This is a genomic window from Curtobacterium sp. VKM Ac-1393 (genome assembly GCF_015350995.1).
GTDB lineage: Bacteria > Actinomycetota > Actinomycetes > Actinomycetales > Microbacteriaceae > Curtobacterium.
Map to the genome: position 1 here is coordinate 115,344 of NZ_JADKRW010000005.1, position 57,671 is coordinate 173,014.

54 protein-coding genes (2 of these 54 cut by a window edge) are annotated in these 57,671 nt (G+C 71.3%); 8 read left to right on the plus strand and 46 right to left on the minus strand.

Annotated elements, in window-relative coordinates:
- Together ITJ59_RS12375 and ITJ59_RS12380 are read right to left on the minus strand one after the other, a co-directional pair.
- A protein-coding gene (locus ITJ59_RS12375; RefSeq protein WP_228511465.1) for an RsmB/NOP family class I SAM-dependent RNA methyltransferase crosses the window boundary here: on the minus strand, window positions 1-1,371 show its 5' portion. The gene continues 180 nt to the left of window position 1, outside the view; 1,371 of the gene's 1,551 nt are visible here — the first part of the coding sequence; the start codon lies at window positions 1,369-1,371; the stop codon falls past the left edge of the window.
- A complete protein-coding gene (locus ITJ59_RS12380; protein ID WP_194651443.1) occupies window positions 1,368-2,303 on the minus strand; it encodes a methionyl-tRNA formyltransferase in 936 nt (311 codons plus the stop codon). Before ITJ59_RS12380 ends, ITJ59_RS12375 begins: the two co-directional genes overlap by 4 nt.
- A gap of 96 nt (window positions 2,304-2,399) precedes the next feature.
- On the opposite strand from ITJ59_RS12380, the gene ITJ59_RS12385 reads away from it, so the two are divergent.
- Window positions 2,400-2,855, plus strand: a complete 456-nt coding sequence (locus tag ITJ59_RS12385; protein ID WP_194651445.1) for a DUF4383 domain-containing protein — start codon at window positions 2,400-2,402, stop codon at window positions 2,853-2,855.
- 93 nt (window positions 2,856-2,948) lie between these two features.
- Here the strand turns inward: ITJ59_RS12385 and ITJ59_RS12390 are convergent, their stop codons facing one another.
- The 14 genes from ITJ59_RS12390 to ITJ59_RS12455 form a co-directional block, all read right to left on the minus strand.
- Window positions 2,949-4,967: a primosomal protein N' gene (locus ITJ59_RS12390; protein WP_194651446.1), complete on the minus strand. Its 2,019-nt coding sequence runs from the start codon at window positions 4,965-4,967 to the stop codon at window positions 2,949-2,951.
- Between the two features lie 9 nt (window positions 4,968-4,976).
- Entirely contained in the window at window positions 4,977-6,188 is a 1,212-nt protein-coding gene (gene metK / locus ITJ59_RS12395) for a methionine adenosyltransferase (RefSeq protein ID WP_194651448.1), read from the minus strand.
- A 5-nt stretch (window positions 6,189-6,193) separates the two neighbouring features.
- Window positions 6,194-6,457: a DNA-directed RNA polymerase subunit omega gene (rpoZ, locus tag ITJ59_RS12400; protein WP_114849971.1), complete on the minus strand. Its 264-nt coding sequence runs from the start codon at window positions 6,455-6,457 to the stop codon at window positions 6,194-6,196.
- Window positions 6,458-6,484: 27 nt separating this feature from the next.
- Window positions 6,485-7,432 (minus strand): guanylate kinase, encoded by a 948-nt coding sequence (gene gmk / locus ITJ59_RS12405; RefSeq protein WP_228511466.1) that lies wholly within the window; start codon window positions 7,430-7,432, stop codon window positions 6,485-6,487.
- Window positions 7,429-8,313, minus strand: coding sequence for an orotidine-5'-phosphate decarboxylase (gene pyrF / locus ITJ59_RS12410; protein ID WP_323749487.1), 885 nt, complete (start codon window positions 8,311-8,313; stop codon window positions 7,429-7,431). The genes gmk and pyrF overlap by 4 nt, the downstream gene beginning before the upstream one ends.
- Entirely contained in the window at window positions 8,310-11,603 is a 3,294-nt protein-coding gene (gene carB / locus ITJ59_RS12415; RefSeq protein ID WP_194651450.1) for a carbamoyl-phosphate synthase large subunit, read from the minus strand. The genes pyrF and carB overlap by 4 nt, the downstream gene beginning before the upstream one ends.
- Complete coding sequence (gene carA / locus ITJ59_RS12420; RefSeq protein WP_194651452.1) at window positions 11,603-12,802, minus strand: glutamine-hydrolyzing carbamoyl-phosphate synthase small subunit; 1,200 nt, start codon at window positions 12,800-12,802, stop codon at window positions 11,603-11,605. The genes carB and carA overlap by 1 nt, the downstream gene beginning before the upstream one ends.
- The gene (locus ITJ59_RS12425; protein WP_194651454.1) at window positions 12,799-13,362 is read right to left on the minus strand and encodes a hypothetical protein; all 564 of its coding nucleotides are present in this window, start codon (window positions 13,360-13,362) and stop codon (window positions 12,799-12,801) included. The genes carA and ITJ59_RS12425 overlap by 4 nt, the downstream gene beginning before the upstream one ends.
- Window positions 13,359-14,717 carry a dihydroorotase gene (locus ITJ59_RS12430; protein ID WP_194651456.1) on the minus strand — a complete coding sequence of 453 codons (1,359 nt, stop codon included), beginning with the start codon at window positions 14,715-14,717 and terminating at the stop codon, window positions 13,359-13,361. The genes ITJ59_RS12425 and ITJ59_RS12430 overlap by 4 nt, the downstream gene beginning before the upstream one ends.
- A complete protein-coding gene (locus ITJ59_RS12435; RefSeq protein WP_194651834.1) occupies window positions 14,714-15,673 on the minus strand; it encodes an aspartate carbamoyltransferase catalytic subunit in 960 nt (319 codons plus the stop codon). The genes ITJ59_RS12430 and ITJ59_RS12435 overlap by 4 nt, the downstream gene beginning before the upstream one ends.
- Window positions 15,673-16,272 (minus strand): bifunctional pyr operon transcriptional regulator/uracil phosphoribosyltransferase PyrR, encoded by a 600-nt coding sequence (gene pyrR / locus ITJ59_RS12440; RefSeq protein WP_228511467.1) that lies wholly within the window; start codon window positions 16,270-16,272, stop codon window positions 15,673-15,675. The genes ITJ59_RS12435 and pyrR overlap by 1 nt, the downstream gene beginning before the upstream one ends.
- Window positions 16,273-16,296: 24 nt before the next feature.
- Window positions 16,297-16,749 (minus strand): transcription antitermination factor NusB, encoded by a 453-nt coding sequence (nusB, locus tag ITJ59_RS12445; protein WP_194651457.1) that lies wholly within the window; start codon window positions 16,747-16,749, stop codon window positions 16,297-16,299.
- An 11-nt stretch (window positions 16,750-16,760) separates the two neighbouring features.
- Window positions 16,761-17,324: an elongation factor P gene (efp, locus tag ITJ59_RS12450; protein WP_194651459.1), complete on the minus strand. Its 564-nt coding sequence runs from the start codon at window positions 17,322-17,324 to the stop codon at window positions 16,761-16,763.
- A gap of 103 nt (window positions 17,325-17,427) precedes the next feature.
- Window positions 17,428-19,119 (minus strand): ABC1 kinase family protein, encoded by a 1,692-nt coding sequence (locus tag ITJ59_RS12455; RefSeq protein WP_194651460.1) that lies wholly within the window; start codon window positions 19,117-19,119, stop codon window positions 17,428-17,430.
- Window positions 19,120-19,254: 135 nt separating this feature from the next.
- Between ITJ59_RS12455 and ITJ59_RS12460 the strand changes: the two genes are divergently transcribed.
- Both ITJ59_RS12460 and ITJ59_RS12465 read left to right on the plus strand, forming a co-directional pair.
- Complete coding sequence (locus ITJ59_RS12460) at window positions 19,255-19,545, plus strand: hypothetical protein (RefSeq protein WP_194651462.1); 291 nt, start codon at window positions 19,255-19,257, stop codon at window positions 19,543-19,545.
- On the plus strand, window positions 19,542-19,739 hold the full coding sequence (locus ITJ59_RS12465; RefSeq protein WP_194651464.1) for a hypothetical protein: 198 nt from the start codon (window positions 19,542-19,544) through the stop codon (window positions 19,737-19,739). Before ITJ59_RS12460 ends, ITJ59_RS12465 begins: the two co-directional genes overlap by 4 nt.
- 7 nt (window positions 19,740-19,746) lie before the next feature.
- Here the strand turns inward: ITJ59_RS12465 and ITJ59_RS12470 are convergent, their stop codons facing one another.
- Entirely contained in the window at window positions 19,747-20,361 is a 615-nt protein-coding gene (locus tag ITJ59_RS12470; protein ID WP_194651466.1) for a deaminase, read from the minus strand.
- 424 nt (window positions 20,362-20,785) lie between these two features.
- On the opposite strand from ITJ59_RS12470, the gene ITJ59_RS12475 reads away from it, so the two are divergent.
- Entirely contained in the window at window positions 20,786-22,099 is a 1,314-nt protein-coding gene (locus tag ITJ59_RS12475; RefSeq protein WP_323749488.1) for an LLM class flavin-dependent oxidoreductase, read from the plus strand.
- Here ITJ59_RS12475 and aroB read toward each other — a convergent pair.
- From aroB to ITJ59_RS12520, 9 genes are all read right to left on the minus strand, one after another.
- Window positions 22,096-23,193 (minus strand): 3-dehydroquinate synthase, encoded by a 1,098-nt coding sequence (gene aroB, locus ITJ59_RS12480; RefSeq protein ID WP_194651468.1) that lies wholly within the window; start codon window positions 23,191-23,193, stop codon window positions 22,096-22,098. The two genes, ITJ59_RS12475 and aroB, sit on opposite strands and share 4 nt — an antisense overlap.
- Window positions 23,190-23,837, minus strand: coding sequence for a shikimate kinase (locus tag ITJ59_RS12485; RefSeq protein ID WP_323749489.1), 648 nt, complete (start codon window positions 23,835-23,837; stop codon window positions 23,190-23,192). Before ITJ59_RS12485 ends, aroB begins: the two co-directional genes overlap by 4 nt.
- Window positions 23,834-25,054: a chorismate synthase gene (gene aroC, locus ITJ59_RS12490; protein WP_194651469.1), complete on the minus strand. Its 1,221-nt coding sequence runs from the start codon at window positions 25,052-25,054 to the stop codon at window positions 23,834-23,836. The genes ITJ59_RS12485 and aroC overlap by 4 nt, the downstream gene beginning before the upstream one ends.
- Before the next feature lie 43 nt (window positions 25,055-25,097).
- The gene (mltG, locus tag ITJ59_RS12495; protein ID WP_194651472.1) at window positions 25,098-26,555 is read right to left on the minus strand and encodes an endolytic transglycosylase MltG; all 1,458 of its coding nucleotides are present in this window, start codon (window positions 26,553-26,555) and stop codon (window positions 25,098-25,100) included.
- A gap of 90 nt (window positions 26,556-26,645) precedes the next feature.
- Window positions 26,646-27,098 carry a Holliday junction resolvase RuvX gene (gene ruvX / locus ITJ59_RS12500; RefSeq protein ID WP_194651837.1) on the minus strand — a complete coding sequence of 151 codons (453 nt, stop codon included), beginning with the start codon at window positions 27,096-27,098 and terminating at the stop codon, window positions 26,646-26,648.
- The gene (gene alaS, locus ITJ59_RS12505) at window positions 27,098-29,755 is read right to left on the minus strand and encodes an alanine--tRNA ligase (protein ID WP_194651474.1); all 2,658 of its coding nucleotides are present in this window, start codon (window positions 29,753-29,755) and stop codon (window positions 27,098-27,100) included. The genes ruvX and alaS overlap by 1 nt, the downstream gene beginning before the upstream one ends.
- A 63-nt stretch (window positions 29,756-29,818) precedes the next feature.
- Window positions 29,819-30,001 (minus strand): hypothetical protein, encoded by a 183-nt coding sequence (locus tag ITJ59_RS12510; protein WP_194651475.1) that lies wholly within the window; start codon window positions 29,999-30,001, stop codon window positions 29,819-29,821.
- A 293-nt stretch (window positions 30,002-30,294) separates the two neighbouring features.
- Window positions 30,295-30,924: a 30S ribosomal protein S4 gene (rpsD, locus tag ITJ59_RS12515; protein ID WP_111083900.1), complete on the minus strand. Its 630-nt coding sequence runs from the start codon at window positions 30,922-30,924 to the stop codon at window positions 30,295-30,297.
- 222 nt (window positions 30,925-31,146) lie between these two features.
- A complete protein-coding gene (locus ITJ59_RS12520) occupies window positions 31,147-32,499 on the minus strand; it encodes a replication-associated recombination protein A (RefSeq protein ID WP_194651839.1) in 1,353 nt (450 codons plus the stop codon).
- 129 nt (window positions 32,500-32,628) lie between these two features.
- Here ITJ59_RS12520 and ITJ59_RS12525 point away from each other — a divergent pair, with 129 nt between their 5' ends.
- Both ITJ59_RS12525 and ITJ59_RS12530 read left to right on the plus strand, forming a co-directional pair.
- Window positions 32,629-33,441: a peptidylprolyl isomerase gene (locus ITJ59_RS12525; RefSeq protein WP_194651477.1), complete on the plus strand. Its 813-nt coding sequence runs from the start codon at window positions 32,629-32,631 to the stop codon at window positions 33,439-33,441.
- 113 nt (window positions 33,442-33,554) lie between these two features.
- Window positions 33,555-34,787 carry a DUF349 domain-containing protein gene (locus tag ITJ59_RS12530; RefSeq protein ID WP_194651479.1) on the plus strand — a complete coding sequence of 411 codons (1,233 nt, stop codon included), beginning with the start codon at window positions 33,555-33,557 and terminating at the stop codon, window positions 34,785-34,787.
- A gap of 101 nt (window positions 34,788-34,888) precedes the next feature.
- On the opposite strand, the gene ITJ59_RS12535 is transcribed toward ITJ59_RS12530, so the two are convergent.
- From ITJ59_RS12535 to ITJ59_RS12555, 5 genes are read right to left on the minus strand one after another with little or no spacing between them, the layout of a single operon-like run.
- On the minus strand, window positions 34,889-35,851 hold the full coding sequence (locus ITJ59_RS12535; RefSeq protein ID WP_194651481.1) for a bifunctional riboflavin kinase/FAD synthetase: 963 nt from the start codon (window positions 35,849-35,851) through the stop codon (window positions 34,889-34,891).
- Between the two features lie 8 nt (window positions 35,852-35,859).
- Entirely contained in the window at window positions 35,860-36,306 is a 447-nt protein-coding gene (locus ITJ59_RS12540) for a hypothetical protein (RefSeq protein WP_194651483.1), read from the minus strand.
- Window positions 36,307-36,351: 45 nt separating this feature from the next.
- Window positions 36,352-36,717, minus strand: a complete 366-nt coding sequence (locus ITJ59_RS12545) for a hypothetical protein (protein WP_194651485.1) — start codon at window positions 36,715-36,717, stop codon at window positions 36,352-36,354.
- Window positions 36,714-37,682, minus strand: coding sequence for a tRNA pseudouridine(55) synthase TruB (gene truB / locus ITJ59_RS12550; RefSeq protein ID WP_194651487.1), 969 nt, complete (start codon window positions 37,680-37,682; stop codon window positions 36,714-36,716). The genes ITJ59_RS12545 and truB overlap by 4 nt, the downstream gene beginning before the upstream one ends.
- A gap of 22 nt (window positions 37,683-37,704) precedes the next feature.
- On the minus strand, window positions 37,705-38,151 hold the full coding sequence (locus tag ITJ59_RS12555) for a hypothetical protein (protein ID WP_194651489.1): 447 nt from the start codon (window positions 38,149-38,151) through the stop codon (window positions 37,705-37,707).
- Window positions 38,152-38,173: 22 nt separating this feature from the next.
- On the opposite strand from ITJ59_RS12555, the gene ITJ59_RS12560 reads away from it, so the two are divergent.
- On the plus strand, window positions 38,174-39,094 hold the full coding sequence (locus ITJ59_RS12560; RefSeq protein WP_416354866.1) for an A/G-specific adenine glycosylase: 921 nt from the start codon (window positions 38,174-38,176) through the stop codon (window positions 39,092-39,094).
- 79 nt (window positions 39,095-39,173) lie between these two features.
- Here ITJ59_RS12560 and rbfA read toward each other — a convergent pair whose 3' ends face one another.
- The 12 genes from rbfA to ITJ59_RS12620 all read right to left on the minus strand — a co-directional run bounded on the left by rbfA (window position 39,174) and on the right by ITJ59_RS12620 (window position 53,634).
- A complete protein-coding gene (gene rbfA / locus ITJ59_RS12565) occupies window positions 39,174-39,644 on the minus strand; it encodes a 30S ribosome-binding factor RbfA (RefSeq protein ID WP_194651491.1) in 471 nt (156 codons plus the stop codon).
- 89 nt (window positions 39,645-39,733) lie between these two features.
- On the minus strand, window positions 39,734-42,595 hold the full coding sequence (gene infB / locus ITJ59_RS12570; protein WP_194651493.1) for a translation initiation factor IF-2: 2,862 nt from the start codon (window positions 42,593-42,595) through the stop codon (window positions 39,734-39,736).
- Between the two features lie 73 nt (window positions 42,596-42,668).
- Entirely contained in the window at window positions 42,669-42,980 is a 312-nt protein-coding gene (locus ITJ59_RS12575; RefSeq protein WP_194651495.1) for a YlxR family protein, read from the minus strand.
- Between the two features lie 67 nt (window positions 42,981-43,047).
- Complete coding sequence (nusA, locus tag ITJ59_RS12580; RefSeq protein WP_194651496.1) at window positions 43,048-44,043, minus strand: transcription termination factor NusA; 996 nt, start codon at window positions 44,041-44,043, stop codon at window positions 43,048-43,050.
- 279 nt (window positions 44,044-44,322) lie between these two features.
- A complete protein-coding gene (locus tag ITJ59_RS12585; RefSeq protein ID WP_194651498.1) occupies window positions 44,323-46,074 on the minus strand; it encodes a proline--tRNA ligase in 1,752 nt (583 codons plus the stop codon).
- Window positions 46,075-46,272: 198 nt separating this feature from the next.
- Window positions 46,273-47,406 carry a flavodoxin-dependent (E)-4-hydroxy-3-methylbut-2-enyl-diphosphate synthase gene (ispG, locus tag ITJ59_RS12590; RefSeq protein WP_111083888.1) on the minus strand — a complete coding sequence of 378 codons (1,134 nt, stop codon included), beginning with the start codon at window positions 47,404-47,406 and terminating at the stop codon, window positions 46,273-46,275.
- Between the two features lie 74 nt (window positions 47,407-47,480).
- Window positions 47,481-48,041 (minus strand): cysteine hydrolase family protein, encoded by a 561-nt coding sequence (locus tag ITJ59_RS12595; RefSeq protein WP_194651500.1) that lies wholly within the window; start codon window positions 48,039-48,041, stop codon window positions 47,481-47,483.
- Window positions 48,038-49,528 carry a purine-cytosine permease family protein gene (locus ITJ59_RS12600; RefSeq protein WP_194651502.1) on the minus strand — a complete coding sequence of 497 codons (1,491 nt, stop codon included), beginning with the start codon at window positions 49,526-49,528 and terminating at the stop codon, window positions 48,038-48,040. The genes ITJ59_RS12595 and ITJ59_RS12600 overlap by 4 nt, the downstream gene beginning before the upstream one ends.
- Before the next feature lie 24 nt (window positions 49,529-49,552).
- A complete protein-coding gene (locus ITJ59_RS12605; RefSeq protein ID WP_194651504.1) occupies window positions 49,553-50,887 on the minus strand; it encodes a M50 family metallopeptidase in 1,335 nt (444 codons plus the stop codon).
- Window positions 50,888-51,061: 174 nt separating this feature from the next.
- Window positions 51,062-52,144, minus strand: coding sequence for a 1-deoxy-D-xylulose-5-phosphate reductoisomerase (gene dxr, locus ITJ59_RS12610; protein ID WP_194651505.1), 1,083 nt, complete (start codon window positions 52,142-52,144; stop codon window positions 51,062-51,064).
- Between the two features lie 2 nt (window positions 52,145-52,146).
- Window positions 52,147-53,118, minus strand: coding sequence for an FKBP-type peptidyl-prolyl cis-trans isomerase (locus tag ITJ59_RS12615; RefSeq protein WP_194651507.1), 972 nt, complete (start codon window positions 53,116-53,118; stop codon window positions 52,147-52,149).
- Window positions 53,119-53,124: 6 nt separating this feature from the next.
- On the minus strand, window positions 53,125-53,634 hold the full coding sequence (locus ITJ59_RS12620; RefSeq protein WP_323749490.1) for an OsmC family protein: 510 nt from the start codon (window positions 53,632-53,634) through the stop codon (window positions 53,125-53,127).
- A gap of 57 nt (window positions 53,635-53,691) precedes the next feature.
- Between ITJ59_RS12620 and ITJ59_RS12625 the strand changes: the two genes are divergently transcribed.
- Window positions 53,692-54,684 carry an asparaginase gene (locus ITJ59_RS12625; RefSeq protein WP_194651511.1) on the plus strand — a complete coding sequence of 331 codons (993 nt, stop codon included), beginning with the start codon at window positions 53,692-53,694 and terminating at the stop codon, window positions 54,682-54,684.
- Between the two features lie 5 nt (window positions 54,685-54,689).
- Here the strand turns inward: ITJ59_RS12625 and ITJ59_RS12630 are convergent, their stop codons facing one another.
- The 3 genes from ITJ59_RS12630 to ITJ59_RS12640 form a co-directional block, all read right to left on the minus strand.
- A complete protein-coding gene (locus tag ITJ59_RS12630; protein WP_194651513.1) occupies window positions 54,690-55,319 on the minus strand; it encodes a hypothetical protein in 630 nt (209 codons plus the stop codon).
- 69 nt (window positions 55,320-55,388) lie between these two features.
- The gene (locus ITJ59_RS12635) at window positions 55,389-57,167 is read right to left on the minus strand and encodes a zinc-ribbon domain-containing protein (protein ID WP_416354867.1); all 1,779 of its coding nucleotides are present in this window, start codon (window positions 57,165-57,167) and stop codon (window positions 55,389-55,391) included.
- Window positions 57,164-57,671 carry the 3' portion of a DUF3488 domain-containing protein gene (locus tag ITJ59_RS12640; RefSeq protein ID WP_194651515.1) on the minus strand. It continues 1,949 nt past the right edge of the window, so the window shows 508 of its 2,457 coding nt (coding positions 1,950-2,457); its start codon lies off the right edge, out of view; the stop codon is at window positions 57,164-57,166. Before ITJ59_RS12640 ends, ITJ59_RS12635 begins: the two co-directional genes overlap by 4 nt.

The following is a 57,671-nucleotide window of genomic DNA, read 5'->3' on the forward strand; positions in this document are numbered from 1 at the left end:
CCCGCGCGTCTCGGCCAGGTGCGGCGAGCAGGTGACGTACGCGAGCGTGCCGCCCGGTGCGAGCACCCGCACCGCTGCGTCGAGCAGTTCGGTCTGCAGCGCCGCGAGCTCCTGGACGTCCTCCGGGGTCTTCCGCCAACGGGCCTCCGGACGCCGACGCAGAGCTCCGAGCCCGGTGCACGGCGCGTCGAGCAGGATGCGGTCGAAGGTCAGCCCGGTGCCGTCGCGGCCGTAGCGCCTGGCATCGCCCTCGACGACCCGGACGTGGTCGCCGAACACCCCGAGGGCGTTCCGCACCAGGCCGGCGCGCGCCGGTACGAGTTCGTTCGCGACGAGGGTCGCGCCGCCCTGCTGGGCCTCGGCCGCGAGCAGCGCGGCCTTGCCGCCGGGCCCAGCGCACATGTCGAGCCACCGCTCCCCCGCGCGCACCGCGGACGACCGGCTCAGCGCGAGGGCGGCGAGCTGCGAGCCCTCGTCCTGCACGCGCAGGCGTCCGGCAGCGACGCCCGGCACCCGTGCGGGATCGCCGGAGATGCCGCGGATCCCGACGGGCGAGACCGGCAGGACGTCGGCGGTCCGGACGGGAGGCACGGCACCGGCGACGTCGTCGGCCGCCGCCTCGTCGACGGTCGGCTCCACCGCGACGGCTGCGTCCGTCTCACCCGTCGCGCCCGGCTCGGCGGTCGGGTCGTCCTCGTCGGGCGCGGTGCCCGTGGTCGCGGCGGCGATGTCCTCGTCGGTGGCGAGTCCGGGCAGCGCCGCGAGCTGGACCCGCGGCGCGGCGTTGTCGGCGGCGAGCAGGGCGGCGAGCTCGTCGCGGGCGCGTTCGGCAGCCAGGGCGTCGCGCAGTGCCGAGACGACCCACGCCGGGTGCGACCACCGGGTCGCGAGCAGTGCGTCGCCGCCACGACCAGCGGTGATCTGGGCGTCCCACTCGTCGTCGGTGCGCGCGGCGATCTTGCGCATCACGGCGTTCACGAAGCCGGTGGCACGGCGGGCACCGACCTCGCGGGCGAGCTCGACGGTGGCGTCGACCGCGGCGTGCGTCGGGGTCCGCATGGCGAGCAGCTGGTGCGCACCGAGGCGCATGACGTCGAGGACGTCGGCCTCGATGTTCTCGGCTCGACGCCCGGAGGCCTGCGCGATGATGACGTCGTAGCGGCCGAGCATCCGGATGGAACCGTAGGTGAGCTCGGTGGCGAACGCGGCGTCACGAGCGGTCAGACCGGCACGGCGGATCCGCGTCGGCAGCAGCAGGTTCGCGTAGGCGTCGTCGACCTGCACGGCGCGGAGCACGTCGAAGGCGACACGGCGGGCGTTCGCCGGACGGGGGCCGCGGTGGGCTCCCCGGGTGTTCGTCGGCTGGCTCATGCGAGGACCTTCCCGTCCAGTTCACCGAGGCCACGGGCCCAGGCTGCGGCGTCCATCGCCTGCTTGCCGGCCGGCTGTACCGTGACCAGTGCCAGCGGACCGTCGGCGGTCCCGACCAGCAGGCGGCCGCCGTGGAGTGTCAGCGCACCGGGCGCGAGGTGCGGGACGGGGTCCGCCGTGCCTCCCGTCAGCCGGTTGCTGCGGAGCAGCTTCACCCGCGTCTCGCCGAGGTGGGCGTACGCACCGGGTTCGGGCGTCACGCCACGCAGGCGGGCGTGCACGACCGCGGCGGGGGCGTCGAAGTCAATGTGCCCGTCATCGATGGTGAGCTTCGGGGCGAGCGTCGGCGCACCGGTCTGCTCGCTCGCGACGGCGGTGCCGGCCGCGATGCCGTCGACCACACGCGCGACGGTCTCGGCGCCCGTCTCCGCCATGGCGGCCAGGACCTCGCCGGCGGTGGCCTCGGGGTCGATCTCGAACGGGTCGGCGGCGTACACCGGGCCGGCGTCGAGCGCCTCGACGAGCTGGAAGACCGAGGCAGCGGTCCGGGTGTCCCCCGCCATCACGGCGCGCTGCACCGGTGCGGCACCGCGGTACGCGGGCAGGTCAGAGAAGTGCAGGTTGACCCAGCCGAGCCGCGGGGCGTCGAGCGCGGGGCGGCGGAGCAGCGCCCCGTAGGCGACGATCACGCCGAGGTCGACGTCGAGCGCGGCGAGCTGCGCGGTGACCTGGTCGTCGACGCGGCTCGCCTCGATGACCGGCAGGCCGAGCTCGGCGGCGACCTGCGCCACCGGCGTGGGCGTCAGCACGCGCTTGCGCCCCTGGGGCGTGGCCGGCCGGGTGAGCACCGCGGCGATCTCGTGCTCGGACGCGGCCAGGCGGCGGAGGGTGGGAACGGCCGCAGCAGGGCTGCCGGCGACGACGAGACGCATGGGTTCGATCCTCCCACGAGCGCGCTCGCCGGACTGACCCGAACCGGACGTCCTGTGGATGGGTACGTTCTGCGGCACGGAACGAGAGGGGCTCCCATGTCCGATGTCACCACGTCCACCAACCGCTTCGCGGGGTCCAGCATCCAGAAGGTCGCGCTGCTCGTCGGCGTCGTGTTCCTGCTCGTCGGGATCGCCGGGTTCGTGCCGGGGCTCACCTCGGGGGCACTCGGCGGTGCCGGGCACGGCTCGATGGCGATGCTGCTCGGGATCTTCCAGGTGTCGGTGCTGCACAACATCGTGCACCTGCTGTTCGGGGTCGTCGGGGTGCTCGCCGCCGGGTACGCAACCGGTTCGCGGATGTACCTCGTGCTCGGCGGGGTCGTCTACTTCGTGCTCTGGGTCTACGGGCTGTTCACCGCGGGGCACTCGTTCGGTGCGAACTTCGTGCCGCTGAACTGGGCGGACAACTGGCTGCACCTCGTGCTCGCGATCGGGATGGTCGCGCTCGGCGTCGTGTTCCCGCGGATCGGCGGGCGGGCCGCGCGCGCCTGACGTGGCTGTGGGTGGAGTCGTGCGTCGACTCCGATCGACACCCTCGTCGTCGTACGACGTCGAGGGTGTCGTTCCGCGTTGGAGTCGTTGCGGTCAGACCTCGCTGAAGGGCTCGGCGTCGTCGAGCCGGACCCGCAGCGTCGGCGCCGCTCGACGCCGGTTGCCGCCCTTGAGGACCCGCCGGGTCGACGACCGCCGGATCACCTCGGCCTTGAGGGTCGCCGCGACCTCGGCACCGTGGGCGTACGGGAACCGCACGATCGCCCGCACCGTTCCCGGCAGGGCATCGTCCTCGACGGGCACGGGACCGAGCACCGGGCCGGCGGTCGCACCATCGAGGGCCTCCACCGCGGCGGTCACGGCCTCGTCGGTGCCGGTCATCGTCGCGACGCGGACCGCCGGCGGGAAGTGCAGCTCCCGACGGTCGGTGAGTTCGTCGTGCGCGGGACCGTCGAGCCGCCACAGGGCCATCGCGGTCGCGAGCTTCCCGCCGATGCCGACCAGGTACGCCTCGGCCCCCGGTGCACCCTTCGCTGCGGCGTTCGTCCAGAACCGCAGGACGTCCTCCTGCACACGCAGGCCTTCCCGGGCGAGCATCTTCTCGCCGTCGAGCAGCAGCACGCACGCGTAGCCACCGGGCACGCTCGGCTCGGCGCCACGGGTCGCGACGACGACGGACGGTCTCGCGGGGACCTCGTCGAGCGGGCGGGAGCCGTCGGCCACCACGATCCGGGTGCCGGGGAACGCCCGCCCGAGTTCGTCCGCGGTGCGTTGGGCGCCCTGTCCCACGGGCTTGACGGTGCCGTTGCCGCACGTCGGACAGCGGAACCCCACGGCGAGGGCACCGCAGAACCGGCACTGCGGGGTGGCGCCGCGGTGGGGGCTGCCGAGCGGACCGCCGCAGATCCGACAGTGCGCCCGTTCACCGCACTCGGCACAGACGAGCCCGGTGCCGAACCCGGGGCTCGCTACCTGCACGAGCACCGGTCCGTGTTGGCTCGCCTCGCGCGCCGCTCGCCAGGCCGAGCTCGGGATCCGCGCCTGTGCGGCGTACCCCTCGGCACTGGTCTGCTGGACGGTCGGGATCACCCTGGGGTTCTGCACCCGGTACGGCGTGACGTCCTGCAACCAGCGCAGCTCGACGAGCCGCTGCACGTCGGTGCTGCGGGCGTGCGAGAGGAACAGCAGCGCGGCACCGGACTGCGCGGCCCGCACCAGGGCGACGTCGCGCGTGTGCACGTACGGCGCGCGCTGCTCGATGAACGAGGCGTCGCCGTCGTCCCACATCGCGATGAGCCCGAGGTCGGCGGCCGGGGCGTACATCGCCGTGCGGTTCCCGATCGCGACGACGGCGTGCGTGCGGGCCTGCAGCAGCGCCTTCGCCCGCTGCCCGTTCGTCTGCTTGGCGTCGAAGCGGACGACCCGTTCCGTCGGCAGCAGGGCGAGCAGGGCGCGCTCGAGGTCCATCACGTCGCGGAAGTCGGGCACCGCGATCACGGCGGACTGCTCGCTCGCCACGGTGTGCGCGGCGGCCTGCGCGAGCGTGGCGGCCCAGCCCGGCACCCAGACCGGGTCGGCGTCGCTGTGGTCGTCGCCGTCGCTGTCGTCACCGGAGGGCGCGGGCAGTGCCACGGGGTGGGGAACGGCGGCGACCGCAGCGCGATCGCGCTCGGCGAGCACACCCTCGAGCATGCCCGCGGTGTAGCCGGTCACCGGTGGGGCCGTCACCGGGGGCGGGGACCACGAGGTGTCGCGTGCGAGCCAGGCCTTCTCGGCGCGGACCTGCCGCGTCGGGACCGCGAGCCGGAGCACGTCCGAGGCCACACCGGCGGCCCGGTCGGCCACGGCCCGGGCGAGCTTCCAGATCTCCGGCGCGAGCACCGGCACCGGCGAGACCAGGGTCTCGATGGCGCTGAGCTCGCCGGGGTAGTCGCCCTCGGTGACGATCTCGACGACGTAGCCGTCGGACATCCGGGCCCCGGTGCGGAGCGGGACCTTCACGCGGACCCCCGGCACGCAGTCGCCCTCGAGCTCGGCCGGCACCCGGTAGTCGAACAGACGGTCCAACTGCGGGAGCGGCGAGTCGAGGACGACGCGCGCGACGGTGGTCACGCGTTCGCCTCAGACGGCGGCGGCGACGAGCCCTGCGGCGGCGCGGAGTTCCTCGACACGGTCGAGCTGCTCCCAGGTGAACCCGGGGAGCTCGCGGCCGAAGTGTCCGTACGTCGCGGTCTGCGCGTAGACCGGACGGAGCAGGTCGAGGTCGCGGATGATCGCGGCCGGACGCAGGTCGAAGACCTGGCGGATCGACGCTTCGATCGTGGCGTCGTCGACGTGCCCGGTACCGAAGGTCTCGACGTAGAGCCCGACGGGCTTCGCGCGGCCGATCGCGTAGGCCACCTGCACCTCGAGACGGTCGGCGAGTCCCGCGGCGACCGCGTTCTTCGCGACCCAGCGCAACGCGTACGCCGCCGAGCGGTCGACCTTCGACGGGTCCTTGCCGCTGAACGCACCGCCGCCGTGGCGGGAGGCCCCGCCGTAGGTGTCGACGATGACCTTGCGGCCGGTGAGCCCGGCGTCGCCCTGGGGACCGCCGATCTCGAAGCGGCCGGTCGGGTTGACGATGACGTCGACGTGCGAGGAGTCGAGGTCGACGAGGTCGAGGACCGGACGGATCACGTGTTCGGTGATCTCGGCGGTGAGCTGCTCGAGCGTCACGCTCGGCGAGTGCTGCGTCGACAGGACGACGGTCTCGACGGTCTTCGGCACGACGCCGTCGTAGCCGACGGTGACCTGGGTCTTGCCGTCCGGACGCAGGAAGGTCAGCTCACCGGACTTGCGGACCGCTGCGAGGCGCTCGGCCAGTCGGTGCGCCAGCCAGATCGCGACCGGCATGTACTCCGGGGTCTCGTTCGTCGCGAAGCCGAACATGATGCCCTGGTCGCCGGCGCCCTGGCGGTCGAGCGGGTCGACGGCGCCGGTGCGGGAGTCGAGCGACTCGTCGACGCCCTGCGCGATGTCCGGCGACTGCGCACCGATCGAGACCTCGACGCCACAGGTGGCGCCGTCGAACGAGACGTCCGACGAGTTGTACCCGATGCCCGTGATGACGTCACGGACCAGCTTGGGGATCTCGACGTAGCCCGAGGTCGTGACCTCGCCCGCGACGTGCACGAGGCCCGTCGTCACCATCGTCTCGACGGCGACCCGCGCGTGCGGGTCCACCGTGAGCAGTGCGTCGAGGATGCTGTCCGAGATCTGGTCGCAGATCTTGTCGGGGTGCCCCTCGGTCACCGACTCGGACGTGAAGAGGCGCAGAGCAGCTGCAGTCACCGGGATCAGTCGGAGGGCTGCTGCTGCTTGGTGACGGTCAGCTTGTCCTCGTTGATCTCGTGGAGAGCCACGGACAGCGGCTTGTCGTCGATCGTCGAGTCGACGAGCGGGCCGACGTTGTCGAAGAGCGAGCCCTCGTGCAGGTCGGCGTAGTAGTCGTTGATCTGTCGCGCGCGCTTGGAAGCGAAGATGACGAGCGCGTACTTCGACTCGACCTTGCTGAGCAGGTCGTCGATGGGCGGGTCGATGATGCCCTGGGGGTTGGCCATGGAGTCTCCTCGTCGTCGGTGCACCCGTCAGGGCGCAGAGAACAAGTCTACGACCTGTCGTGCCGCGGTGCCGACATCGGAGTTCACGATGCGGACGTCGAACTCGTCCTGGGCGGCCAGTTCGACCTTCGCGGTGTCGAGTCGACGCGCCTGTTCCTCGGGCGACTCGGTGCCGCGACCGATGAGCCGGCGCACCAGTTCTTCCCACGTCGGGGGCAGCAGGAACACGAGCACGGCCTCGGGCATGGCGTCGCGGACCTGACGAGCACCCTGCAGGTCGATCTCGAGCATGACCCGCTCGCCGGCGTCGAGCGCTCGGTCGATCGGCGGCCGCGGGGTGCCGTACCGGTAGGAGTTGTGCACCGTGGCCCACTCGAGCAACTCGCGCTCGCGGATCATCCGGTCGAACTCGGCGTCGTCGACGAAGTAGTAGTGCACGCCGTCGACCTCGCCCGGACGGGGCTTCCGGGTGGTGGCGGAGACGCTGAGGTTCACGTCCGGGTACTGCTCGCGGATGTACGCGCTCACCGTGCCCTTGCCGACGGCTGTCGGGCCGGCGAGGACCACGAGCTTCGACGCGCCGCGCTTGCGACCGCGGGCGGCGAGCCAGTCGGCCAGGGCCGTGCGCTGGCGGGTGCCGAGGCCCCCGAGGCGCTTCGACGGCGCGATGCGCAGCGTGCCCATGATGGACTCGGCACGGGCCGGGCCGATGCCGGACAGGCTGACGAGCAGGTCGCGCACCCGGAGCGAGCGTTCGGCCGAGGTGGTCTCGACGAGGGTGTCGTCCCATGCGGACCGTGCGACCTCGAGCGCCGAGCGCTCACCCGACGCGACCTGGGACTTCACCGCGGCCCGGGCGCGTCGTGCGGCGACCGCGGCCTGGGCAGCCGCGACGCGGTCGACCTCCGGCGGGGTGCGGTGGGCCGGCAGGTCGGCGCGGTCGGAGCCGTCGGTGCGGTCGCCGTCGGAGCTCATGCTGCGGCCCCGAGTGCGGCGCGGATGCGGTCGGCGCGGTCGGACACGAGTGCCGCGACCCCGTCCGGACCGTCGGTCAGCAGGCCGCGGGACTCGCTCACGAGCACCTGCTCGGCGCGCGCACCGTACAGCGCCCGGAGGTCCTCGATCCGGGCGCCCTGGGCACCGAAGCCCGGGGCGAGGACCGGCGCGGTGCCGATCGCGTCCGCGTCGATGCCGAAGTCGTCGAGGTGAAGGGTCGCGCCGAGCACGAGCCCGACGTCGCCGAGGGCCTGGTCGCCCGCGGCCCGGTTGTCGTCTGCCACGTCCACGACGATACCGGCCGCGACCGTCCGGCCGGTACGCGGGCCCTCTGCCAGGACCGCGGTCTGCAGCACCCGGGCCTCGGGGTTGCTCGTCGCGGCGAGCACGAACACCCCGGCACCGTTGCGGCGTGCGACGTCGATCGTCCCGCTGAGCGAGCCGTAGCCCAGGTACGGCGACACCGTCATCGCGTCGGCCGCGAACGGCCCGTCGCGGTCGAGCCACGCGAGCGCGTAGTCGTCACCGGTCGACCCGATGTCGCCCCGCTTCACGTCGGCGACGACCAGGAGGCCCGCATCGCGTGCCCGACGGATCGTCGCGTCGAGCGCGCGGTAGCCCGCGACCCCCGCCGCCTCGAAGAAGGCGATCTGCGGCTTCACGATCGCCGCTCGACCGGCGGCCGCGTCGACCAGGGTCGCGCCGAAGGCGGTCAGGCCCCGCTCGTCGCGGCCGAGCCCCCACGCCGCCAGGGTGGTGGCGTGGGGGTCGATGCCGACGCAGAGCGGTGAACGCTCGCGCATCGCGGACGCGAGCCGATCGCCGAAGGAGGCCGGGCCTCCCGTGTGCCCCTCGCTCACCAGGTGGCGCGCTCCCGCGCGTAGTCCTGCAGGCTGCGGACGTTGAGCGGCGTGCCGATCGTCTCGATCGCCGCGACCGCCGCACCGATCTGCGCGATCGTCGTGAACAGCGGCTTGTCCGCGGCGACCGTGGCCGCACGGATCTCGTACCCGTCCGCTCGACCGGCGGCACCCGACGGCGTGTTGATGACGATGTCGACCTCGTTGCGGGTCAGCAGGTCGACGACGCTCTCGCCGCCCTGGCTGTACTTGCCGACGATGCCGACCTCGATGCCGTTGCGGCGCAGGATCTCGGCCGTGCCCTCGGTCGCGATGATCGTGAAGCCGAGCTGCTGCAGACGGTGCACCGGCAGCACGATGGCGCGCTTGTCGGTGTCTGCGACGCTCACGAACACGGTGCCGCTGGTCGGCAGGCCGCCGTACGCGGCGTCCTGCGACTTGAGGAACGCCCGCGGGAAGTCGCGGTCGATGCCCATGACCTCGCCGGTGGAGCGCATCTCGGGGCTGAGCACCGAGTCGACGACCTGGCCTTCGCGGGTGCGGAAGCGGCGGAAGGGCAGGACGGCTTCCTTGACGGCGACCGGGGCCTCCATCGGGACGAACGCCCCGTCGCGCGCCGGCAGCATGCCCTCGGCGACGAGCTCGTCGACGCTCGTGCCGGTCATGATGCGGGACGCGGCCTTGGCGAGCGGGATGCCGAGCGCCTTGGAGACGAACGGGACCGTGCGGCTGGCGCGGGGGTTCGCCTCGAGCACGTAGAGCACGCCGGCACCGATCGCGAACTGGACGTTGAGCAGACCCTGCACGCCGATGCCGCGCGCGATCTTCTCGGTCGCGTCGACGACGCCCTGGATCTCGGCGCGGCCGAGGCCGACCGGGGGCAGGGTGCAGGCGGAGTCGCCGGAGTGGATGCCGGCCTCTTCGAGGTGCTCCATGATGCCGCCGATGTACAGGCGGTCACCGTCGAAGAGCGCGTCGACGTCGATCTCCACCGCGTCGTCCAGGAACCGGTCGACGAGCAGCGGGAGCTCCGGGCCGATGATCGCCTGGTCGGCCATCCGGTCGAAGTAGTCGGCGAGCGACGGGGAGTCGTACAGGATCTCCATGCCGCGGCCGCCGAGCACGAAGGACGGGCGGACGAGCACCGGGTAGCCGATCTCCTCGGCCACGGCGGTCGCGCTCGCCAGGTCGTGGGCGGTGCCGTTGCGCGGTGCCAGCAGGCCGGCGGCGTCGAGGATGGCGGAGAACTGGCCGCGTTCTTCTGCCGAGTCGATCGCCGTCGGCGTGGTGCCGAGGATCGGGATGCCGGCGGCCTCGAGCGGCTTCGCCAGGCCCAGGGCGGTCTGCCCGCCGAGCTGCACGACGACGCCGACCAGCTCGCCGGACGCGGATTCGGCCTCGATGACCTCGAGGACGTCCTCGGCCGTGAGCGGCTCGAAGTACAGGCGGTCCGAGGTGTCGTAGTCGGTGGAGACCGTCTCAGGGTTGCAGTTGATCATGATCGTCTCGAACCCGGCGTCGCTCAGCGCGAAGGACGCGTGCACGCAGGAGTAGTCGAACTCGACGCCCTGGCCGATGCGGTTCGGGCCGGAGCCCAGGATGACGACCTTCTTGCGGTCGCTCGCGACCACCTCGGTCTCGGCGTCGTACGACGAGTAGTGGTACGGCGTCAGGGCCGGGAACTCGCCGGCGCAGGTGTCGACGGTCTTGAAGACCGGTCGGATGCCGAGGGCGTGGCGCTCGTCGCGGACCTGCTGCTCGCTGACCGGGTTCGCCTCGGTGCTGCGCAGCGACGCGATCTGGATGTCGCTGAAGCCGTGCTCCTTGGCCCACCGGATGGTTTCCGCGTCGAGCGTCTCGGCCGCCGCGACCTCGGCCGCGACCTCGTTGATGAGCACGATCTGGTCGATGAACCAGGGGTCGATCTTGGTGGCCTCGAAGACCTCGTCCGCGGTGGCGCCGGCGACCAGGGCCTGCTGCACCGTGACGATGCGGCCGTCGGTGGGGATCGACGACTTCGCGAGCAGGGCGTCCTTGTCGAGCTCCGCCGCCGGGGTGTCCCAGTGGAAGCTCGACCCGCGCTTCTCGAGCGAGCGCAGCGATTTCTGCAGCGCCGTCGCGTAGTTGCGGCCGATCGCCATCGCCTCGCCGACGCTCTTCATGGTGGTGGTGAGCGTCGCGTCGGCCGCGGGGAACTTCTCGAACGCGAACCGCGGGGTCTTCACGACCACGTAGTCGAGCGTCGGCTCGAAACTCGCCGGGGTGACCTTCGTGATGTCGTTCTGGATCTCGTCCAGGCGGTAGCCGATGGCGAGCTTCGCGGCGATCTTCGCGATCGGGAAGCCGGTGGCCTTCGACGCCAGGGCCGACGAGCGGGAGACACGCGGGTTCATCTCGATGACGATCAGGCGGCCGTTGGACGGGTCGACGGCGAACTGGATGTTGCAGCCACCGGTGTCGACGCCGACGCGACGGATGATGTCGATGCCGATGTTCCGCATGTTCTGGTACTCGCGGTCGGTGAGCGTGAGTGCCGGGGCGACGGTGATCGAGTCGCCCGTGTGCACGCCGACCGGGTCGACGTTCTCGATCGAGCAGATGACGACGGTGTTGTCGTAGTTGTCGCGCATCAGCTCGAGCTCGTACTCCTTCCAGCCGAGGATCGATTCTTCGAGCAGGACCTCGGTCGTCGGGCTGGACTGCAGCCCGTCGCCGACGAAGCGGATGAGCTCGGCCTCGTCGTACGCGAACCCGGAGCCGAGACCGCCCATGGTGAAGGACGGGCGGACGACGAGCGGGTAGCCGAGGTCCTTCGCGAACTCCTTCGCCTCGTCCAGCGTGTGGGCGATGTGGCTGCGGGCCACGTCCGCGCCGGACTCGAGCACGAGCTCCTTGAAGAGCTGCCGGTCCTCACCGCGCTGGATGGCATCGACCTTGGCGCCGATGAGCTCGACACCGTGCTTCTCGAGGATGCCGGCCTCGTCGAGGGCGATCGCCGCGTTCAGGGCGGTCTGCCCGCCGAGGGTCGGCAGGACGGCGTCCGGCTTCTCGATGCGGATGATCTCCTCGAGGCACGCGTTCGTGATCGGCTCGATGTAGGTCGCGTCGGCGAAGTCGGGGTCGGTCATGATCGTCGCCGGGTTCGGGTTGACCAGGATGACCCGGACGCCCTCGGCGCGGAGGACACGGCACGCCTGGGTGCCGGAGTAGTCGAACTCGGCGGCCTGCCCGATGACGATCGGGCCGGAACCGATGACGAGGACGGAGTTGATGTCTGCGCGCTTGGGCATCAGTTCGCTTCCTTGGTGATGTCTGCTGCGGGGGTGGTCGCGTCGGCGGTGGCCGCGTCGAGCGGCTCCCCGTCACGACGCGCGCGCACCAGGTCCGCGAACCGGTCGAAGAGGTACATGCTGTCGTGCGGACCAGCGGCGGCCTCGGGGTGGTACTGCACGCTGAACGCGGGCACGTCGAGCGCGCGGAGCCCCTCGACCACGTTGTCGTTCAGCGAGTAGTGCGAGACCTCGACGCGACCGAAGCCGGCCGGCGACTCGAGCACCTGGCCCAGGGGCGCGTCGACCGCGAAGCCGTGGTTCTGGCTCGTGATCTCGACCTTGCCGGTCGTGGTGTCGAGCACCGGCTGGTTGATGCCGCGGTGGCCGAACGGCAGCTTGTAGGTGCCGAAGCCGAGCGCGCGGCCGAGCAGCTGGTTGCCGAAGCAGATGCCGAAGAACGGACGGCCGGTCCGCAGGCTCCCCTGCAGGAGTTCCACCTGGGCGTCCGACGCGGCGGGGTCGCCGGGTCCGTTCGAGTAGAACAGGGCGTCCGGATCGAGCGCCGACAGCTCGGCGGCGGAGATGTCCTGCGGCACGACGTGCACCTCGAAGCCCCGCTGGGCCAGGTACCGCGTGGTCGAGGCCTTCACACCGAGGTCGAGGACGGCCAGGGTGCCGATCTGCTCGCCCTCGGCGGGGACCACGTAGGTCTCCGGCGTCGAGACGATCGCCGAGAAGCTCGCACCGGCCATGGTCGCCTGCTGCCGGACGGCGTCGAGCTGCTCCGACTCGGACAGCGCGGCGTCGGCTCCGCTGAACACGCCGCCCTTCATGGCGCCGGCGTCGCGGATCCGCCGCGTGAGCGCACGGGTGTCGATGCCGGAGATGCCGACGATGCCGTCGCGCACCAGGTGGTCGTCGAGCGATGCGTTGGCGCGGTGGTTGGAGACCACGCGGCTGGGGTCGCGCACCACGTACCCCGCGACCCAGATGCGACGGGACTCGGGGTCTTCGTCGTTCACGCCGGTGTTGCCGATGTGCGGCGCGGTCTGCACCACGATCTGGCCGGCGTAGGAGGGGTCGGTCAGCGTCTCCTGGTACCCGGTCATGCCGGTCGCGAAGACCACCTCGCCGAGCGTGCGCCCACGGGCGCCGTAGGCCCAGCCGTCGTACCGGGTGCCGTCTTCGAGGACCAGGACGGCCCGTTCGCGTGTCATGCTTTCTTCCCTTCGCCCGCGGTTCGCGGGGCATCGGCCGCAGTCGCCTGCGGCCCGGTCTCGGTCAGTCCCTGCAGGGCGTGCAGCGCGGCTGCGTCGCCCTCCGGGAACCGGAAGTAGGTGTCGAGGTCCGTCGCACCTGCGGCGCCGGTCGCCGTCCATCGCAGACGGACCAGTCCCCCGGGTTCGACCACCCGGTCGATCGCCCACGTCGAGCGGTCGGCACCGCGGACCGCGGCGCGCGCGATCCAGCGGTCGTCCGCTCCGGCGAGTCGCAGGACCACGCCGGTCTCGTGGACGGTCACGCCGCCGCGGCCCCGGAACCCGAGCCCGCCGGCGGTGATGCGTTCGAGCGGCTGGTCGGCACGGGTCGTCGCGACGGAGAAGCCGTCCCAGGACCCGGCCGCCGGTCCGACCGTGGTCGGGACGGGGACGGGAGGCACGGATTCCGCCTGCTTCCTGGTCCGCGTCCGCCAGGTGCGCGCCATGGCGACGAACAGCGCGGCGACCGCGAGCAGGATGACCCCGCCGAGCAGCCAGCGCGCGGCGTCGCCGCTCATGCGCGCGCCCCCGCCCGGAGGGCTCCGGCGTGGGCGGCGATCGTGTCGGCGTCGACGAGCTGGCCGTCGAGCACGGTGGCGTACCCCTGGTGGAACGTGGCGACGACCCGGCCGGGCAGGGTCATGCCGAGGTACGGCGAGTTCTGCGACTGCCCGGCGAGGTCGGTGACCGCGAACTCGCGGCTCGCCGACGGGTCGTACAGCGTGATCTCGGCGGGGGCGCCTTCGGCGATCCGCTGGCCCTGTCCCTCGACCTGGCCGATGCGTGCCGGAGCCTCGGACAGGACACGGGCGACGTCGGCCCAGTCGAGCTGGCCCGAGGCCACGACGGCGGACTGCACGACGCTGAGCGCCGACTCGAGCCCGACCATGCCGTTCGCCGCCGCCGGCCACTCGCAGCACTTCGCCTCGGCGGTGTGCGGTGCGTGGTCGGTGGCGACGATGTCGATGGTGCCGTCGGCGAGTGCGGCGCGCAGGGCGTCGACGTCCTCGCGTGCGCGGAGCGGCGGGTTCACCTTGTAGCGGGCGTCGTACCCGGGAGCACCGTGGTGTCCGGCGATGAGGTCCTCGGTGAGGACGAGGTGGTGCGGCGTGACCTCGGCGGTGACGTCGATGCCGCGGGACTTCGCCCAGCGGATCACCTCGACGCTGCCGGCGGTCGACACGTGGCAGACGTGCAGTCGTGCGCCGACGTGGTCGGCGAGCAGGACGTCACGGGCGATGATCGCCTCTTCCGCCACGGCCGGCCACCCCGCCAGGCCGAGTTCCGACGACAGCCGGCCCTCGTTCATCTGGGCGCCGATGGTCAGCCGGGGTTCCTGCGCGTGCTGCGCGAGCACGCCGCCGAAGCCCTTGATGTACTCGAGCGCGCGGCGCATGAGCAGCGGGTCCGCGACGCACGAACCGTCGTCCGAGAAGACCCGGACCTTCGCCCTGCTCGTCGCCATGGCGCCGATCTCGGACAGGTGCGTGCCCTGCAGCCCCTGCGACACGGCGCCGATCGGCCGGACGGTCACGTAGCCGGCGTCGTCCCCGAGCGCCTGGACCTGCTCGACCACGCCGGCGGTGTCGGCGACGGGGCTCGAGTTCGCCATCGCGTTCACCGCGGTGAAGCCACCGGCCGCGGCGGCACGCGAGCCGGTGAGGACCGTCTCGGATTCCTCGTGACCGGGCTCGCGCAGGTGGGTGTGGAGGTCGACGAGACCGGGCAGGGCGATCAGCCCGTCGGCGTCCACGACCGTGGCGCCGCTCGCGTCCACACCGGCGCCGATCGCGGTGATGCGGCCGTCCTGCAGACGGATGTCGGCACGCGAGCCGTCGACCAGCTGCGCGCCGCGGATCAGGTGAGCGGTCATGCGGCGGACTCCTTCGGTTCGGTGCCGGTCAGGGCCAGGTAGAGGACGGCCATGCGGACCGAGACGCCGTTCTCGACCTGCTCGACCACCGTCGAGCGGGGGTCGTCGGCCGCGATGCCCGCGATCTCGAGCCCACGGTTCATCGGACCGGGGTGCATGATCAGTGTGCGCTCGGACAGTCGCGCGAACCGCGCAGCCGTCAGGCCCCAGTGCCGCGTGTACTCGCGCGGGTTCGGGAAGAACGCGTCGTCCATCCGCTCCTGCTGGATGCGGAGGGTCATCACGACGTCCGGGTCCTCGGCGAGGGCCGCGTCGAGGTCGTGGTGCACGGCGGCCCCGAACGGCGTGGTGGTCGCGGGCAGCAGCGTCGGTGGTGCGGCGAAGGTGACGCTCGCGCCGAGGGTCCGGAGCAGCCACGCGTTCGAGCGGGCGACGCGACTGTGCAGCACGTCGCCGACGATGAGGACACGGACGCCGTCGAGGCCCTGGCCGCGCGAGCCGGCACCGTGCAGACGGCGCCGCATCGTGAAGGCGTCGAGCAGGGCCTGCGTCGGGTGCTCGTGCGTGCCGTCGCCGGCGTTCACCACGGGCACGTCGATCCAGTCGGCGTCCGCGAGCACCCGCGGTGCGCCGGACGAGCCGTGGCGCATGACGATGCCGTCGATGCCCATCGCGCCGAGGGTCTGCACGGTGTCCTTGAGGGACTCGCCCTTCGAGACGCTCGAGCCCTTGGCCGCGAAGTTGATGACGTCGGCCGACAGGCGCTTCGCCGCGGCCTCGAACGAGATGCGCGTGCGCGTCGAGTCCTCGAAGAACAGGTTCACGACCGTCTTGCCGCGCAGGGCCGGGAGCCGCTTGACTTCGCGCGTGTTGACCTCGGCCATCTCCTCGGCCACGTCGAGGATGTGCACGGCCTGGTCGCGCGAGAGGTCGGCCGTGGAGAGCAGGTGCCGCATCACGCCACCCCCTGCTCGATGAACACGGTGTCGTCCCCGTCGGTCTCGGACAGGTGCAGGGTGACCCGCTCGTCCGAGGCGGTCGGCAGGTTCTTGCCGACGTGGTCCGCGCGGATCGGCAGCTCGCGGTGGCCGCGGTCGACGAGCACGGCTAGCCGGACGGCACGCGGCCGACCGATGCCCTGCAGCGCGTCGAGCGCCGCCCGGACGGTGCGGCCTGAGTACAGGACGTCGTCGACGAGGACGACCACCTTGCCGTCGATGCCACCGGCCGGGATCACCGTGCGGTGCGGGGCGCGACCGATGCCGTGCCCGAGGTCGTCCCGGTGCATGGTCACGTCGAGCGTGCCGACCCGTTCGGATCCGATGCCCGCACGTGCGGACTGCCACTCGGGCTCGATGTCCGCCAGGACGCGGCCCAGCCGTTCGGCGAGTACGGCGCCCCGTGTCGGGATGCCCAGCAGGACGAGGTCCGAGCCGCCGTGGTTGGCCTCGAGGATCTCGTGTGCGATGCGCGTCAGAGCGCGCGTGATGTCGGGTTGCTGCAGGACCGTTCTGGTACCCACGTCGACCCCCTTCCCCGCCTCACCGGACGGCATTAAAGGATGCTGACGTGCTCAAGCCTAGCGGGACTCGTGGTCCTCTGCGACCGTCCGACCGGACGGAGCGCGACCACCCGCGACGGCTCCGAGGACACCGTTCACGAAGCCCGCGGAGTCCTCGGTCGACAGGGACTGGGCGAGCTCGACGGCCTCGGCGATCGCGACGGCGTCGGGCACCTCGGGGTTGAACCGGAGCTCCCAGACGGCCATCCGCAGGATGCAGCGGTCGAGGACCGGCATCCGGGCGATCGACCACCCCTGGGCGTGGTCGACGATGACGGCGTCGATCTCGTGACGGGCGTCGTCGACCCCCGTCACGATCTGCCGCGCGTAGTCCCAGCTCGAGGCGCGCTCGGGCTGGTCCAGGTGGCGGACGGTCTCGGTGGCGAGGACGTCCGTGATCGGCAGCTCACGCACCTCGGCCACGTAGAGCATGTCGAGGGCGCGCTTGCGGGCCTTCGAACGAGCACTCATACGTACGTCGCCTAGGAGTTGACGCGGCCGAGGAAGCTGCCGTCGCGCGTGTCGATCTTCACCGTGGTGCCGCTCTCGAGGTAGAGCGGGACCTGGATCCGGTGGCCGGTCGCGATGATGGTCGCGTCCTTCGTGCCGCCGGAGGAGCGGTCGCCCTGCAGGCCGGGCTCGGTCTCGACCTCGGTGACGATCGACGTCGGGAGCTCGACGTACAGCGGGTTGCCCTCGTTCATCGCGATGGTGACCATCGCGGACTCGAGCAGGTAGTTCTTCGCGTCGCCGACGACGGTGGCCGCGACCGGGATCTGGTCGTAGGTGTCGGTGTCCATGAACACGTAGGAGTCGCCGTCCTCGTAGAGGAACTGGTAGTCGCGTCGGTCAACGACGGCGGTGTCGATCTTGGCGCCCGCGTTGAAGGTGCGGTCCACGACCTTGCCGGAGACGACGTTCTTCAGCTTGGTGCGGACGAACGCGCCACCCTTGCCGGGCTTGACGTGCTGGAACTCCACGACCGACCACAGCTGGCCGTCGATGATGAGAACGGCGCCGTTCTTGATGTCAGTGGTACTGGCCATGAGTCGTCGGTGTCCCGTTCGGTCGTGTTCTGGAAGGTGTCCGGGCCGCGCGCGGCCCCGGACGAGTGTAGCGGACGCCCGCCCGCCGCCCGCGGCACCCCGCTCACCGGCGCCGTCGAGCGCGCCAGGAGTCGATCGCCGCCCAGCCGAGCAGCACCACGGCCGCTCCCCCGAGCAGCGCGCCGGCCACCACGGTCGAGATCGCGGCGTCGGGCCGGGCCGGCAGCGACAGGTAGACGATCGCCAGGATCCCGGCACCCGCACCGAGCAGCACGAGCAGGATGCGCCGGACCATGCCGGACACGAGCTCGCGGTCGCGGCGGTCGGCGAAGAGCCGGATGTTCACGGTGAACTTGCCGGTCTCGATCGCCTCGCCGATCCGGTCGACCCGCCGTGGCAACCGCCGGGCAGCCGACACGACGCCGATGAGCTCCTTCGCCGCCAGGTCGCGGAGCTTGCCGGGCCGCAGTTGGTCGGTGATCTGCTCACGGGCGAGCCCTCGCGACTCCTCGAGCAGGTCGAACGACGGCGCGAGCGTGCGGAGCGTGCCCTCGAAGATCGCCAGCGCCCGCGCGGCGGCGACGAAGTCCGGCGGCGCCTTCAGCCGGTACCGCCCGAACACCTCGACCGCGTCGTCGACCGTCTCGACGCCGATGCGCGCACCGGGGCCGAGCTCGTCCGCGACGAAGCGCGCGATGTCCCGACGGAAGTCGGGCTCGTCGTGCGCATCGCGCACCGGCGCCATCCGCAGGACCGCATCGGCGATCCGCGACGTGTCGTCCTGCAGGTAGGCGACCAGCAGGTCCTGGACCGTGTCCCTGAGGGTCGGGTCGAGCCTCCCGACCGATCCGAAGTCGATCAACGCGGGCCGTCCGTCGGGCAGCACCAGCACGTTCCCGGGGTGCAGATCTGCGTGGTACAGGCCGTCGAAGACGACCTGGCGCAGGAACGCGCGCAGGATCGCGCGCATCGGGCCGTCCAGGTCGCGGTCCGCGCGCTCGGCGCGGATCGCGCTGAGCGTGTCGCCCTCCAGGAACTCCATGACGAGCACGCGCCGACCGGACAGGTCCGGGTAGGGATCCGGGAACCGCACTTCGTCCGGTCGGGCGCTGCGGGCCTGCGCCGCACGCAGCGCAGTGAGGTTCCGGAGCTCCGAGACGAAGTCGACCTGACGGACCAGGTCGTCGGCGTACTGCGCGGCCACGTCCTGCACGCCGACCTGGCGTGCCTCGGTGGACCAGCGCGCCATGAAGCGGACGACCCGGAGGGCGATGTCGACGTCACGGCGCACGGCGGCGTCGATGCCGGGCCGCTGCACCTTGACCGCCACCGCGGTGCCGTCGGGCAGCCGGGCACGGTGGACCTGGGCGATCGAGGCCGCGGCGACGGGCACCGGGTCGAAGGACGCGAAGACCTGGTCGAGGGGGGCGCCGAGCTCCCGTTCGAGCAGGGCCAGGACCTGGTCGGCGGGGGCGGCCGTGACGTTGCGCTGCAGGTGTGCGAGCCCCTCGGTCCACTCCTCGGGGAGCAGGTCGTCACGGGTGGACAGCAGCTGGCCCATCTTCACGAAGCCGCCGCCCGCTTCCTCCAGCGCACGGCGGAGGTGCTCCGCCTGGCTGCGGCGCAGGTCGGAGGTCGCCGGGTCGTGCGAGAAGTCGAGGCGGCGGAACGGCACGAGGTGGTGGCGCCGGGCGATCGACAGGAGTTCGGTGAAGCGGCGGCCGCGGGACCGGAGGGTGCCGGTGTCGGTCTCCTGCGCGCCGGAGAGGTCGCTGAGTCGGGGTGGGGTGGGCACGTCCTCAGTGTGCTCCCCGCTGCTGGGTCCGCCGCGTGCGCCCGTCGTCGTGCACAGGCCGGGAGGCGCGGTTCGGCATCCACAGATCGGCTCGCGTGACGCGCCGGGTCGCGCCCACTGCCGCACGCTGGTCGCATGGAGACAGCACTGGTCGCGGCGTGCATCGCCGCCGGCGCGGCGATCGTGGCGGCGGTCGTCAGCTGGTTCGGGGCGTTCCAGAGCCGACGGACCGCTGACCGGGACCAGGCGTGGAAACGGCTGACCTGGGCGATGCGAGCCAAGAGCACGGCTGCGGAACACGACATTTCGAGAACTGTGCTCGAGCGCATGATGACCGTACGGTGGGCGTCGAAAGCCGACAAGAACCTCGCGCTGCGAGCACTCCGTCGACATCCACTGCCACCCCCAGAGAGGAAGGAACCATGATGCACCTGTTCGCACCGCTCCCGGACCGGCCGCCGTTCAAGGTCGACGGAACGGACGCCGACGACGCCGAACTCGCGGCCTGGTTGGAGGGCGCGACGGTCGCCGAGATGGCAGAGGCCGAACGGACGGGCGTCACCACCGTGTCCATGCAGGTCAAGTGGTGGTGGCGACGGACGCGGCGCGTGCTGCGCTGACGCCGGGTCAGGCACCGCTGCCGTTGTACCGAGCGGTGGCGCCCGACTCGACCAGGTCGCGGTAGCGCTCGAGCGCGGTCTCGGCACCGGTGCCGTGCTCCTGGTGCACGCCGATCCCCCGGGCGACGAGCTGCTCACGCCAGTCCCCCGGCACCGGTCCCTCGTCGAAGCCCGTGATGCGCTCGACCGTCGCACCGTCGGCGGCGAACTCCAGGGCGGACACCCCCGACCACAGCAGGGCACCGAGGCACATCACGCACGGCTGCGCGTTGACGACGAGCACCCGACGGTGCCCGACGTCACGGCCGAGGTTCCAGGCACCGGTCCGTGCCTGGGCGAGCCCGAGCGTGACGACCTCGGCGTGCATCGACGACAGGTTGGTGTGCAGCACGAGGTTCACCCCGAGGGCGACGACGGCGCCGGTGTCCTCATCGATGACGGCCGCGGCGAACGGTCCGCCGGTGCCCTCCTCGACGTTCCGCTCGGCCAGGGCGTTGACGAGCGCGAACCGGTCGGCTCGCGTGCCGAGGTGCTCGGGGGCGGCGGCCTGGGCGTCACGGAGCCAGTCGGGGACGCCGACACGGAGCTCGGTCGGGAACGGGGCGAGGGCTGCTGCAGACATGCGGTGACGCTAACGGCGCATCGTTTCGACGGTGTTTCCCGATCGAAACGACGCTGAAACACCGCGCCCGTAGCGTCGTGCTTCACCGGCTCGAGCCGGCAGGACACCGCGAGCATCCACGACTCGCGAACGGGTTGCGACAGGGGGCGACGATGACGGCACACCACACGACCGCGGCGTCCCGCTGCTGGCCCCGCGGCGCCATCGCGCACGGACACTGACGGCCGGCTGACCGACCGACCGACAGACCGTTCGTCCGTCTGACCGCCGCGCGCCGATCCGCCGGGCGGTCCACGTGCTCTTGAGCGAACCGTCCCGTCGACGTGCGCCGATCCGCGCACGCCGCGCCGTGCCTCCCGGCCGTCCGTCCGTCCGTCGGGCGCGCCCACCCACCTGCTCCGCCGTCCCCTCCGAGAGGACCCCCGTGACCACGATCCACCTCGCCATGTTCCTGTTCCCCGGCTACCACCTCGGCGCCTGGCGCCTGCCGGACGCCGTCCCCGAGCTCGACCTGGGCATCGAGCACTACGTCCGCGCCGCCGAACTCGCCGAGGCCGCGAAGCTCGACGCGCTGTTCTTCGAGGACCAGGCCGCCGTCCGCCGCAGCAACGACATCCTCGCCGGCGACACCTACGGTGCCGCGAACCCCCGCTCGATCCACTTCGACCCGACGATGCTGCTGCCCGCCCTCGCGATGCGGACCACACACCTGGGTCTGGCTGCGACGTCGACCACGACCTTCAACGACCCCTACAACCTGGCGCGACGCTTCTCGACGCTCGACCACATCAGCGGCGGCCGTGCCGGATGGAACCTCGTGACGTCGTTCAACGAGGACGAGGCCCAGAACTTCGGGCTCGACGCCCACGTGCAGCACGCCGCGCGCTACGAGCGGGCGAGTGAGTTCGTCGACGTCGTCACCGGGCTCTGGGACTCGTGGGACCCGGACGCGATCGTGCGCGACAAGCAGTCCGGCACGTACTTCGACACCGACAAGATGCGGTTCCTGCAGCACGACGGCGAACACTTCCGGGTGCGCGGGCCGCTGACCACGGGCCGGAGTCCGCAGGGACGGCCCGTCGTGTTCCAGGCGGGGGCGTCGGAACCGGGCCGCGCACTCGCGGCGCGCACCGCCGACGTCGTCTTCACCCTGCAGTCCGACCCGGACGAGAGCCGGGCGTTCCGCGACGACATCCGGGCGCGCGCCGAACGGTTCGGACGCGACCCCGACCACGTCAAGGTGCTCGTCGGGATGACCCCCATCGTCGGCGACACGGAACAGGACGCCCGCGACCTGGCCGACCGGATGATGGCGCTGATCCCCGACGACCTGGCACTGAGCAATCTGAAGCCGCTCGCCGGTGGCGTCGACTTCCGGCAGTTCGACCTCGACGCGCCCGTGCCGGAGCTGCCCGAGTCGAACGCCGGCAAGTCGCACCGGGCAGCGATCATGGCGGTGTCACGGCAACAGGGGCTGTCCGTCATCGAGACCGCCCGGTACTTCGCCGAGGGCAGCTACCGGAAGATGATCGGGTCGCCGTCGACGATCGCCGACACCATGCAGGCGTGGTCGGAGGCCGGGGCGTGCGACGGGTTCCTGGCGGTGCCGACGCACTTCCCGGCCGGGGTCGAGGACTTCACCCAGCGGGTCGTGCCGGAGCTGCAGCGCCGTGGCCTGCACCGGACGGAGTACACCGGACGCCACCTGCGCGACCACCTGGGGGTGCAGCAGTACTAGCCGCCGACCTCTTGGTAGGCGGTGAAGAGCAGGTGGTCCTCGGGCCCCTCGAGGATCACCGGCTTGCCGACCCCGTCGAGGATGATGAACCGGAGCATGCCGGCACGGGCCTTCTTGTCGCGACGCATCGCGGCGAGGAGGCCCTGCCACCGGCCGATGCCGTACGAGGTCGGCAGGTCCAGCGAATCCAGGATCGCCCGGTGGCGGTCCACCGTGGCGTCGTCGAGGTGCCCGGTCAGGCGCGCGAGCTCGGCGGCGAACACCATGCCGACCGACACCGCAGCACCGTGCCGCCACTGGTACCGCTCCGCGTGCTCGATGGCGTGGCCGAGCGTGTGTCCGTAGTTCAGGATCTCGCGGCGGCCCTGCTCGGTGAAGTCGTCGGACACGACCTCGGCCTTCAGCGTGATGGCGAGTTCGACGACCCGGCGGAACTCCGGCGTCGTCGGGTCGGTGACACGGGCGACGTCGGCCTCGACGATGTCCAGGATCTCCGGCACGGCGATGAACCCGGCCTTCACGATCTCGGCGAAGCCGGTCAGGATCTCGTTGCGCGGCAGGGTGCGGACCAGGTCGAGGTCCGCCACGACCGCGCGCGGGGCCGAGAAGGCGCCGACGAGGTTCTTGCCCTCGTTCGTGTTGATGCCGGTCTTGCCGCCGACGCTGGCGTCCACCATGCCAAGCACGCTCGTCGGAACCGACACGTACGGCACGCCGCGCAGCCAGGTGGCGGCGACGAAGCCGGCCAGGTCGGTGACCGCCCCGCCGCCGAGGCCGATGACGGCGTCGGTGCGGGTGAAGTCGGACTGGCCCATGATCTGCCAGCAGAACGACGCCACCTCGATGCGCTTCGCGGCCTCGGCGTCCGGCACCTCGGCGATGAGCGCTTCGAGACCCGCCTCGACGAGCAGGTCGCGCAGGTCGTTCGCCCGCGCACCGAGCGTGGGGGCGTGCACGATGAGCACCTTGGCGACGCGGGGGCCGAGGATCGCCGGCAGCGAGCCGAGCAGGCCGGAGCCGACCGCCACGACGTAGCCGTCGTCACCGCCGACGCGGATCTCGGTGGTGCCTGCGGGCAGGATCGGGTCGGTCACGGTGCTCCTTCGGTGCTGGTGCTGGTGTCGTCGCCGCTGCCGCTGGTGCCGGCCGCGCTGTCGCCGCGGCGGGTGGTGCCGGCTTCGGGGCCGCTGGTGCCGGCGTCGCTCCGCAGCCACGTGACGACCTCGTCGACGACGCGGGACATCGGGCGGCGGGAGGTGTCCACGACGACGTGCGCGAGTTCGGCGTAGGTCGCCGCACGCTCGTCCATGATCGTCTGCCAGGCGTCGATGCCGCCGTTCGCGAGCAGGGGCCGGTCCGAGCCGGCGATCCGCTCGGCGACGGCCTCGGGCGAGACCGTGAGCAGGACGATGCGGGCGCCGGACAAGGCCTCACGAGTGGCGGCGTGCGTGACCGCTCCACCGCCGACGGCGATGACGCCCCCGGTGGCGAGTGCGGTGCGGACGGCCTCGGCTTCGAGGGCGCGGAACGCCGGCTCACCGCGGTCGGCGAAGATCCCGGGGATCGGGCCGTGCTCGCGGACGATGACGCGGTCGGTGTCGGTGAACGGCACGCCGAGTGCCTTCGCGACGCGTTTGCCGACGCTCGACTTGCCAGCGCCCATCGGGCCGATCACGACGACGGGCGAGCCGGGCACGGCACCGCCGCCGGGCGCGGCACCGCCGCCGGGCGTGCTCACGACGCGTCGGCCGGCGCCGCCGGGTCCGTCCGACGGGTGCGGAGCGTCTCCGGGATCGACGCGAGGTAGGCGTCGAGGTTGCGCTTCGTCTCGACGACGTTGTCGCCGCCGAACTTCTCGAGCACCGCGTCGGCGAGCACCAGCGCCACCATGGCCTCGGCCACGACGCCGGCGGCCGGCACGGCGCAGACGTCCGACCGCTGGTGGTGCGCCGAGGCGTCCTCACCGGACACGACGTCGATCGTGTGGAGCGCGTGCGGGATGGTCGCGATCGGCTTCATGCCGGCGCGGACCCGCAGCACGGTGCCCGTGGACATGCCGCCCTCGGTACCCCCGGCGCGGTCGCTCGTGCGGTAGATCTCGCCGTCCTCGCGGAACAGCTCGTCGTGCGCGGCAGACCCGCGACGACCGGCGGTGGCGAAGCCGTCGCCGACCTCGACGCCCTTGATCGCCTGGATGCCCATGATCGCGGCGGCGAGGCGTGCGTCGAGGCGACGGTCCCAGTGCACGTGGGAACCGAGCCCCGGCGGGACGCCGTAGAACAGGACCTCGACGACGCCGCCGAGGGTGTCCCCGTCCTTCTTGGCGGCCTCGACCTCCGTCACCATCCGGGCGGAGGTCTCGGCGTCGAAGCAGCGGAGCTGGTCCTCGTCGAGGCGGTCGACGTCGTCGGGCATCGGCAGGTCGGTGCCGTCCGGCACGCGGACCGTGCCGACCTGCAGGGTGTGGGCGACCGAGCGGATGCCGAGTTCGGCCAGGAAGGCCTTCGCGACGGCGCCGAGGGCGACGCGGGCCGCGGTCTCCCGGGCGCTGGCGCGCTCGAGGATCGGACGGGCCTCGTCGAAGCCGTACTTCTGCATGCCGACCAGGTCGGCGTGGCCCGGACGCGGACGGGTCAGCGGGGCGCTGCGACCGCGGGAGATCTCGGTGGCCTCGACCGGCTCGGGGTTCATGACCTCGACCCACTTGGGCCACTCGGTGTTGCCGATCCGGATCGCGATCGGGCTGCCGAGGGAGTACCCGTGCCGGACGCCACCGGACACGTGCAGTTCGTCCTGCTCGAACTTCATCCGCGAGCCGCGACCGTAGCCGAGCTTGCGGCGCGCGAGATCGGCACGGATGGACTCGAACGACACCGGTACACCCGCGGGCAGGCCCTCGAGCATCGCGATCAGTTCGGGTCCGTGGGACTCACCGGCAGTCAACCAACGAAGCATGGACCAATCCTCCCACAGCGCACCACCGTGCGACGTCGCCGTCCTACTGGTAGTCGGGGTGCGCCCGGAGCCAGGCCTGGAACTTCGCCACGGCCTGCTCGTGCTCCGCGAACGTGTCCGAGAAGACCGTCTCGCCGGTCTCGAGGTCCACCGTCACGAAGTACAGCCACTTGCCAGAGGCCTGGTTCGTCACGGCCTTGATCGCCAGGTCGCCGGGGTTCGAGATCGGTGCCGGCGGCAGGCCCTCGTGCGCGTAGGTGTTGTACGCGTTCGAGGCGTCCTCGCGCTCGGCGTCGGTCGTCGTCACGCGGTGCGTGTTGCCGGTGCCGTAGGCCACCGTGGCGTCGGACTGCAGGCGCATGCCGATGTCGAGCCGGTTCTGGAACACGCGCGCGACCTTCGGGTAGTCGGCGGCGAGGCCGGCTTCCTTCTGCACCAGCGACGCGAAGACGATGACGTGTTCCTGGTCGGCCTCCTTGACGCCGGCGGCGGCCAGGTGCTCCTTCATCGTGTCGACCATCGACGCGAAGTACTGCTCGGCGGTCCACCCGGGGTTGATCGGGTACGTCGCCGGGAACAGCCAGCCCTCGAGCGTCGTCGCACCGGACGGCAGGTCGTAGGCGGACAGGTCCTTCGCGGCCTTCGCGACCTCGGTCTTCGTCAATCCGGCCTTCGAGACCATGCCGGCCTCGATGTCGGCCAGCGCCGTGCCCTCGGGGATCACGATCGAGGCCTGTACGCGGTTCTTGTCGTCCTGCAGCGCGGCCAGGGCCGACTTCGAGCTCATCTGCTTCTTGAGCGAGTACGAGCCCGGCTGGAACTGCACGTCGGGCGACGCCAGCAGCAGCTTGTAGAAGACCTTCGAGTCCTTCACGACCCCGCTGCGTTGCAGCGTGGCGGCGACGTCCTCACCGATGTCGCCCTGCTTGATCGTGATGGTCACCTTGGCCTTGCCGGTGCCCGTGTAGTCGTCCGGCTCCTGCGAGCCGCTGAGGGCTGCGGCGATCTGCTGGATCTTCGGGGCGGCGAACACGTACGCGCTCACACCACCGGCGAGGACCACCGCGACGATCACGATGCCGGCGACGAGGGGTCCGCGACGTCGCTTCGGTCGCGGCTCACGTGGCGGCCGGGAGGCACCGCCGCCGGTGCGACCCGGGTCGTCGGTCCGGTCGGATCCGGTCCCGCCGGGTGCTGCTGCTGGTGACGGGACCTCCCCGGTCAGCAGGGCAGCGACCTCCGGGTGCAGCTCCGGTGCGGACTCCTCCGGTGCGGGCTGCTCCGGTGCGGACTGCTCCGGAGCGGTGGGCGTGTCACGACGAGCGCGTTCCGCTTCGAGCGCACGCGCCTCACGACGGGACATCGGACGATCCGGCTGCGGGGCCGCCCCGCCGGTGTCGTCGCGGTCATCGGTCCCTGCAGTGCGGTCGGAAGTCGCCTTCCGCCGCTCGGCTTCGTTGCCGGGCGCGATGATCGCGTTCCAGTCCAGATCGTCTGCCAACGGTTCTCGGTCTCTCGGTCGGGAACTCCGCCTGGGCGCCGTCGTCCTCGGGTGACGGAAGGGCACGCCGGATCGCGGTGGGATGCCCTGTCAGGGAAGCGTGGTGCCCGGAGGGGCACCGGCACTGCGTTCGTGGTCGAGCGCGTGTTGCAGAATGATAACAGCGGCCGCTTGGTCGATCACGGCCCGCGACTTCTTCGTGTTCTTGCCGGCCTGGTGGAGCCCGCGTTGGGCGGTCACCGTGGACAGCCGTTCGTCGACCAACCGGACCGGGCGGTGCTCGGCGATCCGGGCGGCGAAGACCCGAGCGTCCTCGGTCGACGCGGTGTCGCCCCCGGACATCGACAGCGGCAGCCCGACGACGACCTCGAAGACGTCGTACTCGTCGGCGATCTCGCGGATGCGTCGCAGGTCGGTGGCCTCGTGGCGGCGGACCGTCTCCACCGGCGTCGCCAACAGGCCGTCCCGGTCGCAGACGGCGACCCCGATCCGAGCGCGACCGACGTCCACGCCGAGCCGCCGCCCGGACCGGATGGCCACGATCAGCCCGCGAGCCGTGCGGTCACGGCGCGGAGTGCAGCCGGCAACGCGGCCGGGTCGGTCCCGCCACCCTGTGCCAGGTCCGGCTTGCCGCCGCCACCGCCGCCGAGCACACCGGCGGCCTCCTTGGCGAGCGGACCCGCCTGGACACCGGTGGAGCGCGCGGCATCGTTCGTCGCGACGATCACGATCGGCTTCCCGCTCACGACGGCACCGAGGACGACGACGGCCGCACCGTCGCCGAGCTGCGAACGGACGCCGGTGGCGAGGGAACGCAGGTCGTCACCGGACTGCAGGCCGTCGACGGTCTCGGCGACGACCGTCGTCGCCCCGATCGTCGTCGCGTTCCGAGCGATCGACGGGACACGCTGCTGCAGGTTCGCCGACTCGTACTCGGCGATCTTCTTCTGCGCGGTCCGGAGGTCCTCCATCAGCGACTGCACGCGCGTGGGCAGGTCGGCACGGGGGGCCTTCAGCGCACTGGAGAGCTGCGACACGATGGTCCGCTCGACCGCGAGGTCGCGGAAGCCCTCGAGGCCGACGAGCGCCTCGACACGGCGGTTGGTCGAACCGACGCTCGACTCCCCCACCAGGTTGACGAGACCGATCTGCGCGCTCGAGGCAACGTGCGTGCCACCGCAGAGCTCGCGCGACCACGGTCCGCCGATGTCGACCATGCGGACCTCGGCGCCGTACTTCTCGCCGAAGAGCGCCTGCGCGCCGAGCGCCTTGGCCTCGTCGATCGGCATGATCCGGGTCGAGACCTCGAGGTCGGTGCGGATCGCGGTGTTCACGACCTCCTCGATCTCGGAACGGGTCGCGAGCGAGATCGGCTGCGACCACGAGAAGTCCAGGCGCATGTACCCGGACTTGTTGTACGAACCGGCCTGCAGCGCCTCGGGGCCGAGGATGTCGCGGAGCGCGGCGTTCACCAGGTGCGTCGCGGAGTGCGCCTGCGTGGCACCGCGGCGGTACTCGGCGTCGACGACGGTGCTCGCAGCGTCACCCACGCCGACCTCGCCGGAGCGGACCTGCACGGTGTGGCTCCAGAGTCCGGCGACGGGGCGCTGGACGTCGAGGACCTCGAGGTCGAAGCCGTTGCCGACGATCGAGCCCTGGTCGGCGTCCTGCCCACCGGACTCGGCGTAGAGCGAGGTCTCGCCCAGGACGACCTCGGCGATGTCCCCCGCCACGGCCCGGTCCACGCTGACGCCTCCGACGATGATGCCGAGCACGTTCGTCTCGGCCTCGAGCGCGTCGTAGCCGAGGAAGACGGTCTCGCCCTTGGCCCGGAACGCGCTGTACACGCTCAGGTCGGCGATGGCGGTCTTCTTGCTCTTCGCATCGGCCTTCGCACGGGAGCGCTGCTCGGACATCAGGGTCTCGAACGCGGTCCGGTCGACGTGCACGCCGGCCTCTTCGGCCATCTCCATCGTGAGGTCGATCGGGAAGCCGAACGTGTCGTGCAGCAGGAACGCGGTGTCGCCGCCGATCGAGGGTGCGCCGTCCTGCTTCGCGCGCTCGACGGCGACGTCGAGGATGGTCGTGCCCTGCGCGAGCGTGCGGAGGAAGGTCTCCTCTTCCGCGTAGGCGATGCGCGAGATCCGGTCGTAGTCCGACGCGACCTCGGGGTACGCGTCGCGCATGGCGTCGCGCGAGGCCGGGAAGAGCTCGGGGAACGTCGCGGTCTCGACACCGAGCAACCGCATCGCGCGGACGGTGCGGCGGAGCAGACGGCGCAGGATGTACCCGCGGCCCTCGTTCGACGGGCTGACGCCGTCGGCGATGAGCATCAACGCGGAACGGACGTGGTCAGCGATCACGCGCATCCGCACGTCGTCCTCGTGCACGGCGCCGTAGCGACGGCCGGAGATCTCCGAAGCACGGTCGAGCACCGGACGGACCTGGTCGATCTCGTACATGTTGTCGACGCCCTGCTTGATGAAGGCGACGCGCTCGAGCCCCATGCCGGTGTCGATGTTCTTGTTCGGCAGCTCGCCGGTGATCTCGAAGTCGTACTTCGAACGGACGTCGGCGATCTGGTACTGCATGAACACGAGGTTCCAGATCTCGACGTAGCGGTCGTCGTCCGTCGCCGGACCGCCGTCGATGCCGTACTCGGGCCCGCGGTCGAAGAATATCTCCGAGCAGGGACCAGCGGGTCCGGGCTGGCCGGTCGACCAGTAGTTCGTGTCCTTGCCGAGGCGCTGGATGCGCTCGTCGGGCAGGGACGAGTGCTGCTTCCAGAACGCGATCGCCTCGTCGTCGTCCTCGTACACCGTGACCCACAGGTCGTCGGCCGAGAAGCCGAGGCCGCCGTCGGACTCGGGGTTCGTCAGGAACTCCCAGGCGAACTGGATCGCCTGCTCCTTGAAGTAGTCCCCGAACGAGAAGTTGCCGTTCATCTGGAAGAACGTGCCGTGCCGCGGGGTCTTGCCGACTTCTTCGATGTCGTTCGTGCGGATGCACTTCTGCACGCTCGTCGCGCGGGGGTACGGCGCCGGGACGAGGCCCGTCAGGTACGGGATGAAGGGAACCATGCCGGCGACCGTGAAGAGGAGCGACGGGTCGTCGGAGACGAGGGACGCGGACGGGACGACGGTGTGGCCACGGTCGCCGAAGTACTGGAGCCAACGGCGGCGGATCTCTGCGGTCTGCATGGTGCTTCCTGGGTTCAGGTCGGGGGTGGGAAGAGGGAGCGTGACGGTGTCCGGCCGGACGGCTCAGACGTCGGTGCGGAGCTCGGCGTCGCGCGACCGGTAGCCGTCGGCGATGGCACCGGTGAAGGCCTTCGTGCCGGCGTTCACGTCGGCGAAGAACCGGGCGCCACCCGGGGTCCGGGCGACCTGGTGCGCCACGGCGAATCCGATGACGACGCCGACCGCGACGAAGAACAGCTGCTTCACGGTGCCTCTCCCTCTGTGCACCCTGGCGGTGCATGCCCGGACAAGCTTAGCCGCCGGCCACTTCCGCACGTTCCCGCCCGCAAGACGCCGTCGTGTCCGCACGACGCCGCCGAAACCGGCGGCGTCTCGTGCAGCTGGAGGCGTGTCGCGCAGACGCCGGCGTCTTGCAGCACACGGCCGCCCCTGCCCCGACGCCACCGCCCCGCACGAGACGCCGGTGTGTTGCGTGCCGGAACGCCGAACGGCGGGCCGCCCTCGAGAGGACGACCCGCCGTTCGGGTGTGATCAGTGGATCAGCGAGCTGCGTAGTACTCGACGACGAGCTGCACTTCACAGGTCACGGGGACCTCGGCGCGCTTCGGGCGACGCACGAGGCGGGCCTGGAGCTTGTCGATCTCGACCTCGAGGTAGCCCGGGACCTTCGGGAGGACTTCCTGGTGGCCACCGGCAGCGGCGACCTGGAAGGGCTCCATCGACTCGGACTTCGGCTTGACGTGGATCAGCTGGCCCTCCTTGACGCGGAAGGAGGGGCGGTCCACGAGCTTGCCGTCGACGAGCAGGTGACGGTGCACGATCAGCTGACGAGCCTGCGCGGTGGTGCGGGCGAAGCCGGCACGCACGACGAGGGCGTCGAGGCGCTGCTCGAGGAGCTCGACCAGGTTCTCACCGGTCAGGCCCTTCGTCTTGCGGGCCTCTTCGAAGACGATGCGGAGCTGCTTCTCGCGGATGCCGTACTGGGCGCGCAGACGCTGCTTCTCTCGGAGGCGGACGGCGTAGTCGCTGTCCGCACGACGGCGCGTACGGCCGTGCTCACCGGGGCCGTAGGGGCGCTTCTCGAGGTAACGGGCCGCCTTCGGCGTCAGCGGGATGCCGAGTGCGCGCGACAGGCGGGTCTTGCTGCGGGTACGTGACTTGGTAGACACAGGGTCCTTTTCTCTGTTCGAACTGAATACTCACCGGAGGCCGGGCACGCGAGTGCCGGTGGCCCCGACGACGGGATCCAGAGGGATGAGCCTGTGGGATCGGACGGCTACAGTCCGAACCTCTGCCCCCGTACCACCGGAGTGGCACTCTGTCCTCAACGCAGCCGTGCTCGAGGACCAGGACGTAGGCCCGTCAATGCTAGCAGGAACTCGACGTGGCTCCTACTGACCGCGGGTGATCTTCCGGAGTCGTTCGAGCCGCGGCCCGACCTCGCGCTCGAACCCGTTGCCGGTCGGCGTGTAGTACTCGGTGCCCTCGAGCACATCGGGCAGGTACTGCTGCTCCGCGACCCCGTGCTCGGCGTCGTGCGAGTAGACGTAGCCCTTGCCGTGCCCGAGCCGCTTCGCGCCCGCGTAGTGCGCGTCGCGCAGGTGCATCGGCACGGTGCCCATCCGACCGGCCTTGACGTCCGCCATCGCCGCGTTCACGCCGTTGTAGGCGGCGTTCGACTTCGGCGCCGTCGCCAGGTACACGACGGCCTCGGCCAGGGGGATGCGGCCTTCGGGCATCCCGATGAGCTGCACGGCCTGTGCAGCCGCCACGGCGATGGGCAGGGCCTGGGGGTCGGCCATGCCGATGTCCTCGGACGCCGAGATGATGATGCGCCGCGCGATGAACCGGGAGTCCTCGCCCGCCTCGATCATCCGGGCGAGGTAGTGCAACGCCGCGTCGACGTCGCTCCCCCGCACCGACTTGATGAAGGCACTGATGACGTCGTAGTGCTCGTCCCCCTGACGGTCGTATCGCAGCAGAGCGCGGTCGACGGCTGCGGCGACGGTGTCCGCGTCGACCACGGGCACGGTGTCGTCGCCGTCGTCCTGCGCCGCGGTGGCCGAGGCGGCGGCGGCCTCGAGCGCGGTGAGCGCCCGTCGGGCGTCGCCGGAGGCCAGTCGCACGATCGCACCGCGCGCTTCGTCACCGAGCACCACCGCACCGCCGAGCCCCCGGGGGTCCTCGACCGCACGGTCGACGAGCATGCCGAGGTCGCCGTCGGTGAGCGGCTTCAGGGTGAGGAGCAGCGAGCGCGAGAGCAGCGGCGAGATGACCGAGAACGACGGGTTCTCGGTGGTCGCGGCGATGAGGATGACCCACCCGTTCTCGACACCGGGGAGCAGGGCGTCCTGCTGGGCCTTGCTGAACCGGTGGATCTCGTCGAGGAACAGCACCGTCGTGGAGCCGTAGAGGTCGCGGTGCGTGAGGGCCTTCTCCATGACCTCGCGCACGTCCTTGACACCGGCGGTCACGGCGGACAGCTCGACGAACTCGCGCCCGGACTGCCGTGCGATGGCCTGCGCCAACGTCGTCTTTCCGGTGCCGGGAGGACCCCAGAGGATGACCGACACGCCACCCGGGTTGTCGCGGGTGCCGGTGGCGAGCTGCACGAGCGGCGATCCGCGACCGAGCAGGTGCTGCTGACCGGCGACCTCGTCGAGACTGGTGGGACGCATCCGGACCGCGAGCGGGACGGAGCCCTGCGCGAGACCGGCGCGACCACCCGTGGTGGGCGCACGCATGCCCGAACGGTCCGCTGCCATGCGTCAATCGTAGGCCGACCCGCTGACAGCCCCGCGCCTCCCAGGCCGTTGATGGCGACGACTCGGCTACGCTCGTTGCACACTGCGACGAGAGGGCAGAACAGCACCGTGGCACCGAAGATCCCAGCGCGCGACAACCGCGAGGCGCGCGAGCGCCTCCGTCTCTACCAGGCCCGCCAGGGACTCCACGACCGGCAACGACGCCGACGTGTCCGCGACAACGTCGTCGGCGCCGGTGTGCTGGTGCTGGTCGCCGCCCTCGCGACCGGTTCGCAGCTCGCCTTCGCCGGGTCACAGGGGAACGGGTCAGCGGACGCCAGCGCGAGCGCGACGGCCACCCCGACGCCCTCCGCCAGTGCCACCGCCGCGAACACCGGCGACGTGCCGAGCAAGACGATCGCGAAGGGCGCGACCTGGACGGGCTCGCTGACGCTCAACAAGTCGATCGACCTCGGCATCGAGCTCGACGGTGCGAAGGCCCCGCAGGCCACGAGCGTCGAGATCTCGCTGATCGAGAAGCAGTTCTACAACGGCACCACGTGCCACCGACTCGCCGACAGCGACGGACTGAAGTTCCTGCAGTGCGGCTCGGCGAACGGTGACGGCACCGGCGACGCGGGGTTCCAGTACGGCCCGCTCGAGAACGTCCCGGCCGACGGCGTGTACGACGCGGGCACCATCGCGATCGCCCGCTCGAGCTCGCCGTACTCGCAGTCGACCCAGTTCTTCATCGTCTACGGCAAGACCACGCTCGACGGCTCGACGGGCGGCTACACGGTCGTCGGCAAGGTCACGAGTGGCCTGTCCGGACTCGAGTCGAAGATCGCCGACAAGGGCATCGCTTCACCCGGCCAGGACGGCACCGGCGAGCCGAAGGTGGCGACGAAGATCACCGACGCGACCATCGCGCAGGAGAAGTAGTCCACAAGCCGTCGCCCGCAGCGGGCCGCGGAGGCCGTCCGTGCAATAGGCTGACGACCTGACCGTGCCGACGGTGACGTCGGCGATGCACGACCACGATCGAGGCGAGACCTGTGGGATCTGACGAAGCAACGACCTGGGGGCGGGTCGACGAGAACGGCACCGTGTACGTCCGGTACGAAGAGACCGAACGGACGGTCGGTGAGTACCCGGACGCGACCCCCGAAGAAGCCCTCGCCTACTTCGCGCGGAAGTACGCCGACCTCGAGGGGCAGGTGAAGATCGCCGAGCAGCGCGTCCAGCGTGGTGCGTCGGCGAACGACGTCGCCCGGACGGTCGAGCACCTGACGACCCTGGTGGCCGAAGCCCGCGTGGTCGGCGACATCAAGTCGCTCGAGACCCGGGTGGGCGCGCTCACCGAGCAGCTCGGCTCGCTCACCAAGGAGCAGGCAGAGCAGGCGCAGCAGGCCCTGAACGACGCCCTGGCGCACCGTGCGGCCCTGGTCGGCGAGGCTGAGGCACTCGCGGCCGTCGACCCCGCACGCGCGCAGTGGAAGCAGATCACGGCGCAGCTGGACGACGTGTTCGCCCGCTGGCAGCAGCACCAGCACGACGGCCCGCGCATCCCCAAGAACGAGGCCAACGAGCTCTGGAAGCGGTTCCGCGCAGCGCGGTCCACCGTCGACCAGCACCGTCGTGCGTTCTACTCCGAGCTCGACGCGCAGCACCGCGACGCCCGCACCCGCAAGCAGGAGCTCGTGACCCAGGCCGAGGCGCTCGCCTCGCGTGGGTCCGATGCGATCCCGGACTACCGCCAGCTGCTCGACGACTGGAAGGGCGCCGGACGCGCCGGCAAGCGGCACGACGACGCCCTCTGGGCGCGGTTCAAGGCCGCCGGCGACGTGCTGTTCGAGCAGCGCCACGCGGAGAGCGCAGCAGAGGACGAGGAGTTCTCGGGCAATCTCGAGGCCAAGCAGGCGCTCCTGACCGAGGCCGAGCCGCTGCTCAAGGCGACCGACCGGGTGGCCGCGCGCAAGACCCTCACCGGGATCCAGCGCCGTTGGGACGAGGTCGGCAAGGTCCCCCGCGCGGACGTCCGTCGCATCGAGGATCGGCTGCGTGCGATCGAGGACCACGTGCGTGGGCTCGAGGACGCGCACTGGAAGGAGTCCAACCCGGAGCGCAAGGCCCGGCAGACCGGACTCGCCAGCCAGCTCGAGGACGCCATCGGCAAGCTCGAGTCCGAGCTCGCCGACGCCCAGGCCTCCGGCGACGCCCGCAAGATCAAGGACGCGCAGGAAGCGCTCGACGCCCGCAAGATCTGGCTCGACGCCCTCGGCAGCTAGTCACGCCACACGACGACGCCCCCGTGACCGATCGGTCACGGGGGCGTCGTTGCGTGGCGTCCTGCGGCGTCGTCGCGCGGCGTCGTGCGGCTGACCGTCGTTCAGACCGGCGTGTGCATGCCGAGCAGCAACCGGATGTCGAGGTCGTCCTGCCGCATCTGCGCGGCGAGCTCGTCCATCGAGTCGAACTTCACCATGCCCCGCACGTACGACACGAAGAGCACCGAGATGCGATCGCCGTACAGGTCCAGGTCGACGTCGAGCAGGTGCGCCTCGATCTGCTTCGCGGGGACACCTTCGAACGTCGGGTTGTTGCCCACCGACACCGCAGCCGGGTACACCGTGCCGTCGTGCAGCACGCGGGCGGCGTAGACCCCGTCGGCCGGCGCGAAGCCCTCGAACGCCGGGTCGAGGTTCGCCGTCGGGTACCCCATGGCCCGGCCGCGCTGGTTGCCGTGCACGACCGTGCTGCGGACCGCGTGTTCACGTCCGAGCAGCCGTGCGGCCTCGGCCACGCGCCCGTCACCGAGTAGCTCGCGGATCCACGTCGACGAGACCCGCCGCTCGCCGTCCGGTCGGACGTCGTCCACCAGGTCGACGTCGTCGATGAGCTCGACCGTGAAACCGTGCTGCTCCCCCAGAGTGCGCAGGAGCGCGACGTCGCCGGCGCCCTTCGCCCCGAAGCGGAAATCGCTGCCGACGAACACCAGCCGGGCGTGCAGGGTGTCGACGAGGATCTCGGACACGAACGCCTCGGGTGCCTTCGACTGCAGGTCTGTGTCGAAGCGGAGCAGCAGGGTGGCGTCGACGCCGGCCCCGGCGAGGAGTTCCCGGCGCTGCGCCGTGCTCGTGAGGGCCGGTGGGACGTGCTGCGGATCGATGACGTTGAGCGGGTGCTGGTCGAACGTCACGACGGTGGCGACGAGGCCCTGTTCGTGGGCGGCGCGCTCCAGGTGCGCGATCACCGCGCGGTGCCCGACGTGCACGCCGTCGAACTTGCCGATCGTGACGGCGCTCGGGCCGAAGCCGTCCGCGACGTCGGCGATGTAATCGTAGAACTGCACGGCTGCTCCTACTCGCCCGCGGGCGCGGTGGTCGATGCGGGCAACGGCTCGGTGGTCGCGGTGCGGTGGTGCTTGCGGAGCCACCAGAGGCCCGCGATCGGCAGCACCAGGGGTGCGAAGGCGTAGCCCATGCCGTAGTACGACCAGATCGTGTCGTCGGGGAAGAGCTGGCGGTCGAACAGCGACAGCGTGCCGATGACGAGCACGCCGGTCATCTCGAAGACGATCGTCACGCACGCCACGCGGTACCAGGACCGTCCGGGCACGATGAGGGCGATCATCGCGACGATGTACACGACGGCGGCGATGGCGCTCACCGTGTACGCGAACGGCGCGAACGAGAACTTCTCGATGATCTGGACGACGCTCCGGCCCGTCGCTGCCAGGGCGAGGATGCCGTACACGGCGATGAGGACGCGGCCGATGCCGGTCGCGAGTGAGGATCTGGTCGCCATTGCACCGATTCTACCGACGCGCGGCGGCCACGATGACGCTCGACGTCAGTTCAGCGCGAACCAGATCTGGTACATCCGGTAGATCATGACCGCGACCGTGAACGCGCCGGCACCGAGCACGACGGTGCTCCACTTCGTGCGGTCCACGAGTGCCCAGACGATGGAGGCCGGTGGCACGAGCAGCACCGAGACCGCGTAGACGCCGAACTCGAGCGCGTTGCCGTCCGGCGGGCTGCCCGTCGCCGGCAGGACGATCGAGACGACCCCCTGCACCAGCAGCAGGAGCTCGATGAGCGCCAGGGAACCGACGGTGTAGTCGTTGGGCTTCCAGCCGATGAACCCGACGACGACGGCGAACAATCCCGCCAGCACGGCCACGACGAGCTGGACCCACATGAACCACTCGATCACGCGTGCGCTCCCTTCGGCGTGGCTGCGGACGGAGCAGCAGCCGGAGCGGGGAAGTTGGTGATGACCCGGAGCAGTCCGCGTCGTACCGAGACCAGCCCGACGAGGCGGTCGTCGTCGACGGCGACCGCGGCCACCGGACCGTCGGAGTCCGGGTGGTCGGCAGCGACCCGTTTGCCGTCGGTCAGGTCCTTGGCGGCGGCGGCATCGAGCGACACCGCCGAGAACAGGCGACGTGCCACGTCGGCCGGTCGGGCGAGCGCGGCACGGACGTCGACGTCGTCGTCCTCGAGGTCGATCGCGTCGGCCACGTCGAACGGGCCGACCCGGGTGCGGCGGAGGGCGGTGAGGTGCGCACCGGTGCCCAGGGTCGCGCCGACGTCACGGGCCAGGGCGCGGACGTAGGTGCCCGAGGAGCAGGTCACGACGACGTCGAGGTCGACGACCGGCACGGACACCCCGTCGACCGTGACGGTGCTGTCGTTCCGCCCGGTGACGTCGAACTGCGAGACGGTGACGGTCCGCGACTGCAGCTCGACCGTTTCGCCCTTGCGCGCGAGGTCGTAGGCACGACGGCCGTCGACCTTGATCGCGCTGACGGTGGACGGGACCTGGTCGATCTGGCCGCGCTGCACCGCGACGGCGCGTTCGACGGACTCGTCCGAGACGTCGGCACCGGCGACCCCGAGCGCCGCCGTCGGGGTGCCGTCGGCGTCGTCGGAGTCCGTGGACACGCCGAGGCGGATGGTGGCCGTGTAGGTCTTGCCCAGGCCGACGAGGTGGGTGAGGAGCCGGGTGGAGTGCCCGATCCCGAGCAGCAGCAGGCCGGTCGCCATCGGGTCGAGCGTCCCCGCGTGGCCGACCTTCTTCAGGCCGAGTCGACGGCGGGCGATGGACACGACGCGGTGGCTGGAGATCCCCTGCGGCTTGTCGACGAGGAGGATGCCGTCGGGCACGGTTTCGAGCACCAGAGGAGATTACCAGCGCCGGTCAGCAGGCGTCGTTCCACTCTCGCCGAGGGTGCTCGGGGTCGGTGACGTCCAGGACCGCGGACGCGGCGATCTTGACGTCCGCCCGACGCTCCAGCCGGCCGGCCTCTTGCTCGACCCAGAGCGACCAGCGCCAGAGCCCACGGACACCCGGCGCGAGCAACCCGTGCCCGTGCACGACGAGGACGCCGTCTCCGGCGCCGGTGGTGCGGAACGGTGCGACCACGTCGGAGCGCAACGCGTCCGGGTCGGCGGACGGCGCTGCAGCGGCCATCGCGGAGACCCCGTGCTGTTCGAAGCCGGCGACCAGCGCGGCCGCGACGTGCTCGAGGTCGGTGCCGTCCTGCCCGTCGATGCCGATCACGGTTCGGTTCGTGCCGACCTGCGCGATCGCCTCGGCCGCGATCGCGGCCATCGTGTCGGTCTCTTCCGGTGCCCAGCGTGCCATGCGTCCACCGTAGGCTGTCGTGGTGAACGCGAGCAGAGCCTCCCGGCCGGATGTGGAGAACGCGAGCGTCCCCGACATCGCGACCCCGTTGATCTCCTGGTTCCGGCAGGAAGCCCGCGACCTGCCGTGGCGCCGATCCGGCTTCCCCGCGTGGGGCACGTTGGTCAGCGAGATCATGCTGCAGCAGACGCAGGTCGCTCGCGTCATCCCCCGACTGGAGGCGTGGCTCACCCGGTGGCCGACCCCTGCGGACCTCGCGGCCTCACCCCCGGCGGACGCGGTGCGTGCCTGGGACCGGCTCGGCTACCCGAGACGGGCGCTCGCGCTGCACGCAGCGGCCACGGTGATCGCGACGGAGCACGGCAACGTCGTGCCGCGGGACGTCGACGCGCTGCTCGCACTGCCGGGGATCGGCGACTACACGGCGCGTGCCGTCGCAGTGTTCGCGTACGGCGACCGACACCCGGTCGTCGACGTCAACGTGCGACGGGTCCTGAAGCGCGTGCTCCGCGGCCAGGGCGATCCCGGGCCGGCGAAGGCCAAGGACGACCTGCCGCTGATGGAGTCCGTGCTACCCGACGACCGCGACGACGCCGCCACGACGAACGCCGCGGTGATGGAGCTCGGAGCGCTCGTGTGCGTCGCCCGCTCCCCCGCGTGCGATGCCTGTCCGATCGCGGACCGCTGCGCCTGGCGTGCTGCCGGGTACCCGGAGCACGACGGGCCCCGCGCGCCGAAGCAGGCGAAGTTCGCCGGGAGCGACCGGCAGGTGCGCGGCCTGATCATGGCCGAGCTCCGCGCGAGCGACGTGCCGGTCGCCCGGTCCGAGATCGAACCGGTGTGGCCCGACGCCGAGCAGCGGGACCGGGCACTCGCGTCGTTGCTGCGCGACGGCCTCGCCACCGGCGACGACGCGACCGGGTACCGACTGCCGGACGCCTGACGCGCCTGGCCGTCCGGGGACCGACACGCGAACGCCCCGCTGCGCACGGGGCGCAGCGGGGCGTTCGGACAGTCGTCGACTACGCCCGCGCAGCGTCCTGCTCGTCGTCGGACGCGTCGTCCTCGTCCTCGTCCTCGTCGCGCTTGTACGGGTCGGCGTCGCCGGCGTACGTCGCGCCGACCGACGCGGCACGGACCTGCTCGTCACGCACCGAGGCCTGCACGAGCAGGTCCTCCATGTGCGCCGAGGTCTCCGGCAGTGCGTCGGCGATGAACTCCAGCGACGGGGTGAGCCGCGCCGTGATGTTCTTCCCGACCTCGCTGCGGAGCATGCCGGTCGCGGCCTTGAGCGCCGCGGCGGAGTCGGCGCGCTCCTCGTCCGTGCCGTACACGGTGTAGAAGACGGACGCGTGCTGCAGGTCGCCCGTCACTCGGACGTCGGTGATCGTCACGAAGCCGAGACGCGGGTCGCGCAGACCCTTGTCGAGTCGACGTGCGACGACTTCCTTGATGCGGTCCGCCATCTTGCGCGCGCGCTGCGGATCGGCCATGGGTGCCTCCTGTGGCGATGTCTTGCTCTGGAACGGGGCTGGGCCCCGGCCTCCCGTGAAGGAAGCCGGGGCCCAGAGTAGTCACACGATCAGTCGCGCGGCTTCTCGACGAGCTCGGTGGTCTCGATCTCATCACCGATCTGGATGTCGTTGAACTTGCCCAGACCGATACCGGCCTCGAAGTCCGTGCGGACCTCGGTGGCGTCGTCCTTGAATCGACGGAGCGACTCGATCGCCAGTCCGTCGGCCAGCACCACACCGTCACGGATGACGCGCGCCTTGGCGTTGCGCGTGATCGTGCCGGAGCGGACGATGACACCTGCGATGTTGCCGAACTTCGAGGACCGGAAGACCTCGCGGATCTCGGCGACACCGGACTGGACCTCTTCGTACTCGGGCTTGAGCATGCCCTTGAGGGACTGCTCGATGTCGTCGAGTGCGTTGTAGATGACCGAGTAGAAGCGCACGTCGATGCCTTCGCGTGCTGCACGCTCCCGGGCCTTGACGTCCGGACGGACGTTGAACCCGACCACGATGGCGTTGTCGATCGTGGCGAGGTCGATGTCCGACTCGGTGATCGCACCGACACCGCGGTGGAGGATGCGGAGCTGGACGCTGTCGTCGACCTCGATGTCCAGGAGCGACTGCTCGAGTGCCTCGACGGCACCGGAGACGTCACCCTTGATGATGAGGTTGAGCGAGTCGACCTTGCCCTCTTCGAGTGCACGGGTGAAGTCCTCGAGCGAGATGCGCTTGCGGGCCTTGGCCAGCTGGGCGTTGCGCTCGGCGGCTTCACGCTTCTCGGCGATCTGACGTGCCGTGCGGTCTTCCTCGGTGACGAGGAACGTGTCGCCGGCGCGGGGCACCGAGGACAGACCCTGCACCTGGACCGGACGGCTCGGCGTAGCGGCCTTGACCGCGACACCGTTCTCGTCGGTCATCGCACGGACGCGGCCGTACGCCGTACCCGCCACGATGGCGTCGCCGACGTGCAGCGTTCCGGACTGGATGAGGACGGTCGCCACCGCACCACGGCCCTTGTCGAGCCGTGCTTCGATCGCAACGCCTCGGGCGTCCTTGTCGGGGTTCGCACGCAGGTCGAGCCCGGCGTCGGCGGTGAGCAGCACGGCGTCCAGGAGGTCCTGGATACCGATGTTCTGCCGAGCCGACACGTCGACGAACATGACGTCTCCGCCGTACTCTTCCGCGACGAGGTTGTACTCGGTGAGCTGCTGGCGGACCTTGGCCGGGTTCGCGCCTTCCTTGTCGATCTTGTTCACCGCGACCACGATCGGCACGTTGGCCGACTGCGCGTGGTTGAGCGCCTCGATCGTCTGGGGCATGATGCCGTCGTCCGCCGCGACCACGAGGATCGCGATGTCGGTGACCTGCGCACCACGAGCACGCATGGCCGTGAAGGCCTCGTGACCCGGGGTGTCGATGAACGTGATCGGACGCTCGATGCCCTCGTGCTCGGTGACGATCTGGTACGCACCGATGTGCTGGGTGATGCCACCGGCTTCACCCTCGACGACCTTCGAGTTGCGGATCGCGTCGAGCAGTCGCGTCTTACCGTGGTCGACGTGACCCATGACGGTCACGACCGGGGGACGGATCTGCAGGACGGAGTCGTCCTCGTCGGCGTACTCGGCATCGATGTCGATGTCGAAGCCCTCGAGGAGCTCCTTGTCCTCGTCCTCCGGCGAGACGATCTGGATCTTGTACCCCAGCTCGTCGCCGAGGACCTCGAACGTGGCCTCGTCCAGCGACTCGGTAGCGGTCGCCATCTCACCGAGGTGGAACAGCACCGTGACCAGGTTGCCGGGCATGGCGTCGATCTTGTCCGCGAAGTCCGAGATGCTCGCACCACGGCGGAGTCGGACGACCGTGTTGCCGTCACCACGAGGGACCTGCACACCGCCGAGCGACGGGGCCTGACGCATCTCGTACTCGGCGCGCTTCGTCCGCTTCGACTTGCGGGCGCGGCTCTTGCCACCACCACGACCGAACGCACCAGCGGTACCGCCGCCGGGGCCACGACCACGGCCACCGCCACCGGCGGGACGCGGGCCGCTGAAGGCCGGACGCGGGAAGCCGCCACCGGCGCCACCACCGGCACCCGGACGAGCACCACCGGGGCCGCCACGACCGCCGCCACCCTGGCCCGGGCGCTGCCCGAAGCCGTTGGGACGGTTGGCCTGACCGGGTCCACCCGGACGCGGGGCACCCGGACGCGGGACGCCGGGACGCGGGGGCTGCGGACGGGGGATGCCCGAACCGCCGGCACCGGCACCAGCGGCGGGGCGCTGGCCCATGCCCTGGTTCGAGGCGAACGGGTTGTTGCCGGGGCGCGGCGGGCGCGAGCCCATGCCCTGGTTCGACGCGTAGGGGTTGTTGCCCGGACGTGCTCCGGGCTTCGGGCCACCGGGCTTCGGGCCGGCAGCGGCGGGCTTGGCACTCGAGCCGGGCTTCACCGCGTCGGTCTTCGGCTCGTCACCGGTGGAGTCGGCCGGCTGCGTGGCAGCCTGCTGCTCGGCGGCGGCCTTCTCGGCGCGTGCCTTCTGCGCGGCCTCGGCCTCGGCCTGTCGCTGAGCGACGGACTTCGGTGCGGCCGGTGCCGGCACGTCCTCGGCAGCGGGCGCTGCCTGGACCTCGGGCTCCGGGGCGGGTGCCGGACGCACCGGACCGGGGCGGGGGCCGCCGGGCTTCGGTGCGCTGGACTTGGGCGCGCTGGTCTTCGCCGGTGCGCTCGGCGCGGCGGCCGATGCAGCGGGCTTGGATGCCGGGACACCGTCTGCCTGCAGGGCAGCACGGAGCTTCCGTGCAACGGGGGGCTCGATGCTCGAGCTGGCACCCCGGACGAACTCGCCGAGCTCCTTGAGCTTCTCGAGTGCGGTCTTGCTGTCGACGCCGAGTTCGCTTGCGATCTCGTGTACGCGTGGTTTAGCCACTGTTCTCCTTCACGGGTCCCACCCCGTAAAGGGCAGGACTCAATGGATGACGGGTCTCATTTCGAGCCGCTCATCAGTTGTCCATAAGCCGTTCAGCCTGTTCTGTCATGTCCGGGCGCTCGGTCGACTCTCGTGAGAGGGCGACGATGTGGTCGAGCACCGCGGACGTGTCGGGATCGCGATCCAACCGGAGCGCACGGCGGAAAGCCCTGCGCTTGACGGCCAGATCGTAGGCATCGACGGTCGGTGTGAGCCATGCTCCCCGGCCCGGCATGACTGCCTTCGGATCGGCCACGACGCGGCCGTCGCTCAGGGCGACGACTCGGAGAAGTGAGGATCGGGAAGCGCGACGACGACTGCCGATGCACGTTCTGACGGGAACCACTCTACTCCTTGCCTCGGACGTCCGCGATCCGGCGCGCCCTTCTGGGCACGCCGGAGGCGAAATCGTCCTAGTCGTCGCCGTCCAGGATGGAGTCCGGCTGGATGTCGATGCGAGCGCCGGTGAGCTTCGCGGCCAGGCGGGCGTTCTGCCCTTCCTTGCCGATCGCGAGCGACAGCTGGTAGTCCGGAACGAGCGCACGGACGGCCTTGGTCGACGCGTCGAGCACGAACGCACTCGTCACCTTCGCAGGCGACAGGGCGCTCGCGACGAACGCCGACAGGTCCGGGGACCAGTCCACGATGTCGACCTTCTCGGCGCCCAGTTCGTTGGTCACCGCACGCACACGCGCGCCGAGTTCGCCGATGCAGGCACCCTTCGCGTTGACGCCCGGCTCGTTCGCCTTGACCGCGATCTTCGTGCGGTGCCCGGCCTCGCGTGCGAGCGACGTGATCTCCACGACACCGGACGCGATCTCCGGCACCTCGAGCGCGAAGAGCTTCCGGACCAGGCCCGGGTGCGTGCGCGAGACGGTGATCTGCGGGCCCTTGTTGCCGCGGGCGACGCTCGTCACGTACACGCGGATACGCGAACCGTGGGTGTAGGACTCCCCCGGCACCTGCTCTTCCGGCGGCAGGATCGCCTCGACCGTGCCGAGGTCGACCATCACCATGCGCGGGTTCGGGCCCTGCTGGACGACGCCGGCGACGATGTCGCCTTCCTTGCCACGGAACTCGCCGAGGATCTTGTCGTCACCGATGTCGCGCAGGCGCTGGTTGATGACCTGCTTCGCCGCGAACGCCGCGATGCGACCGAAGTCGCTGGGCTGGTCGACGGCTTCACCGATGACGGTGCCCTCGTCGTCGAGCTCGGGGACGTAGACACTGACCTCGCCGGACTTGCGGTCGAGCTCGACACGCGACTGCGCGTGAGCCGGCTCGCCGTTCTCTTCGGCGTGCTTCTGGTAGGCGGTCAGGATGGCAGATTCGATGATCTGGACCAGTTCGTCGAACGGGATCTCCCGCTCGCGCTCCATGAGTCGCAGGACTGCGAGATCGATCTTCACCGAGGTGCCTCCGTATTCAGATGAGTCGCTCCTGCGGATGGAACCGTCGCAGAAGTCGGCCACAAGCGTACCCCAGAACCAGACGGCGGACGGGAGGCCCGTGGCGGCATCGCCACGGGCCTCCCGTCCGTCAGGTGGTCACGTCCAGAGCGTGACACGCCGTCGTCTCGTCGAGACGCCGCCAGGTGCGCGAGACGCCACTGGATTCGGCGGCGTCTCATCGCGTTGCCGGTGTCCGGCGGACACGACGGCGTCTTGCGCAGGCAGGACGCCGTCGTCTCAGATCGCGCGGACCGCGTCGAGCAGCTCGGCGACCGGCACGTCGCGGCGTTCGCCGCTGGCACGGTTCCACAGCTCGACGACACCATCGGCGGCGCCACGGCCAGCGACGACCACGATCGGCATGCCGAGCAGCTCGGCGTCGCGGAGCTTCACGCCGGGCGACACCTTCGGGCGGTCGTCGTAGAGCACGTCGAACCGCTCGCCCTCGAGTTCGGCGACGATCGACGTCGCCAGGTCGTACGCGACCTGGTCACGGCCGGTGGCCACGATGTGCACGTCGAACGGCGCGACGTTCTTCGGCCACGCCAGCCCCTTGTCGTCGTTGTGCGCCTCGGCCAGGATCGCCAGGATGCGCGTCACGCCGATGCCGTACGAGCCCATCGTGACGGTCGCGAGCTTGCCGTTCTCGTCCTGCACCTTGAGGCCGAGGGCCTCGGCGTACTTGCGGCCGAGCTGGAAGACGTGTCCGATCTCCATGCCGCGGGCGGTCTCGAGGGGGCCGGAGCCGTCGGGCGACGGGTCCCCCGCGCGGACGTCGGAGACCTCGGCGACACCGTCGGCCACGAAGTCACGACCGGCGACCAGGCCGGACACGTGCACGCCGCGCTCGTTGGCACCGGTGAGCCAAGCGGTGCCGTCGACCACGCGCGGGTCGACGAAGTACCGGATGCCCGTGGCGCTGTCGGCACCGAGGACCTGCGGGCCGATGTAGCCCTTGACCAGGCCCTTGTTCTTGCGGAAGTCGTCGTCGCCTGCGGCTTCGACCTCGGCGGGGGCGAACGCCACCTCGGCGCGTTTGAGGTCGACGTCGCGGTCCCCGGGGAGCCCGACGACGACGACCTCGCGCGTGCCGTCCAGGTGGGTGAGCGCGAGCACGACGTTCTTCAGCGTGTCCGCCGCGGTCCACGGGGCCCCGTCGCGCGGGGCGACCTGGTTGGCGTGCGCGACGAGCGTGTCGATCGTCGGGGTGTCCGACGACGGCAGCAGCACGGCGTCGGGCTGGCCCTCGATCGGCAGGGACGCGGGCACGGGCGTGACGTACGCCTCGACGTTGGCCGCGTAGCCGTTGGCGCTGCGGACGAAGGTGTCCTCGCCCACGGCGATCGGGTGCAGGAACTCCTCCGACTTGGAGCCGCCCATCGCGCCGGCGTCAGCCTTGACGATGACGTACTCGAGGCCGAGGCGGGCGAAGATCTTCTCGTACGCGTCGCGCATGACCTGGTAGCTGCGCTCGAGGCCCTCGTCGGTGAGGTCGAACGAGTACGCGTCCTTCATGGTGAACTCGCGACCGCGCAGCAGACCGGCACGGGGGCGCGCTTCGTCGCGGTACTTGTCCTGGATCTGGAACAACGTGACGGGCAGGTCCTTGTACGACGAGTACAGGTCCTTCACCAGGAGCGCGAACATCTCTTCGTGCGTCGGGGCGAGCAGGTAGTCGGAACCCTTGCGGTCCTGCAGGCGGAACATGCCGTCGCCGTACTCGGTCCAGCGGTTCGTCGCCTCGTACGGCTCGCGCGGCAGGAGCGCCGGCAGCAGCACTTCCTGCGCACCAGCGGCGACCATCTCGTCGCGGATGATCCCCTCGATCTTGGCGCGCACCCGGAGTCCGAGCGGCAGCCAGGCGAAGATCCCCGGGGACTGGCGACGGACGTACCCGGCGCGGACGAGCAGCTTGTGGCTCGTCACCTCGGCGTCGGAGGGGTCGTCGCGGAGCGTACGGAGGAACAGATGCGAAAGCCGAGTGACCACGGGGCCAGCCTAGCGGCGCGCGCGCACCGTGAGGCACTCGCACGGTGCGAGCCGTTCGCACGGTGCGAGGGTCCAGGCGAACGGTGCGAGGTTGCGTACTCGGTGCGAGGCGCGGTGGCTCGCACCGAGTACGGAACCTCGCACGGGAGCGCCTCGCACCGAGCGCGCCTCGCACGGTGCGAGGAGAGTACTCGCCCGCTACGGGGTGGTGATGACCTCGGGGCTGCCGAGCGCGGCTTCGGGGCCCATCTCGTCGGCGATGCGGTTCGCCTCGGCGATGAGCGTCTGCACGATCTCGTGCTCCGGCACCGTCTTGACGACCTTGCCCTTGACGAAGATCTGACCCTTGCCGTTGCCCGACGCGACGCCGAGGTCGGCCTCGCGTGCCTCACCCGGACCGTTCACGACGCAGCCCATGACGGCGACGCGCAGGGGGACGGACATGCCCTCGAGTCCCTTGGTGACGTCGTTCGCCAGCTGGTAGACGTCGACCTGGGCCCGGCCGCAGCTCGGGCAGGACACGATCTCGAGCTTGCGCTCGCGCAGGTTGAGCGACTGCAGGATCTGCAGGCCGACCTTCACCTCTTGCGCTGGCGGTGCGGACAGGGACACGCGGATCGTGTCACCGATGCCCTCGGCCAGCAGGATGCCGAACGCGGTCGCGCTCTTGATGGTGCCCTGGAACTCCGGGCCGGCCTCGGTCACACCGAGGTGCAGCGGCCAGTCGCCGGCGGCGGCGAGCTGCCGGTAGGCCTTGACCATGACGATCGGGTCGTTGTGTTTGACCGAGATCTTGAAGTCGTGGAAGTCGTGCTCCTCGAACAGGCTGGCTTCCCACACGGCGGACTCGACCAGGGCCTCGGGCGTGGCCTTGCCGTACTTCTGCAGCAGGCTCGGCTCGAGCGACCCGGCGTTCACGCCGATGCGCAAGCTGACTCCGGCGGCCTTGGCGGCAGCGGCGATCGCGCCGACCTGGTCGTCGAACTTGCGGATGTTGCCCGGGTTCACGCGGACCGCGGCGCAGCCGGCGTCGATGGCCTGGAACACGTACTTCGGCTGGAAGTGGATGTCGGCGATGACCGGGATCTGCGACTTCTTCGCGATGATCGGCAGGGCGTCGGCGTCCTCCTGCGTCGGCACGGCGACCCGGACGATGTCACAACCAGAGGCCGTGAGCTCGGCGATCTGCTGCAGCGTCGCGTTGATGTTCGTCGTCGGGGTCGTGGTCATCGACTGGACGGACACCGGAGCGTCGCCACCCACGAGCACCTTGCCGACGCGGATCTGGCGCGACTTGCGTCGGGGGGCGAGGGTTTCGGGCGACTTGGGCATACCGAGGTTCACAGCGGGCACGTGTGCACTCTACGCGCTCGATCCGGCCCCACCTGCCCGGTCACACCGGACGCTCAGAGCTGCGCGGCCGTGTCCACCACCGTGATGAGCGGCGCGTACAGCCGCATCACGTCGAGTGCGCGTGCGTGGTCCGCGTCGCTCGCCCCGGCGCACGCGTCCGCCACGACCGTCACGGTCGCGCCCGCGTCCGCCGCCGCCAGGGCCGTCGACAGCACGCAGCAGTCGGTGGACACGCCCGTCAGCACCAGGTCCGGGTGGTCGCCGACGACTGCCTGGAGGCCCGTCCCCCACTTGCCGAACGTCGGCTCGGTCACGACGGGGTCGTTCCGGTCCGCTGCCGCACTCGCGAAGGGTTCGGTCAGTTCGTACAGCGGGTCGCCGTCCGGCACCAGGGCGAAGGGCCAGTCGCGGTAGTACGGCACCCAGGCGCCCTGCGGGCGCTGGGGTGCCACGAACCGCGTGAACACCGTGCGCCCGGTGAACCGGGGCAGCAGCCGTTCGATGCCGACCCCGGCGTGGTCGTACCGCGGAGCCGCCCAGGGGCTCTCCCCCGTGAAGACCTGCTGCATGTCGATGACGACGAGCCAGGCGTCGTCGGGGATCGCTGTGCTCATCGCAGGTCGTCCGGGGCGCTCAGGGCTTCCTGGCGGTGGACCGAGCCGCGGGCGAAGAGCAGGGTTCCGAGGAACCCGACGACCAGGGCGACCAGCACCCCGAGGTTCGCGTACGCCCAGGCGCCCTTCCGTCCGCCGAGGCCGAGTGGCTCGAGCAGGTAGCCCTGCCACGACAACCAGGCCGGCGACGCCAGCGTCACCAGGCCCCAGCCGAGTGCCGTGCCGACGACGACCAGGGCGATCGCGCCCCACCGGACGTCGCCGTAGCGGCCGCGACGATCGTCGAGCTCGGACTCCGCGTACGCCCTGCGCCGGAGCAGGACGTCGGCGACGAAGATGCCGGCCCAGGCGGCGATCGGCACGCCGAGGGTGATGAGGAACGCCTGGAACGGGCCGACGAAGTCCGTTGCGAAGAAGGCGATGTAGATCGCGCCCACCACCATGAAGACGCCGTCGACCCCGGCTGCGACCGGTCGTGGGAGCTTCACGCCGACGCTCAGCAGCGCCAGACCGGACGAGTAGATGTCGAGCACCGCGCCGCCGACGAGCCCGAGGATCGCGACGAGGGCGAAGGGGATCAGGAACCACACCGGCAGGATCGTCGTCAAGGCGCCGATCGGGTCGGCACCGATCGCGGCGCTCAGGTCCGGCGAGGACCCGGCGAGCAGGACACCGAAGACCACGAGGACGGCCGGTGCGAGGGCGCCGCCGAAGGTCGTCCACCCGACGACTCCCCCGGTGGACGACGACCGCGGCAGGTACCGCGAGTAGTCGGCCGCCGCGTTGACCCAGCCGAGACCGAACCCGGTCATCACCAGGACGAGTGCACCGATGAACTGCTGGCCGCTCCCCGTCGGCAGGGCGGCGATCGCCCCGAAGTCGATGGACGGCACCGCGAGCACCACGTAGACGACCGTCAGCACGGCGGTGACGACCGTGATCCAGGTCTGCAGGCGCATGATCACGTCGAACCCCGCGACGCCGGCACCGACCACGAGCGCCGCGACCACGACGAGGGCGACGACCTTGGTCAGCACACCGCCGTCCCAGCCGAGCTCGGTGAACACCGTCGACGTCGCGAGGACCGCCAGTGCGGCGAGGGCCGTCTCCCACCCGACGGTGAGGATCCAGCTGAGGAAGGCGGGCACCCGGTTGCCGCGGACCCCGAAGGCCGCGCGGCTCAGCACCATCGTCGGGGCTGATCCGCGCTTGCCGGCGATGGCGACGACGCCGCACAGCAGGAACGAGAACACCACCCCGATCACCGAGACGGCGGTGGCCTGCCAGAACGAGATCCCGAAGTCGACGACGAAGGATCCGTAGGCGATGCCCAGGACGGAGATGTTCGCCGCGAACCACGGCCAGAACAGTCCCCTGGGGGTGCCCTTGCGGTCGGACTCGGCGATGACGTCGAGGCCCTGCCGTTCGACGGTGCGGACCTCGGGCGCGGCGGTGGTGGGCCCGGAGTTCGTGGGCGCTGTGCTCATCCGCTGAGCGTAGCGCCGGAGCGACTACCCGAACAGGTTCACGGGCCGCACGATGTCGGCGTAGATCAGCAGCGCGCTCATCCCCGCCAGCAACACCACGACGACCATGGTGAGCGGCATCGTCTTCGCCAGGTCGATGGGGCCCGGGTCCGCCTTGCCGACGAGCTTGAAGGATCGTCGCTTGATCGCCTCCCACAGCGCGCCGGCGATGTGCCCGCCGTCGAGCGGCAGCAGCGGCACCATGTTCAGCACGAACAGGCCGATGTTCAACGAGGCCAGCAGCCCGAGGATCGTGTACGCCTTGTCGACCACCGGCACGCCGCTCATCGACGAGACCTCGCCGATCGCGCGGCCGACACCGACGACCGACACGGGGCTGTCCTGCGATCGCTCCTGCGCGCCGAACGCCGCGTTCCAGACGGCCACCAGGCGCTGCGGCAGGTCGATGATGAGGTGCGCCGACGCGGAGATCTGCGCACCCGTCGCGGGCAGGACCTCGGCCGGCGACTGCCGCACGAGCGACTGCCCGATGCTGACCCCGACGACACCGACCCGCTGGGTCTTCGTCGTGCCGTCGTCGTTCGTGACGACCTTGCCCTCGGCGTCGTAGACGTCACGGGTGGCGGTCGTCGGGGTGATCTCGAGCGTCTTCCGAGCACCGTCGCGCTCGACGACGACCGTGACCTGCTCGCCGGCGGACTCCTGGAAGACCTCGGAGACGCGCGCGATGGTCGGGTCCTGCTCGCCGTTCACCGAGAGCACGACGTCGCCGGACGCGATGCCGGCCTGCTTCGCCGGCGACTCCGCGTCGCCCGAGGTGCACTCGGTCGCCTGGCTGGTCGGCAGGACGCAGTCGACGCTCGACGTGAAGGTCGTGGTCGGTGATCCGAATCCGCACAGCAGCACGCCGAACAGCACGATGCCGATCACCAGGTTCATCGCGGGGCCCGCGACCATCACGATGATGCGCTTCCAGGGGGTCAGTCGGTAGAAGGCACGGGAGTCGTCGCCGCCCGAGTCGGCGATCTGCTCGGCACTGGCCTGGCGGGCGTCCTGCACGAACGCCCCGTACATGCCGGTGTTCGTGATCGCGCTCGGACGGCCGGAGGCACGCGGCTTCAGCATGCCGACCATCGAGATGTAACCACCGAGCAGGATCGGTCGGATGCCGTACTCGGTCTCACCCCGCTTGAACGACCACATGGCCTTGCCGAAGCCCAGCGAGTACTGCGTCACCTTGACGTTGAAGAGCTTCGCGAAGGACAGGTGCCCCAGCTCGTGGAGTCCGATCGAGACCAGCAGGCCGATGATGAAGACGACCACGCCGAGGACGAAGAGCAGGACGGATTCGACGGTCACCGGGAAAGGGTACGGGACGCTTGCCATGACGGAGCCGAGCGCCGTCTGAGAGGTGGGACGGGCCTCTCCCCACCGGCACGGCCGTCCCGCCGCTGGCGCGTCGCGCCGGAACCGGCGGTGTGGGCCCAGTCCGTCACGTGGTGACCAGGCGACGGACGGGAGGCCCGACTCGCGTCAGCGGGACAGCGCGCGGTCCGCCGCGGCGCGGGCCCACTGCTCCGCCGCCAGCACGCCGTCGAGTGACGGCTCCCCCGCCGTGTGCTCCTCGACCACGCGCTCGACGGTGTCGACGATGTCGAGGAACCCGATGGCGCCCGCGTGGAACGCGGCCACGGCCTGTTCGTTCGCGGCGTTGAACACGGCCGGGAACGTCCCGCCGAGCGCGCCGACGCGTTTCGCGAGCGCGACCGCACCGAACGCGTCGGTGTCGAGCGGCTCGAAGGTCCAGGTGCTCGCCGTGGTCCAGTCGAGCGGCACGCCGACGCCGGGCACCCGGTCCGGCCAGGCGAGACCCAGCGCGATCGGCAGGCGCATGTCCGGCGGCGAGGCCTGCGCGATGGTGGAACCGTCGACGAACTCGACCATCGAGTGCACGATCGACTGCGCGTGCACGGTGACGTCGATGCGGTCGTACGGCACCCCGAAGAGCAGGTGGGCCTCGATGACCTCGAGTCCCTTGTTGACGAGCGTCGCGGAGTTCGTCGTGACGACGAGGCCCATGTCCCACGTGGGGTGCGCCAGCGCCTGCGCCGGGGTGACGTCGCGGAGCTGCTCGCGGGTGCGGCCCCGGAACGGGCCGCCGCTCGCCGTCAGGACGAGCCGATGGACCTCGGTGTCGGCCCCGGAGCGGAGCGCCTGCGCGATCGCCGAGTGCTCGCTGTCCACGGGGACGATCTGGCCCGGTGCTGCGGCCTGCTGGACCAGGGAGCCGCCCACGATCAGGCTCTCCTTGTTGGCGAGGGCCAGGGTCGCACCGGTCTCGAGTACCGCGAGCGTCGGCCCGAGGCCGACCGAGCCGGTGATGCCGTTCAGCACGACGTCGGCCTCGACGCTGCGCACGAGCTGTTCGGAGTCCGACGCGCCGAACGCCGTGTCGCGGACGCCGAACCGGGCTGCCTGCTCCGCGACCAGGTCACGGTTGCTGCCGGCGGTGAGGCCGACGACCTCGAACCGGTCGGGGTTGCGGGCGACGACGTCGAGCGCCTGCGTGCCGATCGAGCCGGTGCTGCCGAGGACGACGATGCGCCGCCGGGCCACGGTCAGCCCTTCGCGAGGATGTCGACCACGAAGACGAGCGTGGCGTTCTTCGGGATGCCGGAGCCCTCCTGCGGGTTCGCGCCGTAGGCGTCCTCCGGCGTGGCGACGATCAGGACCTGCGAGCCGACCTTCTGCCCGACGAGACCGGTGACGAAGCCCTTGATGAGCGCGCTCTCCGAGACGGTGAAGGTCGTCGGGGCACCCTTCGACCACGAGGAGTCGAACTCCTTGCCGGTGGCGTAGACGACGCCCTTGTACTGCACCAGTGCGGTGTCGCCGTCCGCGATCGCCGCGCCGTCGCCCTGCTTCAGGACCTCGACCGTCGTCTTCGACGGGGCCTTCACGCCGTCGGGGATCGTGATCTCCGGCTCGCCGGACGCCTTGTCCTTGACCGTCGGCAGGCTGGGATCCTGGTCCTGCGGGGTGCCGCTGGCCTTGGTGGGGGTCTGCGCGACGACGTCGGCGACGACGACGATCTCGCCGCCGGTGTTGAAGCCGAGCGCCGCGGACTGACCGACCGCGGCGACACGGTCGCCGACCTTCGAGCAGGCGAGCAGGGCACCGAAGCCCGAGCCGCCGACCGACAGCACCTGCGGGTTGCCCTCGTCGAAGCCGACCGTACCGAGCTTCTTGGCGTCCTTGGCCTCGTAGACCGTGTACGACACCTGGGCGTAGTCACCCTCGTCCAACGATGCACCCTTGCCCGAGACGAGCTTGGTGGCCTGCGGGGTCTTCGCCGACAGGCCGGCCGCGAACTTGACCGTCGGGGCCTTCGCACCGCCGAACGAGCCGGTCGCCCGGATCGAGTCCGAGGCCTTGCCGGGGTCCGGGCAGGAGGTGATCGCCGAGGCGGTGGCGCTGGCCGTCGGGGTCGGCGAGGCCGTGGACCCGTCCGAACCGGAGCCGGAGCACGCGGCGAGACCCAGCACGACGGCGGGGACGAGGGCGATCGGGAGCAGACGCAGACGCTTCACGGGAACTTAGTCTGCCCCACCCGCTGAAGAGTCCCCTGCCAATGTCGCAGCACGGACGACCGTCTCGGCGTCGTGGTGCACCGGGAACGACACCGAACGGGCGATGAAGCACAGCTGGTTGGCCGTGGCGTGCGCGGCCTCGGCGTCTGCGACCCGGTCGGCCTCGAGGATCGTCACGACCGGGTGCAACGTCGCGTCGGTGAGCTCGCCCGAGCCGTCGCGGTTCAGGTTCAGCGACGCCGTGGCCGTGTCGCGGTAGTCGACGACGGTGAAGCCCTGGGTCACCGCGACGTGCAGGTAGCTGAGCATGTGGCACTGCGCCAGCGCCGCGACGACGAGTTCCTCGGGGTTCCACCGGTCGCGGTCACCGCGGAACGTCGGGTCGGCCGAGCCGGCGACGTCGGGCTTCCCGACGGCCGACACGACGTGGTCGCGGCCGTAGTCGCGGTAGCCGGAGGTGCCGGTGCCGCGGTCGCCCGTCCAGTTGACGGAGACCTCGTAGGTGTGGTCCTGCACGCGGGTGCTCCTTCGTCGTCGTCGCTGGCGGTGGTCCGCCCTGGCTAGCATGGCGGCATGACGGTGAGCCACGAAGTCCGCACTGATCGCCATCCTCTCACCGCCGACGGGTCGGTCGAACTCGCAGTCCTGGACCGGTCGGGGTTCGACGAGAGCCGGCACATCGGCGCGGGGGTCGTGGTCGACTCCTCGGGCACCGTCCTCGACTCGGTCGGTGACGTCGACGCCAGCATCTACCCGCGCTCGACGATGAAACCGTTCCAGGCCCTGGCCGTGCGCGGAGCCGGTGCGCTGTTCTCCGACGAGGAACTCGTCCTCACCACCGCGAGCCACGCCGGCACGGCCGCGCACCAGGCCCTCGCGCTGCACATGCTCGAGTCGTACGACCACGTCGAGGCCGACCTCGGATGCCCGCCGGACATGCCGTTCGACCGTGCGACCGGCCGCACCATGGACGGCCCGCGCCGCCTCGCGATGAACTGCTCCGGCAAGCACGCCGGCATGCTCGCGGCCTGCCGTCTCAACGGGTGGGACGAAGCGACCTACCTGGACATCGCGCACCCGATGCAGCAGCGGGTCCGCTCGGTGGTCGAGGACTACACGCACGAGACGGTCGACCTGGTCGGGACCGACGGGTGCGGCGCGCCCGTCTTCCCGCTCACCCTGACCGGGCTGGCACGCGGGTTCGCCGGCGTCGTCGCTCGCGCGGACGCCGACTCCGCCGCGCTGACCGACGCGGTGCTGGCGCACCCGTGGGCGATCGACGGCGTCGGCCGCGCCAACACGGTGACGATCGAGCGGCTGCAGGTGCTGGCGAAGCTCGGCGCCGAGGGCGTGATGGTCATGGGGCTGCCCGGAGGCGCCGCCGTCGCCGTGAAGGTGCTGGACGGATCGCAGCGCGCGGGGACCCTCGCCGCCCTGACCCTGCTCCAGCGCAACGGACTGGTGGGGGCCGAGGGCGTGGCCGATGTCCTGGCGGCGACCGGCGAGCAGGTGCTCGGTGGTGGCGTCCCCGTCGGTGCCGTGCGGGTCGGTTCCGGCCTGCGCTGAGGCCGTCACGGGTCGAGCACCGGCAGGGTCGGTCGCAGCGCGACGCCGCGTCGGTCGGCTGGGCGGCGCACGGTGCACCCGTAGCGGGTGACCTCCACCACGACGTCCCACACCCGTGGCATCGTGCCGAGTCCCGGGACGAGGACGACCGTCCCGTGCGGGTGTCCGGCACGGTCCAGGCGAGCGAGCACCGCCGTGCCCTCGGGCAGCGGGGGAACGCGCTCCGACGGCGCACCACGGACGTCGTCGTCGCGTTCGGCGGCTGCACGGACCTGCTCGGCGATCCCCTCGAACACCGCGGCGGCGAGGACCCCGGTGCCGATGACCACGATGTGTCCCGTCACGTCGGTCTCGTCCGGCGTGCCGTCCGGTCGGTGGCCGAGCAGGAGCCGTGCCGGTCCGTCGACGCCCACGGCCCGGTCCGGCACCGGGACGCCGTGGTCGGCAGGAGCCCGTGGCTCGTCACCGCCGGCCGCCCGGGTGGACCGGTGGAGCAGGACGTCGAGGACGGCGCAGCATCCACCTGCGGCGAACAGGACGGGCCGGGACCACCCGGCGACGGGCGCCAGCAGCCCGGCCAGCACGAGCAGGATGGCCGTCCCGACCAGGACGCAGCGGGCGGCGAACGGGGTCATGCTCCCATCGCAGCAGATCGGCTACGCGGCCGGGACGACGACGGCCGATCTGTGGAGAAGGTCGGGCGGCTACTGCACCAGGAAGAACTGCTCGCCGATGTCGACCCGTGCACCGCGCTCCACGCGGTAGCGGCGACCCGGCTCGCACCGGCGGATCGAGCCGTCGATGTGCCGGACGACGGTGCCGTTGCCGGAGAACCGGTCGGACACCCACAGGTCGTCACCGTCACGGCCGAGCTCGAGGTGGGTCTTCGACACGGACTTGCCCGGGTCGTGGACCGTCAGCAAGTCGTCGTAGCGTTCCCCCGGCTGCGGACGCGGGAGTCGACCGAGCAGGCCGGTGCCGTGCACGCCGAAGCGTTCACCGGTGCTGAAGTGCAGCAGGAACGGCGCGCGCGTCGGGGTCTTGGAGACGATGCGGGTCTCGTCGACGTCCTCGTCGAGTCCGTCGACGAGTTCGTCGTCGGCCGTGCTCGACGCGACGTGGTCCGACGGTGCGGGCGGCAGCGAGGCCGTTGCCCCTCCGGGGATCGGGGGCAGTGGTGCTGCCGTGGGCGGGGCCCAGGACGCCGGTGCGTCGGCTGCTCCGAGTGGTTCGTCCGAGGGCGCAGCGTGTGCGCCGCGAGGACGCTCACCGATCGGCGGCGTTGCACGGTCCTCGACTGCGGGACCCTCGGCGTCCGTCTCGTCGGCCTCGGACTCGGCGACGGGGATCTCGTCGTCCGGCGTGTCGGTCGTCGCCGTCCCCCCAGCCCCGGCGGACTCGACGTCGGAGTGTTCGGTCGCCCAGTCGGGACGTGCCATCGGCAGGGGCACGACCGGCCCGGTGAAGGCTGCGGTGACGGCAGGTCGCACGGCACCGCACTCACCGCAGAAGATGTCGTCCGGCTCGAGGCGGTTGCCGCACACGTGGCAGATGGTCGTGGCGTGCATGCCCGGGGTCACGAGGGGTGCTGGCCGCGGCGGGCGGCGGTCGATCAGCGGCTCGACCACGGCGGTGTCACCCGGCTGCGGCGGCGACACGACGGGTACCGCGGCGATCTGCTGGCCAGCGCCGTCCTGGACCGGCGCATCGGCGTCGGGCTCCCCGAGGGCGGACGCGTCGTGCTCGGCATCACCCGAGGAGCCGTCGGTCGCGGCGTCGCCGTCGGGTTCGAGACCAGACGCGGGCGGGATCGGCGGTACGACGGGCACGGCGGGTTCCGCCGGGGCGTCCGGTTCGGCTGCGGCGCCTCGTCCGACCCACCACGAGGGGCCGGACGGAGCTGCGGTCGGGGCAGGGGCGACGGGCGGCGCCCACACCGGCGCCGGAGCCTGGGGCGGGGTCTCGTCGGCGGGCGACGGGGACACCGGACGGTCGTCGACGGGAGCCAGCCGGGTGCGCTCGGGGTCGTCGGCGCCCGGGTCGGCGGGCTCGGAGTGGTAGGCGTCCGGGTCGAGCGGCGGCTCGGCCTCTGTCTGGACCGCCTCGGACTGCGCGGCCGCGTTCGACCAGTCGCCGAGGCCGGAGTCGGCCCCGTGCACGTGCGATGGTGCCTGCCGCGGGGCGTTGTCATCGGGACGCTGGACGGGCACCGCAGCCGGTGTCTCGGTGCCTCGGCGATCGGCACCGGTAAGCCAGGCGCGTGTCGCGGGGTCGAGCGTGGACTCCGGCAGCCAGGCGTCGGCGGCGGGGTCGGACCGGCGGCCGTGGGCATCGGGCTGCTGCAGGGGCGGCGGTGGCGCCTGCTCGACGGGGGTGGGAGCAACCGGACGACGGCTCGCACCGGCGGTCACCGCTCGTCCGCACTCACCGCAGAAGATCGCCCCGTCCGGGAGCATCGATCCACAGTGTTCGCATCTGATCACGGTCTGCCTCTGTCCTCACTCGGCCGTCCACGACGCTCGTCAGGCCTCCGGCCATCGTAGTCACCGCGTCTCGCCGGGCCCTGACCGGTGCTCCCCCGACGCCGATCGGGACCTCGCAGGGACCGGAGCGACACGGCCGTCCGGAACCGCTCCCGCCGGTTCCGGCCGGTGTGCAGGGTACTGATCGCCTCGTCGGCGGCCGACCACATCCGGTCCGCGGCACGCTGGTCGACGTCGCTCGGTCCGAAGACCGCGCGGTCCGCGAGCGCGGCGAGACCGGTCCCGCCGTCGCCCGGAGCGCCGACGACGGTCTCGCGCCTGGTGGCCGACCCGGCGACGTCGTGGCCGCGGTCGAGCAGCGCGTCGCGGTACTCCTCCCAGGCCCCGACGACGCGACCGCGTGGTGTCGGTGCCCGACGCCGCCGTCGCCGACGGACCCGCTTGAGCAGGACGATCACGCCGAACGGCAGGAGCACGAGCGCGGCGACGCCGAGCACGCCGAGC

Bases quoted from the DNA above. Each gene is read 5' to 3' on its own strand.
- ITJ59_RS12385 (WP_194651445.1), top strand. From the start codon at position 2,400: ATGTCCGATGTCACCACGTCCACCAACCGCTTCGCGGGGTCCAGCATC.
- efp (WP_194651459.1), bottom strand. From the start codon at position 17,324: ATGGCCAGTACCACTGACATCAAGAACGGCGCCGTTCTCATCATCGAC.
- aroC (WP_194651469.1), bottom strand. From the start codon at position 25,054: ATGCTTCGTTGGTTGACTGCCGGTGAGTCCCACGGACCCGAACTGATC.
- carB (WP_194651450.1), bottom strand. From the start codon at position 11,603: ATGCCCAAGCGCGCAGACATCAACTCCGTCCTCGTCATCGGTTCCGGC.
- ITJ59_RS12425 (WP_194651454.1), bottom strand. From the start codon at position 13,362: ATGAGCGGCGACGCCGCGCGCTGGCTGCTCGGCGGGGTCATCCTGCTC.
- ITJ59_RS12430 (WP_194651456.1), bottom strand. From the start codon at position 14,717: ATGACCGCTCACCTGATCCGCGGCGCGCAGCTGGTCGACGGCTCGCGT.
- rpoZ (WP_114849971.1), bottom strand. From the start codon at position 6,457: ATGGCCAACCCCCAGGGCATCATCGACCCGCCCATCGACGACCTGCTC.
- rbfA (WP_194651491.1), bottom strand. From the start codon at position 39,644: ATGGCCGATCCGCAGCGCGCGCGCAAGATGGCGGACCGCATCAAGGAA.
- ITJ59_RS12630 (WP_194651513.1), bottom strand. From the start codon at position 55,319: ATGACCCCGTTCGCCGCCCGCTGCGTCCTGGTCGGGACGGCCATCCTG.
- ITJ59_RS12460 (WP_194651462.1), top strand. From the start codon at position 19,255: ATGGAGACAGCACTGGTCGCGGCGTGCATCGCCGCCGGCGCGGCGATC.
- ITJ59_RS12600 (WP_194651502.1), bottom strand. From the start codon at position 49,528: ATGAGCACAGCGCCCACGAACTCCGGGCCCACCACCGCCGCGCCCGAG.
- carA (WP_194651452.1), bottom strand. From the start codon at position 12,802: ATGACACGCGAACGGGCCGTCCTGGTCCTCGAAGACGGCACCCGGTAC.
- ITJ59_RS12625 (WP_194651511.1), top strand. From the start codon at position 53,692: ATGACGGTGAGCCACGAAGTCCGCACTGATCGCCATCCTCTCACCGCC.
- ITJ59_RS12595 (WP_194651500.1), bottom strand. From the start codon at position 48,041: ATGAGCACAGCGATCCCCGACGACGCCTGGCTCGTCGTCATCGACATG.
- ITJ59_RS12555 (WP_194651489.1), bottom strand. From the start codon at position 38,151: ATGGCACGCTGGGCACCGGAAGAGACCGACACGATGGCCGCGATCGCG.
- ITJ59_RS12470 (WP_194651466.1), bottom strand. From the start codon at position 20,361: ATGTCTGCAGCAGCCCTCGCCCCGTTCCCGACCGAGCTCCGTGTCGGC.
- nusB (WP_194651457.1), bottom strand. From the start codon at position 16,749: ATGAGTGCTCGTTCGAAGGCCCGCAAGCGCGCCCTCGACATGCTCTAC.
- ITJ59_RS12540 (WP_194651483.1), bottom strand. From the start codon at position 36,306: ATGGCGACCAGATCCTCACTCGCGACCGGCATCGGCCGCGTCCTCATC.
- alaS (WP_194651474.1), bottom strand. From the start codon at position 29,755: ATGCAGACCGCAGAGATCCGCCGCCGTTGGCTCCAGTACTTCGGCGAC.
- pyrR (WP_228511467.1), bottom strand. From the start codon at position 16,272: ATGCCGTCCGGTGAGGCGGGGAAGGGGGTCGACGTGGGTACCAGAACG.
- ITJ59_RS12380 (WP_194651443.1), bottom strand. From the start codon at position 2,303: ATGCGTCTCGTCGTCGCCGGCAGCCCTGCTGCGGCCGTTCCCACCCTC.
- gmk (WP_228511466.1), bottom strand. From the start codon at position 7,432: ATGAGCTCCGACGGCGACCGCACCGACGGCTCCGACCGCGCCGACCTG.
- ispG (WP_111083888.1), bottom strand. From the start codon at position 47,406: ATGCCCAAGTCGCCCGAAACCCTCGCCCCCCGACGCAAGTCGCGCCAG.
- ITJ59_RS12465 (WP_194651464.1), top strand. From the start codon at position 19,542: ATGATGCACCTGTTCGCACCGCTCCCGGACCGGCCGCCGTTCAAGGTC.
- ITJ59_RS12435 (WP_194651834.1), bottom strand. From the start codon at position 15,673: ATGCGGCACCTGCTCTCCACGGCCGACCTCTCGCGCGACCAGGCCGTG.
- ITJ59_RS12520 (WP_194651839.1), bottom strand. From the start codon at position 32,499: ATGCGTGCGCCCACCACGGGTGGTCGCGCCGGTCTCGCGCAGGGCTCC.